This is a genomic window from Rudaea sp. (assembly GCF_047601565.1).
In the GTDB taxonomy this organism is placed as follows: domain Bacteria; phylum Pseudomonadota; class Gammaproteobacteria; order Xanthomonadales; family Rhodanobacteraceae; genus Rudaea.
The window spans coordinates 3,785,062-3,838,855 of the sequence record NZ_JASGIY010000001.1 but is presented as its reverse complement, the minus strand read 5'-3'; the positions used below and the strand labels follow the sequence as shown (position 1 = coordinate 3,838,855).

Here is a 53,794-nt window from a genome sequence, read left to right as displayed (position 1 = left end):
CGAACCCCCACACCTTACGGCGCTACCACCTCAAGGTAGTGCGTCTACCAATTCCGCCACCTGGGCAATTGTTCGTTGTTGCGGCTTCTTGCCGCCGCGGCCGGAGCGTTGCGTTCCGAGCCGCTTATGATATCCGTTACGGTTTGTATCGGTAAAGGGATCAGTGCTTCTTCGGCGGAGCTTTGGGGGCTTCGGCCTTCGTATCCGCCGGCTTGGTTGCGGATTCGTCCTGCTTGGCCGGCGCTGGCGTCGCGGGCGCCGGTGCGGCGGGCACGTCCGAAGCGGGTGCCGGGGCGGCTGCGCCGGTCGCCGGTGCGGCGGGGATGTCGCTGCCGGCGGACGGAGCCGGGGGGGCCACGGTTTTCGGTGCGGCCACGCCGCCCATGACGCCGAGGTCGTCGGCCGACGGCGCGATGGTGCCGGCGTTCTTCAGGTACCACGCCATCGCGAGGCTGAGCAGGAAAAAGATCGTGGCGAGGATCGCGGTGCTGCGCGAAAGGAAATTGCTCGCGCCGCGCGCGCCGAACACGGTGCCCGAGGCGCCCGCGCCGAAGCCCGAGCCCGCCTGCGCGCCGGCTCCGCGCTGCAGCAGGATCAGGATGGTCATCGCGACCGCGATGAGCACGTAGACGATATTGAACAGGGTCAGGGTCATGATGGGTTCCGAACGTGGTGGCATGTGCCGTGGCGGTTCCTCGAGCCGCCGTCACGATTGCGCGGCGGCGCAGATCGCGAGGAAATCCGAAGCCACGAGCGAGGCGCCGCCGATCAGGCCGCCGTCGATGTCCGCCTGGGCGAACAGTTCGGCCGCATTGCCGGGCTTGACGCTGCCGCCGTAAAGGATCCGGAGCGAGCCGGCTATTCTAGCATCCAGTTCGGCGACTTTGCTACGGATGAAGGCGTGCATTTCCTGCGCCTGCGCCGGCGTGGCGGTGCGGCCGGTGCCGATCGCCCAGACCGGCTCGTAGGCAACGACCGCGTTTTCGAGCGCGACGACACCGGAGGCGGCCATCGTCGCGCCGAGCTGTTCGGCGACGACGACGAAGGCCTGGCCGCGATCGCGCTGTTCGAGCGTTTCGCCGATGCAGAGGATCGGCGTGAGGCCCATTTCCTGCGCGCGCGCGAATTTTTCGGCGACGCAGAAGGCGTTTTCGTGGTGCAGGGTGCGGCGTTCGGAGTGGCCGACGAGGGTGTGCGTGGCGCCGATGTCCCTGACCATCGCCGCGGCGGTTTCGCCGGTGTAGGCGCCTTGTTTGTGCTCGCTGACGTCTTGCGCGCCGAAGATCAGGCGCGCGTCGGCGTGCCGCGCGACGAGTTCGGGCAGATAGACGCCGGGCGGCAGGATCGCGATGTCGATCGCGTCCAGCGCGCCCGACGCGCGTGTCTTGGCGATCGCGTCGACCAGTTCGTGCGCGGCGGCGCGCGAGCCGTGCATCTTCCAGTTTCCGGCGACGAGTTTGCGGCGAGGCATGCGGGAGTCTCGAATGGGATGTCGTCAAAGGATACACGGACGCCGCGTTCCGGCGGCCTCGCGGCATCTTCCATCACAAGTTGTTGCGTCGCGCAAGCGTTGGCAAGATGGAATGCGCGCACTATCATATTCCCCGTCGGGCCGGTGTCGTTCGCGCGGTTCGGGCAGCGGAATCGCCGCGCATTGCCAGCGATGCGACTCGCGCCGAGTGGTCAAATCGACCGTTTCTGGATGGGCTGCGCCCGGCGGCGCGGTCGCTGATGCGTCAGGGAGATGCGGAGGCTTTGCGTGCTGGCTGAATATTTTCCGATTCTGTTGTTCCTTCTGGTCGCCGGCGGTATCGGTATCGCCCTGCTGTTGATCGGTGCCGTGCTCGGCCCGCGCAGCAAGAACAAGGAAAAATCCGAAGCCTACGAATGCGGCTTCGAGGCGTTCGAGGACGCGCGCATGCAGTTCGACGTGCGCTATTACCTGATCGCGATCCTGTTCATCCTGTTCGATCTCGAAATCGCGTTCCTGTTCCCCTGGGCGGTGGTGTTCAAGCAGATCGGCCTCGTCGCGCTGGTCGAGATGGCGATGTTCCTCGCGCTGCTGCTGCTCGGTTTCGTTTACTGCTGGAAGAAGGGGGCGCTCGAATGGGAATGAACGCTTTCGTAGGGGCGCGATTCATCGCGCCCGAAGGACACAAAGCAGAGCCGGGCGCGATGAATCGCGCCCCTACGGCGGGCGCATGAGTAACACAGAGACCACGATTGAAAAACACTTGTTCACCAACCCGGTCGCGACCGGGCCGGTGGAGGACATCCTGCGCCCGGGCGAGGGCAATCCGCTGCTTGAGCGCGGTTTCGTCACCGCATCGCTCGATTCGCTGATCAACTGGGCGCGCACCGGCTCGATGTGGCCGATGACGTTCGGCCTGGCCTGCTGCGCGGTCGAGATGATGCACGCCGGCGCGGCGCGCCTCGACCTCGACCGCTACGGCGTCGTGTTCCGCCCGTCGCCGCGCCAGTCCGACGTGATGATCGTCGCCGGCACGCTGGTCAACAAGATGGCGCCGGCGCTGCGCCGCGTCTACGACCAGATGCCCGATCCGAAGTGGGTCATCTCGATGGGCTCGTGCGCGAACGGCGGCGGCTACTACCACTATTCCTATGCCGTCGTGCGCGGCTGCGACCGCATCGTGCCGGTCGACGTCTACGTGCCCGGCTGCCCGCCGACCGCCGAGGCGCTCGTTTACGGCATTTTGCAATTGCAGAAGAAGATCCGCCGCTCGAGCCCGATCGGCGAGAAACAGATCGCGACAGGCAACTCGCCGCAGAAGCGGGTTGTCGTCAACAGCAACGTCATCGCGCGCACATGACCGACACGCCCGCCACCTCCGCTCCTGCCGAGGCGCCCGCGGCGCCGGTTACGCTCGCGCAGCGCATCGCCACGCGGCTCGGCGCCAAGGTCATTTCCGCCGGAGAATCGTTCGGCGAAACCGTCGTCGAGGTGCTGCCGGAAAACTGGCTCGCGGTGGCACAGGCATTGCGCGACGAGGCCGATTTCCATTTTGAACAGTGCATCGACGTCTGTGGCGTCGACTATCTGAGTTACGGCGATGATGAGTGGGACACGACCGACGTGTCCTCGACCGGTTTCTCGCGTGGCGTCGAAGGCGAGGGGCCGGGCCGCTTCCAATGGTCCAACCGTCCGCTCGTCGGCGCGGGGCACAAGCGCTTCGCGGCGGTGGCGCACCTGCTCTCGATCAAGAACAACCAGCGCGCGCGTATCCGCTGCCATGCGCAGGACGATGCGTTGCCGGTGGTGCCGTCGCTGACCGGCATCTGGCCCGGCGTGAACTGGTTCGAGCGCGAGGCGTTCGATCTGTTCGGCATCGTCTTCGAAGGTCACCCGGACCTGCGCCGCATCCTCACCGACTACGGTTTCGTCGGCCATCCGTTCCGCAAGGACTTCCCGCTGATCGGCAACGTCGAAGTGCGCTACGACGAAGCGCTCGGCCGCGTGATCTACGAGCCGGTGACCAGCGTCGAGCCGCGCGTCGGCGTACCGCGCGTGGTGCGCAACGATTCGCGCTACGACCAGGCCGCGGCGGAGAAAGCCGCCTCGGCGCCGGCGAAGTGATGCGGGTATACAAATGCAAGAAATAAAGAATTACACGATCAACTTCGGCCCGCAGCACCCGGCGGCGCACGGCGTGCTGCGCCTCGTGCTCGAGCTCGACGGCGAGGTGATCCAGCGCGCCGATCCGCATGTCGGCCTCCTGCACCGCGGCACCGAGAAGCTGGCGGAGTCGAAGCCGTTCAACCAGTCGATCGGCTACATGGACCGGCTCGACTACGTGTCGATGATGTGCAACGAGCACGCCTACGTGCGCGCCATCGAAAAGCTGATGGGCATCGAGGCACCGATCCGCGCGCAGTACATCCGCACGATGTTCGACGAGATCACGCGGATACTGAATCATCTGATGTGGATCGGCTCGAACGCGCTCGACCTCGGCGCGATGGCCGTGTTCCTCTACGCGTTCCGCGAGCGCGAGGAGCTGATGGACTGCTACGAGGCGGTGTCGGGCGCGCGCATGCACGCGACCTACTACCGCCCCGGCGGCGTCTACCGCGACCTGCCGGCGCAGATGCCGAAGTACAAGGAGTCGCGCTGGCACAAGGGCGGCGACCTCAAGCGGCGCAACGAATGGCGCGAAGGCTCGCTGCTCGATTTCCTCGACGCCTTCACCAAGGACTTCCCGGCGCGGGTCGACGAGTACGAAACGCTGCTGACCGACAACCGTATCTGGAAGCAGCGCACGGTCGGCATCGGCGTGGTGCCGCCCGAGCAGGCGCTGGCCTGGGGCATGAGCGGCCCGATGCTGCGCGGCTCCGGCATCGAATGGGATCTGCGCAAGAAGCAGCCCTACGCGATGTACGACAAGGTGGATTTCGACATTCCGGTCGGCGTCCACGGCGACTGCTACGACCGCTACCTCGTGCGCGTCGAGGAGATGCGCCAGGCCAACCGCATCGTCGCGCAGTGCGTGGAATGGCTGAAGAAGAACTTGGGCGACGTGATCGTGCGCAACTTCAAGGTCGCGCCGCCGACCCGCGAGGAAATGAAGGACGACATGGAAGCGTTGATTCATCACTTCAAACTGTTCACCGAAGGCTACAGCGTGCCCGCGGGCGAGACGTATGCCGCGGTCGAGGCGCCGAAGGGCGAGTTCGGTTGCTACCTGATTTCCGACGGCGCGAACAAGCCGTTCCGCGTGAAGCTGCGCGCGCCGGGCTTCGCGCACCTGTCGTCGATGGACGCGATCGTGCGCGGCCACATGCTGCCGGACGTCGTCGCGATGATCGGCACCTACGATATCGTGTTTGGAGAAGTCGATCGATGAAAGCGACGGGCCACTACGCCGAAGTCAAGGACGTCGATCCACTCGTCGTGCTCGACGCGCACACGTGCGAGCACATCGACCATTGGCTGACGAAGTTCCCGCCGGACCGCAAGCGCTCCGCGCTGATTCAGTCGCTGTTCGCGGCGCAGGAGCAGAACGGCGGCTACTTGACCGACGAGTTGATCACCGCGGTCGCGAAATATCTCGGCCTGCCGGCGGTGTGGGCCTACGAGGTGGCGAGCTTCTACTCGATGTTCGAAACCACGCCGGTCGGGCGCAACAACGTGGCCGTGTGCACGAACATCTCGTGCTGGCTCAACGGCGGCGAGGGCATCCTCAAGCACTGCGAGAAGAAGCTCGGCATCAAGGTCGGCGAATCGACGGCAGATGGCCGCGTGTACCTGAAGAAGGAAGAAGAATGCCTCGCGGCCTGCTGTGGCGCGCCGATGATGGTGGTCAACGGCCATTATCACGAGAAGCTGACGCCGGAGTCGGTCGACGAGATTCTGGATGGGTTGAAGTAGGGCGGGTCTCGACCCGCCTCGCGTGACGAAATCGAATGATCAAATGGCGGGTCAAGACCCGCCCTACGAGTGAACTTCTATGGCTGTAGGCCCCGCACCGCAGGAACATCAAGTCGTCTACACGACGCTGAATTTCGACATACCATGGTCGATGGACAGCTATCTGAAGGTCGACGGCTACGAGGCGTGGAAGAAAATCCTCGCCGAGAAGCCCGACCCGGCGTCGATCGTCGACGAGCTGAAGAAAAGCTCGCTGCGCGGCCGCGGCGGCGCAGGCTTTCCGACCGGATTGAAATGGTCGTTCATGCCGAAAGGCACGATGCAGAAATACATCCTGTGCAATTCGGACGAATCCGAGCCAGGCACCTGCAAGGACCGCGACATCCTGCGCTTCAATCCGCATGCGGTCGTCGAGGGTCTCGCGATCGCGTGCTACGCGACCGGTTCGACCGTGGCCTACAACTATCTGCGCGGCGAATTCCACCACGAGCCGTTCGAGCATTTCGAGGCGGCGCTGAAAGAAGCGTATGACGCGGGCCTGCTCGGCAAGAACATCGGCGGTTCGGGCATCGACGTGGACATCTATGCCGCGCTCGGCGCCGGCGCCTACATCTGCGGCGAAGAGACCGCGCTGATGGAGTCGCTCGAAGGCAAGAAGGGGCAGCCGCGCTTCAAGCCGCCGTTCCCGGCCGGGTTCGGCCTCTACGGCAAGCCGACGACGATCAACAACACCGAAACCTACGCGTCGGTGCCGACGATCCTCAACAAGGGCGCCGAATGGTTTCTCGCCCAGGGCAAGCCGAACAACGGCGGCCCGAAGATCTTCTCCGTGTCGGGGCACGTCAACAATCCGGGCAATTTCGAGATCCGCCTCGGCACCCCGTTCCCCGAGCTGCTCGCGCTGGCCGGCGGCGTGCGCGGCGGTCGCAAGCTCAAGGCCGTCATCCCCGGCGGCGCCTCGATGAAGGTGCTCAAGGGCGAGACGATGATGGGCCTGACGATGGACTACGACGCGATCGGCAAGGCCGGGTCGGGCCTCGGCTCGGGCGCCGTCATCGTCATGGACGAGACGACGTGCATGGTGCGCGCCTGCCATCGCATCAGCCGCTTCTACTACGCCGAATCCTGCGGCCAGTGCACGCCGTGCCGCGAAGGCACCGGCTGGATGTACCGCCTGCTCACGCGCATCGTCGAGGGCAAGGCCGACACGAACGACCTTACCATGCTCAAGCAGGCGGCCGGGCAGATCGAGGGCCATACGATCTGCGCGTTCGGCGAAGCCGCCGCATGGCCGGTGCAGGGTTTCCTCGCCCAGTTCTGGGACGAGTTCGAGTACTACATCAAGAACGGCCGCTCGATCGTCGACGCGCCGCTGGGAGTCGCCGCATGAGTGCGCAGCCGACCGCGCCCGCCGCGCCGCCCGATTTCGTCAACATCGAGATCGACGGCAAGCCGATGCAGGTGCCGAAGAATTCGATGATCATCGCCGGCGCCGACAAGGCCGGCATTCCGATCCCGCGTTTCTGCTACCACGAGAAGCTGCCGGTCGCCGCGAACTGCCGCATGTGCATGGTCGAGGTCGAGATGGGCGGCAAAATGATGCCGAAGCCGCAGCCGGCCTGCGCCACGCCGGTCGCCGAAGGCATGAAGGTGTTCACGCAGTCGACCAAGGCGCTCGCGTTCCAGCGCGACGTGATGGAGTTCCTGCTCATCAACCATCCGCTCGACTGCCCGATCTGCGACCAGGGCGGCGAATGCGAGCTGCAGGACGTGTCGATGGGCTACGGCCGCTCGGTGTCGCGCTTCGCCGAGCGCAAGCGCGTCGTGCCCGACGAGGATCTCGGCCCGCTGATCGAAACCGAGATGACGCGCTGCATCCAGTGTACGCGCTGCGTGCGCTTCATGACCGAGGTGGCCGGTTCGCCGGAACTCGGCGGCATGGGCCGCGGCGAGCATCTGGAAATCGGCACCTACATCGGCAAGACGATCGACAGCGAGCTCGGCGGCAACATCATCGACGTCTGTCCGGTCGGCGCGCTGACCAACAAGGTGTTCCGCTTCCGGGCGCGCGCCTGGGAGCTGATCGCGCGCGAGTCGATCGGCTACCACGATGCGCTCGGCTCGAACCTGTGGCTGCATACGCGCCGCGGCGAAGTGTTGCGCAGCGTGCCGCGCGACAACGAAGCGATCAACGAATGCTGGCTGTCGGACCGCGACCGCTATTCGCATCAGGGTCTGTACGCGGAAGACCGTGCGACCAAGCCGATGGTACGCAAGAACGGCGAACTCGTCGAAGTGTCGTGGGACGAGGCGATCGCGTTCGTCGCCGACGGTTTGAAGAAGCACGGCGCCGACGTCGGCGCGCTTGTCGCCCCGTATGCCTCGTGCGAGGAAGGCCATCTGCTTGCGCAGATCGTGCGCGGCCTCGGCAGCGACAACATCGACCATCGCCTGCGCGTCGCCGACTTCGCCGACGGCGGCCCGGCCGGCGCGACGTTCGAGATGCCGCTCGCGCAGATCGAGAAGGCCGGCGCGGTGCTGCTGGTCGGCAGCAATTCGCGCCACGATGCGCCGCTGCTGAGCCATCGCATCCGCAAGGCGTGGAAGCGCGGCGCGAAGGTGTTCGCGGTCAATCCGCTCGATCACGATTTCAATTTCGATTTCCACCTCGGCGGCAAGGCCATCGTGCTGCCGTCGCAACTGGCCGGCGAGCTCGCGGCATTGGTCGCGGCCGCGCGCGAAGCCGGCGCGAACGTGGCGGCGAATCTTGCCTCCATCGTCGATGCGGCGAAGCCGACCGATGCGCATCGCGCCACGGTGAAGGCGCTGCGCGAAGCGCCCGGCTCGGTGCTGATGTTCGGTAACGATGCCGTGCATCATGCGCAGGCCTCGCTGCTGCGCGCTCTGGCGAAAGCGCTCGCGACGGCGACGGACAGCGCGTTCAACGAACTCCCCGACGGCGCAAACGCGGTCGGCCTCGCGCGCGTCGGCGCGCAGCCGAGCACGATCGACCGCAATGCCGCGGCGCTGCTTGCGCATCCGACGAAGGCGCTGATCAGCTATCACCTCGGCGCCGAAGACACGAGTTCGCCGGCAGCCTATGACGCGGCGCGCGACAATGCGGCATTCGCCGTCTACATCGGCGCGTTCGCCTGCAACGGCGTGAAGCGCACGGCGCAGGCGGTGTTGCCGGTCGGCTTGCCGCCCGAGGTCGACGGCAGCTACGTCAACGTCGATGGCGTCGTGCAGACGGTTTCCGCCGGCGCGAAGCTGCCGGGCGATGCGCGTCCGGGCTGGAAGGTATTGCGCGCGCTCGGCGCGGCGCTCGGATTGCAGGGCTTCGGCTTCACCGAATTCGGCGAAGTGCATGCAGCCATTGCCGATGCGGTGGCGGCGAAGTCTGCGACTCCGGCATCGTCCGGGTTGCGGACGACTCCGGTCTTCGCCGGTGGGGGTTCGTTCGAGCGCATCTCGACCGTGCCGATCTATCGCAGCGATGCCATTGTGCGCCGCTCGCCCGCGCTGCAGGCGCATCCGCTCACGGGGGTTTGCTGTGTCGGCCTGCATCCCGAAGACGCGCTCGCGCTCGGCATCGGCAACGGCGGCAAGGCGAAAGTGTTGAGCGGCGCGGCCGAGGTGGAACTGCCGGTCGTGGTGACGCGCGCGGTGCCGCGCGGCGGCGCGTGGATCGAAAAAACCTGGAAACAGACGCGCGCGTTGCCCGGCAACGGCGCGGCTCTGACGGTAACGAGGGCCTGACGGCGTGCTTTCCCATTTCTTCCATACCTGGATTCACGATCCGCTTGTTTCGACGTTCGGCGTCGGCGGCCTCGTCGTCTGGCTCGTGCTCTGCATCCTCGCGATCGCGGTGCCGGTGATCCTCACCGTTGCGATCTACGTCTGGTGGGAGCGCAAGGTGCTCGGCTGGATGCACGTGCGCATGGGGCCGAACAGCGTCGGCCCGGCCGGCCTCGCGCAGACGTTTGCCGACGTGTTCAAGCTACTGCTGAAGGAATACTTCATGCCGCAGGCGGCGAGCAAGTTCCTGTTCGTCGTCGCGCCGTTGATCGCGCTCGTGCCGGCGTTCGCGGCGTGGGCGGTGGTGCCGTTCGACGACAAGGCCGTGCTCGCCGACGTCAACGCCGGGCTGCTCTATCTGCTCGCGATGACCTCGCTCGGCGTGTACGGCATCATTCTCGCCGGCTGGTCGTCGAACTCGAAGTACGCGATGCTCGGCGCGATGCGCTCGGCCGCACAGGTGGTCAGCTACGAAATCGCGATGGGCATGGCCCTGGTCGGCGTGCTGATCTGCGCGGGCAGCCTCAACCTGTCCGACATCGTGCGCGCGCAGGGCGGCCACTACGGGCTGTTCTCGTGGTTCTGGCTGCCGCTGCTGCCGCTGTTCGTGATCTATTTCATTTCGGGCGTGGCCGAGACCAACCGCGCGCCGTTCGACGTCGCCGAAGGCGAGTCGGAAATCGTCGCCGGCTTCCACGTCGAATATTCGGGCGCGCCGTTCGCGGTGTTCTTCCTGACCGAATACGCGAACATGATCCTGATTTCGTTCCTCGCCTCGGTGCTGTTCCTCGGCGGCTGGCTGTCGCCGTTCCACGGCCTGGGCTGGGGCTTTCTCTCGGCCGACGGCTGGTGGTGGCTGTTCGCCAAGGCGTTCGGCTTCGCGTTCTTCTATCTCTGGTTCCGCGCCGCGTTTCCGCGCTACCGCTACGACCAGATCATGCGTCTGGGCTGGAAAGTCTTCGTGCCGATCACGATCGTCTGGGTGCTCGTCGCCGGCGTTCTCGTCTATTTCAACATCGTCGGTCCGGGCAAGGTGTAAGAGAAATGACTGCCGTCGTCCGCTATTTCAAAAGCCTGTTCCTGCTCGAGCTGCTCAAGGGCCTCGCGCTGACTGGCAAGTACATGTTCAAGCCGAAGTACACGATGCGCTATCCGATGGAGAAGATTCCGCAGTCGAATCGTTTCCGCGGCCTGCACGCGCTACGTCGTTATCCGAACGGCGAGGAGCGCTGCATCGCATGCAAACTGTGCGAAGCGGTGTGCCCGGCGCTCGCGATCACGATCGATTCCGAGCAGCGCGCCGACGGCACGCGCCGCACGACGCGCTACGACATCGACCTGTTCAAGTGCATCTATTGCGGCTTCTGCGAGGAAAGCTGCCCGGTCGACTCGATCGTCGAGACCAACATCCACGAATACCACTTCGAGAAACGCGGCGAAAACATCGTGACCAAGCCGAAGCTGCTTGCGATCGGCGACCGTTTCGAGAAGGAAATCGCAGCGGCGCGCGCGCAAGACGCGGCGTATCGGTGAGGCGGCGCACATGAGTTTCGAGTCTATCCTGTTCTACGTATTCGCCACGGTGCTGACGCTGTCGGCGCTGATGGTGATCACCGTGAAAAACTCGGTGCACGCCGCATTGTTTTTGGTGCTGACGTTCTTCACCGCCGCTGCGCTGTGGATTCTGCTGCAGGCCGAGTTCCTCGGCATCGCGCTCGTGCTCGTCTACGTCGGCGCGGTGATGGTGCTGTTCCTGTTCGTGGTGATGATGCTCAACATCGACGTCGAACCGCTGCGCGAGGGATTCGTGCGCTATCTGCCGGTCGGGATCGCCGTGGCCGCGATCATGCTCGCGGAAATGCTGCTGCTGATCGGCCTCAAGACGATGTCGATGCAGGCGCTGCCGCCCGATCCGGCCGGCGCGTCGAACACGGCCTGGCTCGGCAAGGCGCTGTTCACCCACTTCCTGCTGCCGTTCGAGGTCGCGGCGGTGATCCTGACCGTGGCGCTCGTCGCCGCGGTCACGCTGACCCTGCGACGCCGCGTCGGCGTCAAGGCGCAGAATCCGTCCAGGCAGGTCGCGGTCAAGGCGAGCGAACGCATCCGTATCGTCAAGATGGAAAGCGCAAGCAAGGGAGGCACGCCGTGATCACGCTGTCGCACTACATCGTGCTCGGCACGATCCTGTTCTGCGTTTCCGTCGCGGGCATCTTCATCAACCGCAAGAACGTCATCGTGCTGCTGATGTCGATCGAGTTGATGCTGCTCGCGGTCAACACCAACTTCGTCGCGTTCTCGCGCTTCCTAGGCAATGTCGACGGCCAGGTGTTCGTGTTCTTCATCCTGACCGTGGCGGCGGCGGAATCGGCGATCGGTCTCGCGATTCTGGTGACGCTGTTCCGCAACCGCGCGACGATCAACGTCGGCGAAATCGATTCGATGAAGGGCTGACAGGCATGCAATTGAATCCCACCATTCTGCTGATCATCGCCCTTGCGCCGCTCATCGGTGCGATCGTCGCCGGCATCTTCCGACAGCAGGTCGGCCGCGTCGGCGCGCACACGGTGACGATCGCCGGCGTCGCGCTGTCCTGCGTGCTGTCGTTCTACGTGCTCTATCAACTCGTGTGGGGCGGGGCGCAGCCCTACAACGCGAATCTCTACACCTGGTTCCAGGTCGGCGGCATCGACGCGCACGTCGGCTTCCTCGTCGACCGCCTCACCGCGATGATGATGGTCGTTGTCACGTTCGTCTCGCTGATGGTGCACGTCTACACGATCGGCTACATGGCCGAGGACGACGGCTACCAGCGCTTTTTCAGCTACATCGCGCTGTTCACGTTCTCGATGCTGATGCTGGTGATGAGCAACAACTTCCTGCAGCTGTTCTTCGGCTGGGAAGCGGTCGGCCTGGTTTCGTACCTGCTGATCGGTTTCTGGTTCAAGCGGCCGACCGCGGTATTCGCGAACATGAAGGCGTTCATCGTCAACCGTGTCGGCGACTTCGGTTTCCTACTCGGCATTGCCGGCGTGCTGTATTTCTTCCACACGCTGGATTACGCGACCGTGTTCGCGCACACCGAGGCGCTGAACGGCAAGACGCTCGAGATCTTCGGCGGCGATCCGTGGTCGGCGGCGACGGTGATCTGCATCTGCCTGTTCGTCGGCGCGATGGGCAAGTCGGCGCAGATGCCGCTGCACGTCTGGCTGCCGGACTCGATGGAAGGCCCGACGCCGATCTCCGCGCTGATCCACGCGGCGACGATGGTGACCGCCGGCATCTTCATGGTCGCGCGCATGTCGCCGCTGTTCGAGCTGTCGGACACGGCGCTGTCGTTCGTGCTCGTGATCGGCGCGACGACGGCGTTCTTCACCGGCCTCATCGGCATCGTGCAGAACGACATCAAGCGCGTCGTCGCCTATTCGACGTTGTCGCAGCTCGGCTACATGACCGCCGCGCTCGGCGTGTCGGCGTACTCGGCCGCGGTGTTCCACCTGATGACGCATGCGTTCTTCAAGGCGCTGCTGTTCCTCGGCGCGGGTTCGGTCATCATCGCGATGCACCACGAGCAGGACATGCGCTACATGGGCGGCCTGCGCAAGTACATGCCGATCACGTTCATTACGGCCTGGATCGGCACGCTCGCGCTGACCGGCATGCCGGGCTTCGCCGGGTTCTATTCGAAGGACGCGATCATCGAAGCCGTGAAGGAGGCCTCGGATCACGGCGGCCTGGCGCAGCATTATGCCTACTGGTGCGTGCTGCTCGGCGTCTTCGTCACCGCGTTCTACAGCTTCCGTTTGCTCTACCTCACGTTCCACGGCAAGGAGCGCTTCGTCCTCGACCACGGCCATGGCCACGACGATCATGGTCACCACGAACCGGGCCATCTCGCGCACGAGCCGCACGAATCGCCGGCCGTCGTGACCTGGCCACTGATCGCGCTCGCCATACCGTCGGTCGTCATCGGCGCGCTGACCGTCGGTTCGATGCTGCATAGGGACTACTTCGGGAGCGCTATTCGCGTTGCGCATGAAGCGGGCGAGGGGGCGCATGCAGAATTTGCCGGCTGGTTTGCGACGATGCTGGAAGGCTTCGTCGGAGCGCCGTTCATTCTGGCTTTCCTTGGTTTCGCCACGGCAACGTACGTCTATCTGTTCAACCCGACGATCGCCGACAAGGCCAAGAGCGCGCTGCATCCGTTGTGGAACGTGCTCGACAAGAAGTACTGGTTCGATCCGATTTACCAGGCCGTGTTCGCACGCGGCAGCGTCGCGCTCGGCCGCGGCTTGTGGAAGGGCGGCGACGTCGGCGTGATCGACAACGTGTTGATCGACGGCTCGGCCGCAGCGGTCGCGCGCACCGCGGGCCTCGTGCGCTGGGTGCAGACGGGTTACTTGTACACCTATGCGTTCGCGATGATCCTCGGGCTCGTGTTCCTGCTCGGCGGGTTGTGGTGGGTGGTGCGTGGATGAGGTGAGGTGTGGATTTGTCTCCCTTCTCCCGCCGGGAGAAGGTGCCCGAAGGGCGGATGAGGGAAGAGCTCTTCAGGTTGTAGCGACGTTTTGTGACGGAACGCCTTTCCCTTATCTGGCGCTTCGCGCCACCTTCTCCCGGTGGGAGAAGGGAAGCAATGCAGGAATTTTGGAATGATGCAAATGCTGTTGAGCATCCTGATCTGGTTGCCGATCGCCGGCGGCTTCGCCGCGCTCGCGCTCGGCACGCATCGGGCCAAGGAGGCGCGCTGGCTGGCGCTGGCCGTGGCCGTCGTCACCTTCGTCGTCAGCATTCCGCTGCTGGCCGGCTACGACGCGGCCGCCGGCACGATGCAGTTCGTCGAACAGCATCGCTGGATCGCCGCGATCAACGCCAACTACCACCTCGGCGTCGACGGCATCTCGGTCGCGCTGATCGTGCTGACGACCTTCGTCACCGTGCTCGTGATCCTCGGCGCCTGGGATTCGGTGCACGACAAGGTCAACCAGTACCTCGCCGCGTTCCTCGTGCTCGAAGGCCTCATGGTCGGCGTGTTCTGCGCGCTCGACGCGCTGCTGTTCTACGTATTCTTCGAAGGCATGCTGATCCCGATGTTCATCATCATCGGCATATGGGGCGGTCCGCGCCGCGTCTACGCGACCTTGAAGTTCTTCCTCTACACCTTCTTCGGCTCGATCTTCATGCTGGTCGGGCTGATCTGGCTGTACCTGCAGTCGGGCAGTTGGGAACTCTCGCAGCTCGCGGCGCTCAAGCTCACGCTGACCCAGCAGTCGTGGCTGTTCTTCGCCTTCCTGATCGCGTTCGCGGTCAAGGTGCCGATGTGGCCGGTGCACACGTGGCTGCCGGATGCGCACGTCGAGGCGCCGACCGGCGGCTCGGTCATCCTGGCCGCGATCATGCTGAAGATCGGCGGCTACGGTTTCCTGCGCTTCTCGCTGCCGATCACGCCCGACGCAAGCCAGCACTTCGCCTGGCTGCTGATCGCGCTGTCGCTGGTCGCGGTCATCTACATCGGCTTCGTCGCCCTCGTCCAGGAGGACATGAAGAAGCTGATCGCGTATTCGTCCGTGTCGCACATGGGCTTCGTCACGCTCGGCATCTTCATCGTGCTCGCACTCGTGCGCGTGTCCGGCAACAAGGACGCGGCCTACCTCGGCGTCTCCGGCGCGATGGTGCAGATGATCTCGCACGGCTTTGTCTCCGGCGCGATGTTCTCGTGCATCGGCGTGATCTACGACCGCATGCACACGCGCATGATCAAGGACTACGGCGGCGTCGTGAACACGATGCCGTGGTACGCCGCCTTCGTCGTGTTCTTCGCCATGGCCAATTGCGGCCTGCCGGGCACGAGCGGCTTCGTCGGCGAGTTCATGGTCATCCTCGCCAGCTTCCAGTCGAACTTCTGGATCGCCGCGCTCGCCGCGTTCACGCTGATCATCGGCGCGGCGTACACGCTGTGGCTGGTCAAGCGCGTGATCTGGGGCGAGGTGACCAACGACCACGTCGCCAAGCTCAAGGACATCGATGCGCGCGAAGCGCTGGTGCTCGGCGCGTTCGCCGCGATGACGCTGCTGTTCGGCATCTGGCCCGAGCCGCTGACGCATTTGATGGACGCGTCGGTCAAACATATCGTCGATCAGCTTTTGGTCGTCAAGGTTGGATAAAAAATTGAGAAGTGCAGTCAGGACGACTGCTTTTTGATCTTGCACGCAGGGATGCGTGCATAAATGAGATAGACCATGTCTTTCAGTCTTCACGATCTCTCCCTGATCCTGCCCGAAGCGTTCCTGCTGTTCGCGATCTGCGGCGTCATTGCGCTCGATCTGATCGTCAAGCCGACGCAGCGCGACGCGACGCACTGGGTCTCGATCGGCGTGCTCGTCGCAACACTGCTGCTCGTTCTCGTCGATCCGGATCCGACCCACGAACGCGGCTTTTCGGGCATGTTCGTGCACGACGCAGCGGCGAAGCTGCTCAAGGTCTTCATCCTGCTCGTCGTGATCGCGGTGTTCGTCTACGCGCGCACCTACCTGAAGGACCGCAAGCTGTTCGTCGGCGAATTCCACATGCTGGTGCTGTTCGCGACGCTCGGCATGATGCTGCTCGTCTCGGCCGGCAGCCTGGTCATGATCTACGTCGGCCTCGAACTGCTCACGCTGTCGTCCTACGCGCTGGTCGCGCTGAACCGCGACTCGCCGCTGTCGTCCGAAGCCGCGATGAAATACTTCGTCCTCGGCGCGCTCGCGTCGGGCATCCTGCTCTACGGCATGTCGATGATCTATGGCGCCAGCGGCACGCTCGATATCGGCCACATCCATGGCCTCGTCTCGTCCGGCGTCGGCGACAACAAGACGCTGCTCGCGTTCGGCCTCGTCTTCCTCGTCGCCGGCATCGGCTTCAAGTTCGGCGCGGCGCCGTTCCATATGTGGCTGCCCGACGTCTACCAGGGCTCGCCGACCGCCGTGACCGCGTTCATCGGTTCCGCGCCGAAGATCGCCGCGTTTGGCATGGCCTGGCGCCTGCTCGACGGCGCGCTCGGCGGCCTGCATCCGCACTGGGGCGAAATGCTCGCTGTGCTGTCGGTGCTCTCGCTCGCGGTCGGCAACGTCGTCGCGATCGCGCAGACCAACTTGAAGCGCATGCTCGCGTATTCGACGATCTCGCACGTCGGTTTCCTGCTGCTCGGCCTCGCCAACGGCGCGCCGTCGGGCTATGCGGCGGCGATGTTCTATGCGATCGCGTACGCGATCATGTCGGCCGCGGCGTTCGGTTCGATCCAGCTGCTCGCGCGCGCCGGCTTCGAGGCCGAGGAGATCGATGACTTCAAGGGCCTCAACCAACGCAACCCGTGGTACGCCTTCGTCGTCCTGCTCGTGATGGCTTCGCTCGCCGGCATCCCGCCGCTGTTCGGCTTCTTCGCCAAGCTCATGGTGCTCAAGGCCGCGCTCGACGCAGGTCAGCTCTGGCTCGCGATCGTCGCGATCGTGTTCGCCATCGTCGGCATGTTCTACTACCTGCGCGTGATCAAGGTCATGTACTTCGATCCGCCGTCGACGAAAGGCGCGCTCGCGCTGCCGCACGACATTCCACTGCGCTGGGTGCTGTCGATCAACGGCGCGGCGCTGCTGTTCCTCGGCCTGTTCTTCGGCCCGCTGCTGGCTTGGTGCTATCGCGCGATGGGTGCTGGCTGAGAGCAGGGCACGGCCATTGCCGGCTTCGGGAGGTTGTCGAGGCAAGAGCTTGCATTCCCCGAAAAGTCGGGCTAGAATACAAGACCACTCGGCGATTTCCTTCTGCAAGAAGGGTCGACGAAACGGCGAAATGAGGTGCGGGACGCGCTTCGACTTCGCAGCCATGGACGGTTGAGCGCTTCCTTGCGAAGCGAAATGATTCCAATGTTTGGGCGGGCCGGCGATCGGCCCGCCCAAACTTTCGTTTCAAGGTTTGTTTTCCCATCGATCCGGAACCGGATCGCCGCGGTGCATTTGGCTGCGGATACGCATGCTCTTTGAAAAGTCCGGCATGGATTGCCGGGTTGATCTTCGCGTTCAGGGAAGAGCGCAAAAATAAGGTACACGGCAATGGCGGACCAGAAGATTCGAATTCGGCTCAAGGCCTTCGATCATCGTTTGATCGATCGCTCGGCGAGCGAGATCGTGGAGACGGCGAAGCGCACCGGCGCGCAGGTGCGCGGCCCGATTCCGCTGCCGACCAAGATCGAGCGCTACACCATCCTGACCTCGCCGCACGCCGACAAGGACGCGCGCGACCAGTACGAAACGCGCACGCACAAGCGCGTCATGGACATCGTCGATCCCAACGACAAGACCGTGGACGCGTTGATGAAGCTCGACCTCGCCGCCGGCGTGGACGTGCAGATCAAGCTGTATTGAGAGCTACGAACATGAGCATTGGAATCATTGGCCGCAAGTGCGGCATGACGCGAGTCTTCACCGAGGCCGGCGAGTCGGTGCCGGTGACGCTGATCGAAGCGACTCCGAACCGCATCACCCAGGTGAAGACGGTCGAGACGGACGGTTACACCGCCGTGCAGGTGACGGCGGGCACGAAGCGCGCGGCGCTCGTGACCAAGCCGCTTGCCGGCCACTACGCCAAGGCCAAGGTCGAGGCGGGTCGCGGTTTGTGGGAGTTCCGCGTCGACGCGAAAGACGTCGGCGGCTATGCGGTCGGCGGCGAACTGAAGGCCGACGAGGTGTTCAAGGTCGGCCAGAAGATCGACGTCGCCGGCGTGACCAAGGGCAAGGGCTTCCAGGGCACGATCAAGCGCCACAACTTCACGATGGGCGACGCGACGCACGGCAACTCGCTGTCGCACCGCGCGCCGGGCTCGATCGGCCAGCGCCAGACGCCGGGCCGCGTGTTCCCGGGCAAGAAGATGGCCGGCCACATGGGCGCCACGCGCCAGTCGGCGATGAACCTCGAAGTGGTCAAGATCGACGCAGAGAAGCACCTGATCGCCGTGCGCGGCGCGGTGCCGGGCGCGCCAGGCGGCAACGTTATCGTTAGCCCCGCTGCGAAAGCGTAAGGAGCAATAAAATGGAGCTGCAAGTACAAGGCGCCAAGCAGCCGCTGTCGGTTTCCGACACGGTGTTCGGCCGCGAATATTCCGAAGGCCTCGTACACCAGGTCGTCGTCGCGTACCGCAACGCGGGCCGCGCGGGTACCAAGGCGCAACTGACGCGCTCGGAGCTGTCGGGCACGACCAAGAAGTTCAAGAAGCAGAAGGGCGGCGGCGCGCGTCACGGCGATTACCGCGCCCCGATCTTCGTCGGCGGCGGCCGCGCATTCGCCGCGAAGCCGCGCGATTTCTCGCAGAAGGTCAACAAGAAGATGTACCGCGGTGCGATCCAGGCGATCCTCTCGCAGCTCAATCGCGAAGGCCGTCTGCAGGTCGTCGAGTCGTTCAACGTCGACAAGGTCAGCACCAAGGCGCTCGCCGCCAAGCTGAAGGACCACACCGGCCGCACGCTGATCGTCACCGAGGACGTCAACCAGAACCTGTTCCTGTCCGCGCGCAACCTGCACAAGGTCGCCGTGGTCGATGTCGCTGCGATCGACCCGGTCACCCTGGTCGATGCGCAGCATGTTGTCATGACCGTGGACTCGGTCAAGAAGATCGAGGAGTGGCTGGCATGAGCGCCGAAATCAAGAACGAAAAGCTGTACACCGTGATTCGCGCCCCGCACATCTCGGAAAAGAGCGCGCGCGCGCAGGAGCACAACCAGTACGTGTTCGAAGTCGCCGCCGGCGCCGACAAGAAGCTGGTCAAGGACGCGGTCGAGGCGCTGTTCAGCGTCAAGGTCGATTCGGTCAACATCGCGAACGTGAAGGGCAAGGTCAAGTCGTTCCGCCAGCGCGCGGGTTCGCGCAACGGTTGGCGCAAGGCTTACGTGCGTCTCGCCGACGGCCAGACCATCGACGTCACCGCCAAGGCCTGAGCCTAGAGCTCGCTCCAAGAATTTATCGGAATCAGAAACATGGCACTGATTACATTGAAGCCGACTTCTCCGGGACGCCGCGCGATGGTGCGCGTGACGACGCCGGGGCTGTACAAGGGCGATCCGTACGCACCGCTGACCGAACCGCAGTCGAAGACCGGCGGCCGCAACCACTATGGCCGCATCACGACGCGGCACAAGGGCGGCGGTTCGAAGCAGCATTACCGCGTCATCGACTTCAAGCGCGACAAGGAAGGCATCGCCTGCCGCGTCGAGCGTCTCGAATACGATCCGAACCGCACGGCGAACATCGCCCTGCTGCTCTACGTGGATGGCGAGCGCCGCTACATCATCGCGCCGAAAGGCGTGAAGGAAGGCGATCGGCTTATGGCCGGCCGGGATGCTCCGATCAAGGTGGGCAACTCGCTGCCGCTGCGCAATATCCCGATCGGTTCGACCGTGCATTGCGTCGAGATGAAGCCGGGCAAGGGCGCGCAGCTCGCGCGCAGCGCCGGCGCTTCGGTGCAGCTGATCGCGCGCGAAGCCGGTTACGCCACGCTGCGCCTGCGCTCGGGCGAAATGCGCAAGGTGCCGGTCGAGTGCATCGCCACGATCGGCGAAGTCGGCAACTCGGAGCACAACCTGCGCAAGCTCGGCAAGGCCGGTGCGAAGCGTTGGCGCGGTGTTCGCCCGACCGTTCGCGGCGCGGCGATGAACCCGGTCGACCATCCGCACGGCGGTGGCGAGGCCAAGGCCGGCCAGGGCAATCCGCATCCGGTGTCGCCGTGGGGCCAGCCGGCCAAGGGCTACAAGACGCGCAAGAACAAGCGCACCACCCAATTCATCGTGCGCGATCGTCGCGGTTGATAGAACAGGACTAGACAACAATGGCACGTTCACTGAAAAAAGGTCCGTTCGTCGATCTGCACTTGCTGAAGAAGGTGGAAGCGGCGTCGGGCTCCAACACCAAGCGTCCGATCAAGACCTGGTCGCGCCGCTCCATGATCCTGCCGGAGATGGTGGGTTTCACCATCGCCGTGCACAACGGCAAGGCCCATGTGCCGGTGCTGGTCAACGAGAACATGGTCGGGCACAAGCTCGGCGAGTTCGCCGCGACGCGCACCTTCAAGGGCCACTCCGGCGACAAGAAAGCCGCTGAGGCGAAGAAGTAAGGTGACTACGATGAGTCTTGAAGCGAAAGCCATCCTGCGCGGCGCGCGCATTTCCTCGCTGAAGGCCCGTCTGGTCGCCGACCAGGTGCGCGGCCTGCCGGTCGGCCGTGCGACGAGCCTGCTGCAGTTCAGCGACAAGAAGGCGGCGCACCTGATCAAGAAGGTGCTGCTCTCCGCCGTCGCCAACGCCGAGAACAACCTGGGCGCCGACGTCGACGAGCTGAAGGTCAAGACCATCATGGTCGACGACGGTCCGCAGTTGAAGCGCATGCACGCGCGCGCCAAGGGCCGCGGTTCGCGGATCATCAAACGCACGAGCCACGTCACCGTGGTCGTCGGGAGCTAATCACATGGGTCACAAGGTTCATCCCACCGGCATTCGCCTCGGCATTTCCAAGGACTGGAATTCGAAGTGGTACGCGAACAAGCGCGAATACGCGCAGTACCTCGCGGCCGATCTGAAAGTGCGCGAACTGCTGCGCGAGAAGCTCGCCCAGGCCGGCGTGTCGAAGATCGCGATCGAGCGTCCGGCCAAGACCGCGCGCATCACGATCCACACCGCGCGTCCCGGCGTCGTCATCGGCAAGAAGGGCGAGGACATCGAGAAGCTGCGTGCGCAGGTGACGAAGGTGATGGGCGTGCCCGCGCACATCAACGTCAGCGAAGTGCGCAAGCCCGAGCTCGACGCGCAGCTCGTCGCCGAGTCGATCGCCCAGCAGCTCGAGCGCCGCATCATGTTCCGCCGCGCGATGAAGCGCGCCGTCGGCAACGCGATGCGCCTCGGCGCGCTCGGCATCAAGATCAACGTCGGCGGCCGTTTGAACGGTGCGGAAATCGCGCGTTCGGAATGGTACCGCGAAGGCCGCGTGCCGCTGCACACGCTGCGCGCCGACATCGACTACGGCTTCGCCCAGGCGAAGACGACCTACGGCATCATCGGCATCAAGGTGTGGATCTACAAGGGCGAGGTATTCGACCTGGCGACCCACACTGCCGAGGCAGGCAAAGAAGAAGCGCGTGAAGCCGCTCCGCGTGGCGATCGTCGTGATCGTACTGAGCGTGAACCGCGTGGTGATCGCGGCGATCGCGAACCGCGCAACGCGCGATAGTAAAAATTGAGAAGTGCGGTCAGGATGACCGCTTTGTGATCTTCGCGGTCAGGGATGGCCGCAAAAAATACTGAAAGTGCGGTCAGGATGACCGCCTTTTGATCTTCGCGATCAGGGGCGATCGCATAAAAGAGAACGACAATGCTGCAACCCAAACGTACCAAGTACCGCAAGATGCAGAAGGGCCGCAACCGCGGCATCTCCTTCGTCGCCAACAAGGTGAGCTTCGGCGAGTACGGCCTCAAGGCCACGACGCACGGCCACCTGACCAGCCGCCAGATCGAAGCGGCGCGCCGTTGCGTGACGCGCTTCGTCAAGCGCGGCGGCAAGCTCTGGATCCGCGTCTACCCCGACAAGCCGATCACCAAGAAGCCGATCGAAGTCCGCATGGGCGCCGGCAAGGGCAGCGTCGAGTACTGGGTCGCCGTCGTGCAGCCGGGCCGCATGCTCTATGAAATCGAGGGCATCAGCGAGGCCGAGGCGCGCGAGGCGTTCCGTCTGGCCGCCGCCAAGCTGTCGGTGCAGACCCAATTCGTGAATCGTACGGTGATGTGATGGACCTTCAAAACCTCCGCAAACAATCCGCGCAGGAACTCAACGACCAGCTCCTCGAGTTGCGCCGCGAGCAGTTCAACCTGCGCATGCAGAAGAGCGCCGGTCAGCAGACCCAGACGCATCATTTCCAGCGCGTGCGCAAAGAGATCGCGCAGATCAAGACGTTGCTGACGCAGAAAGCTAAAAGTTGAGAAGTGCGGGCAGGATGCCCGCTTCGTGATCTTCGCGATCAGGGACGAGCGCAAAAATAAACATGACAGGCCAACAAGCCATGAGTGAAGCGAAAGAAACCCGGGCGCAACGCACAATCGAAGGTCGTGTGGTCAGCAACAAGATGCAGAAGACGGTCACCGTGCTGCTTGAGCGCCAGGTACAGCATCCGCTGTACGGCAAGATCGTGCGCCGTTCGACCAAGGTGCACGCGCACGACGAGAACGGCGAGTGCAAGGAAGGCGACGTCGTCCGCATCGTCGAGACGCGTCCGCTGTCGAAGACCAAGAACTGGCGTGTCGTGCAGGTGCTGACGCGCGCTGCGCAGTGAACGTGGGACGTTGAGGAGTAGAACATGATCCAGATGCAATCCACGTTGACCGCGGCCGACAACAGCGGCGCCAAGTTGCTGTTCTGCATCAAGGTGCTCGGAGGCTCCAAGCGCCGATACGCCGGCATCGGCGACATCATCAAGGTATCGATCCGCGACGCGATCCCCCGCGGCAAGGTCAAGAAGGGCGAGGTCTACGACGCGGTCGTCGTGCGTACGCGCAAGGGCGTGCGCCGCGCCGACGGTTCGCTGATCCGCTTCGACGGCAACGCCGCCGTGCTGCTCAACAACAAGCTCGAGCCGATCGGCACGCGCATCTTCGGGCCGGTCACGCGCGAGCTGCGCAGCGAGCGCTTCATGAAGATCGTCTCGCTCGCGCCCGAGGTTTTGTAGCCCGATCGGGTGAGTTGAAACAGAGAGCGGGCACGATGAATCGCGCCCCTGCGAAAGATAAAGTCAAAAGAGAGTCAACCATGAACCGAATTCGCAAAGGTGATCAAGTCATCGTGATCACCGGCAAATACAAGGGCCAGCGCGGCGAAGTGCTGCGCGTCGCCGACGACCGCGTCGTCGTGCAGAACATCAACCTGGTCAAGCGCCATACCAAGCCGAACCCGCAGGCCAACCAGCCGGGCGGCATCGTCGAGCGCGAGGCGTCGATCCACTTGTCCAACGTCGCCCTGTTCAACAATGCGACGGGCAAGGGCGGCCGCGTCGGTTTCAAGACGCTGGCCGACGGCCGCAAGGTACGCGTGTTCAAGACCGGCGAACAGGCTGACGTTTGAGGAGCATGGCCATGACCACCCGTTTGGAAAAACATTACAAAGACGTCGTCGTTCCGAAGCTGACGGAGAAGTTCGGCTACAAGAACGTGATGGAAGTGCCGCGTCTGGTGAAGATCACGCTCAACATGGGCGTGGGCGAAGCGGCGGCGAACAAGAAGGTGCTCGAGAACGCCCTCGCCGACATGAACAAGATCGCCGGCCAGAAGGCCGTGGCGACCTTGTCGCGCAAGGCGATCGCGGCGTTCAAGATCCGCGAGAACTGGCCGATCGGCTGCAAGGTCACCCTGCGCCGCGCCAAGATGTTCGAGTTCCTCGACCGCCTGATCACCGTGGCGCTGCCGCGCGTGCGCGACTTTCGCGGCGTGTCGGGCCGCGCGTTCGACGGCCGCGGCAACTACAACATGGGCATCAAGGAACAGATCATCTTCCCGGAAATCGATTTCGACCAGGTCGACGCGATGCGCGGCATGGACATCGCGATCACGACGACGGCGAAGACGGATGCCGAAGCCAAGGCGCTGCTCGAGGCCTTCAGCTTTCCGTTCCGCAACTGATTTTGATTTTAAGCCCCCTTGAGTCAAGGGGGCGCCCGAGCGAAGCGAGGGCAGGGTTGTGGGGGGCGTGGCTCCCCCGAAGACTAGCGAAGTCGGGCTTAATTGAAATAGAGAGACAAGTTATGGCAAAGACCAGCATGGTGGAGCGCGAGAAAAAGCGCGCGAAGACCGTCAAGAAGTACGCAGCCAAGCGCAAGGGGCTGAAGGCGATCGTGCTCGATCCGAAATCCTCGTACGAGGAGAAGATGGAAGCGCAGGCCAAGCTGCAGAAGCTGCCGCGCGATGCGAGCCCCTCGCGCCAGCGCAACCGCTGCGAACTGACCGGCCGCTCGCGCGGCGTCTACCGCAAGTTCTCGCTTGGCCGCCACAAGCTGCGCGAAGCGACGATGCGCGGCGACGTGCCGGGCCTGCGCAAGGCCTCTTGGTAAGCGATACCTGAAAGTCCATTTCGGACTTTCGACGATTCAAACATAAGCGAAATCCATTCCGGATATCGATGCTGAGGAAAATGAAACATGAGCATGACTGATCCCATCGCCGACATGTTCACCCGCATTCGCAACGCGCAAGCGACCGCGAAGCCTACGGTGCGCATGCCGGCCTCCAAGACCAAGCAAGCCATCGCCAAGGTGCTGAAGGACGAAGGCTACGTGCGCGACTTCCAGGTCAACAAGCTGGCCAACAACAAGGCCGAGCTCGAGATCGCGCTGAAGTATTTCGAGGGCAAGCCGGCGATCGAGACGATCAACCGCGTCAGCCGTTCGGGCCTGCGCGTCTACCGCGGCAAGGATGCGTTGCCGAAGGTGCTGGGCGGCCTCGGCATCGCCATCGTCACCACCTCGGCCGGCATCATGACCGATGCGCAGGCGCGTGCGCAGGGCGTCGGCGGCGAAGTCATCGGCACCGTGGCCTAACTTTTTTGAGAAGTCCGGCCTGGATGGCCGGTCTTAGTTTCGGTCAGGAAGACCGATGGAGATAAACTTATGTCAAGAGTCGCTAAAAAGCCGATCGCGCTGCCGAAGGGCGTCGAGTTCAAGACCGCAAACGGTGCGGTGACGGTGAAAGGTCCGAAGGGCACGCTGTCGTGCGCGCTGCCTGCCGGCGTCGAAGTCGGCGTCGAAGGCAGCGAAGTGCAGCTCAAGGCGAAAGACGCCGAGACGACCAAGTTTGCGGGTACGGCGCGTGCGCTGCTCGCCAACATGGTCAAGGGCGTCAGTGAGGGCTACGAGCGTAAGCTCGAACTCGTCGGCGTCGGCTATCGCGCCGCGCTGCAGGGCAAGGACCTGAACCTTTCGCTCGGTTTCTCGCATCCGATCGTGTTCAAGGCGCCGGAAGGCATCACGATCACCGCGCCGTCGCAGACCGAAGTCGTCATCGCGGGCGCGGACAAGCAGCGCGTCGGCGAGACCGCCGCGAAGATCCGCGCGTTCCGTCCGCCCGAGCCGTACAAGGGCAAGGGCGTGCGCTACGCCGGCGAGAAGATCACCATCAAAGAGGCTAAGAAGGCTTAAGTTAGGAGAGCTTGGAGCGGATCCGTCCGCGCAGAAATCCGGCCATCCTTGGCCGGACTATCCGAAGAGCCTTCTGGAGATACGAAAATGTCGAACGAAAAGAACGAATCCCGCCTGCGCCGCGCCAAGGCCACGCGCATGCACATCAAGAAGCTCGCCGTGCCACGCCTGACCGTGCATCGCAGCGATCAGCACATCTACGCCCAGGTCATCTCGGCCGACGGCGCCAAGGTGATCGCAGCCGCGTCGACCGTGCAGAAGGCGATCAAGGGCGAGGTCAAGGGCACCAAGAACAAGACCGCCGCGGCGGCCGTCGGCAAGGCGATCGCCGAGAAGGCGAAGGCCGCCGGCGTCGAGAACGTCGCGTTCGACCGCTCGGGTTTCCGCTATCACGGTCGCATCGCCGCGCTGGCGGACGCGGCGCGCGAAGCCGGCCTCAAGTTCTGATTTCTGTAGAAATATGCTTCTTTACAATTCTAAGCGGCCGTGCCGCAAGCAAAAGTCCATCTCGGTACGGGTGGCACAAGGTGAAAAGTAATGTCAACGAATGAACGTGAAAACAGCGACGGCATGCTCGAGAAGCTCATCGCCGTCAACCGCGTCTCCAAGACGGTCAAGGGCGGTCGGCAGATGAGCTTCACCGCGCTGACCGTGGTCGGCGACGGCGACGGCAAGGTCGGCTTTGGCTACGGCAAGGCGCGCGAAGTGCCGGTCGCGATCTCGAAGGCGATGGAACGCGCGCGCCGCGGCATGACCCAGGTCAAGCTCAACAACGGCACGCTCTGGCATGCGGTCAAGGCCAACCACGGCGCGGCGAAGGTCTACATGCAGCCGGCGTCCGAAGGTACCGGCGTGATCGCGGGTGGCGCCATGCGCGCGGTGCTCGAAGTGGTCGGCGTCAAGAACGTGCTGGCGAAGGCGCAGGGCTCGCGCAACCCGATCAATCTCGTACGCGCCACGATCAAGGGCTTGGAAGCGATGGCGACGCCGGAGCGCATCGCCGCCAAGCGCGGCAAGAAAGTCGAAGAGGTAGGCGGTTATGGCCAAGGCTAAGAAGACGGAAGGCGGCACGATCAAGGTCCGCCTGTACAAGAGCATGAACAGCTGCAAGTGGCAGCACCGCCTGAGCGTCAAGGCGCTCGGCCTCAACAAGCTCAACGACGTGCGTGAGTTGAAAGACTCGCCGCAGGTGCGCGGTCTGGTCAACAAGGTCAACTATCTCGTGCGCATCGAAGAAAGCGCCTGAGCCTAAAGAACATCGGAGCATCGAACCATGCGTCTCAACAATCTCAAACCCGCCAAGGGTGCGCGCACGAAGCGCGTCCGCGTCGGTCGCGGCATTGGCTCGGGCCTCGGCAAGACCGCGGGCCGCGGCCACAAGGGCCAGTACGCGCGCACCGGCAAGGGCAAGGTCAAGCCGGGCTTCGAAGGCGGCCAGATGCCGATGCAGCGCCGTCTGCCGAAAGTCGGCTTCCGCTCGCATCTCGCGCACAAGGTGTCCGAAGTGCTGCTGTACAAGCTCGACACGGTCAAGGCCGACGTCATCGACTTCGACGCCCTGAAGCAAGCCGGTCTCGTCGAGACGCGCGCCGAGCGCGCGAAGATCGTCAAGAAGGGCGAGCTCAAGCGCGCGGTCAAGCTCAAGGGCGTGGCCGTTACCGCGGGCGCCAAGGCGGCGATCCTCGCGGCCGGCGGCAGCGTAGAGTAACGGAAGCGACCTCATGGCGGCTTCCCAAGCCAGCATGCTAGCTGGTCTCGGCAAATTGACCGAGCTCAAGCAGCGCATCCTGTTCCTGATCGGCGCGCTCGTCGTTTATCGCCTCGGCTCGTTCATCCCGGTGCCCGGCGTGAAGTCGGCGGCGATGACCTCGCTGCTCGGCGGAGGCGGTGGCCTGATCGACATGGCCAACATGTTTTCGGGCGGCGCGCTCGCGCGCTTCTCGATTTTCGCCCTCGGCGTCGTGCCGTACATCTCGGCGTCGATCATCGTGCAGATGGTCGCGCAGGTGATGCCGTCGTTGCAGTCGCTGCGCAAGGAAGGCGAGTCCGGCCGGCGCAAGCTGACCCAGTGGACGCGCTACTTCACCGTTCTGCTCGCGGCGGTACAGTCGTTCGGCATCTCGACCTGGCTGATGCACCAGAGCGCGAACGGCCAGCAGGTGGTCTATGCGCCCGGCGTCGGCTTCGTCATCACCGCAATGATCGCGCTGACCTCGGGCACGCTGTTCCTGATGTGGCTCGGCGAACAGATCACCGAGCGCGGCATCGGCAACGGCATCTCGATGCTGATCTTCGCCGGCATCGTCGCCGGCTTGCCGGGTGCGACCTACCACACCCTGCAGATGGCGCAGAACGGCGAGCTGAACTTCGTCAAGGTGCTGCTCGTGCTGCTGATCGTGGTCGCGGTGACGGCGTTTGTCGTCTTCGTCGAGCGCGGCCAGCGCCGCATCACGGTCAACTACGCGCGCCGCCAGGGCGGCGGCCAGGCGTACATGAACCAGTCGTCGCACCTGCCGCTCAAGCTCAACATGTCGGGCGTGATTCCGGCGATCTTCGCCTCCAGCCTGATCATGTTCCCGGCGACGGCGTCGTCCTGGTTCAGCGGCAGCACGAATATCCGCTGGCTGCAGCAGTTCACCGCAGCGCTGTCGCCCGGCGAGCCGCTTTACGAGATTCTGTATGCGCTGCTGATCATCGTGTTCGCGTTCTTCTACACCGCGCTCGTGTTCAACTCGAACGAGACGGCCGAGAACCTGAAGAAGTCCGGCGCGCTGATTCCGGGCATCCGCCCGGGCAAGGCGACGGCCGAGTATGTCGACGGCGTGCTCACGCGCCTGACCGGAGCGGGGGCGCTTTACCTCGTGGTGGTCTGCGTGGTGCCGACGTTCCTGCAGCAGTATTTCCACGTGCCGTTCTATTTCGGCGGAACTTCGCTGCTGATCGTCGTCGTCGTGGTCATGGATTTCACCGCCCAGGTGCAGGCGCATCTGGTGTCGCACCAGTACGAAAGCTTGCTCAAGAAGGCGAACCTGAAGGGTTACGGCCGCGGCGGCAATCCCGCCCGCTGAGCCCTCGGATACGGCACGGATCAGAGCAAAAATTCAATGTCGGCGGCGGTTTGGGCTTCCGATAACGTAAAAAACCAGTTAGAATTGCCAGTTCACTGCGCTTTTGGGCGCTTTGTACCTTTCGGAGATAGCAAAGATGGCGCGTATTGCGGGTGTCAACCTGCCGGTCCAGAAACATGTCGTGATCGGACTGCAAAGCATTTACGGCATCGGCCGCACGCGGTCGAAGCAGGTCTGCGAAGCCGCAGGCGTGAATCCGGCGACCAAGATCAAGTCGCTGACCGAGTCCGAGGTCGAAAAGCTCCGCGCCGAAGTCGCGAAGTTCATCGTCGAGGGCGACCTGCGCCGCGAAGTCGGCATCAGCATCAAGCGCCTGATGGATCTCGGCACCTATCGCGGCCTGCGCCATCGTCGCGGCCTGCCGTTGCGCGGCCAGCGCACGCGCACCAATGCGCGCACGCGCAAGGGTCCGCGCCGCGCCATCAAGAAAAACTGACGTATTTATTTGTAAGGACGCGAGGCGCGGCCTTGCGGATCACCTGATTAGACATTTCGGAAACCCGAACTCATGAATAAGCCGGTCGCAGCCAAGACCAAGAAGAAAGCCAAGCGCGTCGTCACCGATGCGATCGTCCACGTGCAGGCCTCGTTCAACAACACCGTCGTTACGATCACCGACCGCCAGGGCAATGCGTTGTCGTGGGCGACCGCAGGCGGCGCGGGTTTCCGCGGTTCGCGCAAGTCGACCCCGTTCGCCGCCCAGGTCGCGGCGGAGAAGGCCGGCCGCGTCGCGCAGGAATACGGCGTGAAGACCGCCGAAGTGCGCATCAAAGGGCCGGGTCCGGGCCGCGAATCCGCGGTGCGCTCGCTCAACAACATCGGCGTGAAGGTGACCAACATCATCGACGTCACCCCGATCCCGCACAACGGCTGCCGCCCTCCCAAGAAGCGGCGTGTTTGAGCAATCGTCCTTGATTGCAAGAATCAAAAAGCGGCCATCCGTGGCCGCACTTTTCAATCAAATCTGAACAACCCTCAGAGTCTAATGCGATCTGGTGATCGCTAAATCACAGAATCGGCCATGCGTGGCCGGACTCGCAACGAAGAGAAGACTACATGGCACGTTACATCGGTCCCACCTGCAAGCTCGCGCGCCGCGAAGGCGCCGACTTGAACCTCAAGAGCCCCGCGCGCGCGCTCGACTCGAAGTGCAAGCTCGAGAACAAGCCCGGCCAGCACGGCGCCGGCGGCGGCGCGAAGAAGTCGCGCCTGTCGGATTACGCCGTGCAGTTGCGCGAGAAGCAGAAGGTCAAGCGCATCTATGGCTTGCTCGAGCGCCAGTTCGGCAACTACTACGTCAAGGCGTCGAAGACCCGCGGCAATACCGGTGAGAACCTGTTGCGCGCCCTCGAGTCGCGCCTCGACAACATCGTCTACCGCATGGGTTTCGCAGTGACGCGCGCCCAGGCCCGCCAACTCGTTGCGCACAAGGCGATCGAAGTCAACGGCAAGAAGGTCAACCTGCCGTCCTACGCGGTTCAGGCGGGCGATCAGATCTCGATCGTCGAGAAGTCGCGCAACCAGTTGCGCATCAAGGAAGCGCTGACCCTGTCGCAGGAGATGGACCTCGCCCCGGCCTGGCTCGAAGTCGATGCGAACAAGTTCGCCGGCACGCTCAAGGCGCTGCCGGAGCGCTCGGACCTGCCGAGCGACATCAATGAATCGCTGATCGTCGAGCTTTATTCGAAGTAAGAGGTTTCATCCGCCGCGTCGGGCACCAGTCGGTGCGGATGGCGGCGGGATTGAAAACGCCGCATTTTGCATAAATATACCCGTATTCACCACATATTTTGGAGAGCGTAGTTCATGGCCAATTCGCCTACTACCATCCTGCGTCCGCGCGGCCTGCATGTTGAACAGCTCGGCGCCAACCGCGCCAAGGTTTCAGTAGAGCCGCTGGAGCGTGGTTTCGGCCACACGCTCGGCAACGCGCTGCGTCGCGTCCTGCTGTCGTCGATTCCCGGCGCGGCGATCATCGAAGTCGAGATCGACGGCGTGCTGCACGAGTACACGACGCTCGAGGGCTTGCAGGAGGACGTGATCGAAGTCCTGCTCAACCTCAAGGACGTCGCCCTGCGCCTGCACAACCTCGACGAGACCACCCTGACCCTGTCGAAGAAGGGCAAGGGCGTGGTCACGGCAGCCGACATCAAGGTCGACCACAACGTCGAGATCGTCAATCCCGAGCACGTGATCTGCCACCTGACCAAGGACATCGCGCTGAACATGCGCCTCAAGGTCGCGCGCGGCATCGGCTACCAGCCGGCCACCTCGCGCCGCCGTCCGGACGACGAAAGCCGTCCGATCGGCCGCCTGCAGCTCGACGCTTCTTTTTGTCCGGTGCGCCGCGTGGCGTACGAAGTCGATGCGGCGCGCGTCGAACAGCGCACCGACCTCGACAAGCTCGTGCTCGACATCGAGACCAACGGCACCGTGGAAGCGGAAGAAGCCGTGCGCAAGGCCGCGGAAACCCTGCTCGACCAGCTCACGATCTTCGGCGACTTCACCCGCCGCGAGACTTCGGAAGCGAAGACCGACAAGGCCGGTGTCGACCCGGTGCTGCTGCGGCCGATCGACGACCTCGAGCTCACCGTGCGTTCGGCCAACTGCCTGAAGGCCGAGAGCATCTACTACATCGGCGACCTCGTGCAGCGCACCGAAGTCGAGCTGCTGAAGACGCCGAACCTCGGCAAGAAGTCGCTGACCGAGATCAAGGACGTGCTGTTCTCGCGCGGCCTCTCGCTCGGCATGAAGCTCGAGAACTGGCCGCCGTCGGGTTTGCAGCACGGCATGCAGATGAACTGAGCCGTCATTCCTCGCCCCGGCCATGGCCGGGACGACGAACGGGAAGTTGCAGGGCCACTCGGACGGCCATGAACCAAGAGTTCGCCTTCCGCGCAATTCCGCGCCGAAGTCCACAATTATAAAGTTGCACAAACTGGGAATTATTTATGCGTCACATGAAATCCGGCCGCAAGCTCAACCGCACCAGTTCGCATCGCGAAGCGATGTTCAAGAACATGGCCGCGTCGATCATCAAGCACGAGCTGATCAAGACCACGCTGCCGAAGGCCAAGGAACTGCGCCGCGTCGCCGAGCCGCTGATCACGCTGGCCAAGGTCGACAGCGTCGCCAACCGCCGCCTCGCGTTCGCGCGCCTGCGCGACAAGGTCGCCGTCGGCAAGCTGTTCGTCGAGCTCGGCCCGCGCTACCGCGAGCGCAACGGCGGCTACACGCGCATCCTCAAGTGCGGCAACCGGGTAGGCGACAACGCGCCGATGGCCTACGTCGAGCTCGTCGATCGTCCGCGCGCGGAAGCGGTTTCCGAAGAATAAAACGCCTCATGTTGCTCGTGCAGCGCAAGGCTGCAAGCAACGGACTGGGCTGATGCCCGGCGCTGCGAGCACTGCAAGAATCCGGCTCCTTTGGGCCGGATTCGCATTTCTGTATCTCCTGATCGCGCTGTGGATCGCGCTAGCTGCGCCGCCCGCGATCGGCGACGAAAAGGTGCACTACGCCCAGATCGACCTGTTCGACCACGGCGTCTTCCGCGTCTATACGACGCTGCTGACGACGTTGCCGGGGTATCACGCACTCGTGGCGGGCCTGCTTTGGCTGTTCGACCAGCGCACGTTGACGGCGGCGAGGCTGCTCAGCGCGGTGTTCGGGCTGCTCGCGATCGCCGCTTTCCATCTGTTGCGCAAAGGCGCATCCGGCCGTGCCTCGCACGCCGCCACGTTCCAGTTTGCTTTCCTGCCGATCCTGTTTCCGTATTGTTTCCTGGTTTACACCGACGTGTTGTCGCTGGCTCTGGTGCTGGCCGCGGGAGCAGCGACATTACGCGCGCGGCATCGTACTTCGGCCGTCCTCATGTTGCTGGCCATGGCGATCCGGCAAGTGAACGTGATCTGGCTGCCGCTCTACATGGGCATGGCGATCCGGCGCACCGACCTTGCTTTCGCGCCGCGCCGGCATGGGCGGCGCATGATGCTTTTGCTGTCTCCCTATCTGGTCGATATCGGCATATTCCTGGCCTATTGGGTATGGAACGGAAGCATCTCGATGTCGAAGGAGCAGGTCGCGATGCATCCGGATTTCGCCCTGCATGCCGGCAACGTGTATTTCGCCCTGTTCCTCTGCGGGATACTGTTCCCGCTGCACGTGGCCGTGGGGCTCAAGCCGGCGGTCGTCGCCATGGTGGAACGCAAGTGGCTTGCATTGCTCGTGATCGCGGCATTCGCGCTGTACTGGTGGAGTTTCCATAACGACCATCCGTTCAACCAGGCGACGATCCCGCTTTGGCTGCACAACTACGTCGTCCAGCGTTGTGCCGACAGCATCGTATGCAAAGCGGCTCTCGGACTGATTGCCGTTGCGGCCTTGTGCGGGCTTGCCGGCACGCGCCTGGACTCGATCGGGCGGCCGGTCTTTTACGGTCTGTCGGCGCTGGCGCTGGCTGCGTTCTGGATGGTCGAGCCGCGCTATGCGCTGATCCCGCTTTCGCTCTGGCTGGCATTCCGCGAACGACGCGGTACGCAAATCGAAGGCCCGACCACGGCGCTTTGGATCGGGTTTGCGGGTTGCGTCTGTTTCGGAGCGTTTTCCGGAACTTTCCTGCCATGACATCGACCAAAAGCGTCTCCGTCGAGGCAAAACAATGAACGCAAATTCGAACCCGCAGTTCTTCCGATACGCATACCTGCTGGGATTCCTGGCCTGCGCGGCGATGATGGCGTATGCCTACTACGTGCAGTTCAACCTCGGTATCGAACCTTGCCCGTTGTGCATATTCCAACGCATTGCGGTGATCGCCATGGGAGTGTTCTTCCTGGTCGGCGCCTTGCACGGCCCGAAGTCGGCCGGAAGGCGCGTATATGCGCTTCTGGTGCTTCTCGGCGCCTGCGCCGGCATCGGCATCGCCGCCTATCATCTTTGGGTTCAGCAACAGCCGCCCAATCCGCTGGCCGGTTGTACTCCCGGCTGGAACTACTGGGTGGAAAACTTCTCGGTCAGCTATGCGTGGAGCAAAACGGTCCAGGCCGCCTTCACCGGCCACGCCGACTGCGCCGAGGTCAACTGGACCTTCCTCGGCCTGTCGATGCCGTTCTGGACACTCGTGTCGTTCGCGGTTCTCGGCGCCGGTGCGGTCTGGGCCGGTTTCCGCAAACGCTGAAGTTCTGCGCCGCGATCTGGCATGATGGCGGCCCCCCTACCCGTGCCGGTGACGACATCATGGCGGCAGTGACTGCAGAAACAACGACGACGCGCGCGGCAGAGCCGTGGTCGCCGACGTCGTGGCGATCGCGAACCGCGGTACAGCAGCCGACCTACGCCGACGCGCTCGCGCTGGATCGCGCCGTAGCGCAACTGCGCGAATTGCCGCCGCTCGTCACGTCGTGGGAAGTGCTCGCGCTCAAGCGCAAGATTGCCGAGGCGCAGGAAGGGCGCTGCTTCCTGCTGCAGGGCGGCGACTGCGCCGAAAGCTTCGCCGATTGCACCTCGCCGATCATCTCCAACCGGCTGAAGGTGCTGCTGCAGATGAGCCTCGTGCTCGTGCACGGATTGAAATTGCCCGTCGTGCGCGTCGGCCGTTTCGCCGGCCAGTACGCCAAGCCGCGCTCGGCCGACACCGAAACGCGCGATGGCGTCACCTTGCCGTGCTACCGCGGCGACATCGTCAACGGCCCCGAATTCGCCGCCGTCGCGCGCGAGCCGGATCCGCGGCGCCTGATCGATGCGCATTCGCGCTCGGCGCTAACGATGAACTTCGTGCGCGCGCTGATCGACGGCGGTTTCGCCGATCTGCATCATCCCGAGTACTGGGATCTGGAATGGGTCAAGCACTCGCCGCTGCAGGACGAGTACCGGCGCATGGTCGAATCGATCGGCGAGGCGGTGCGCTTCATGGAAACGCTGGCCGGCGAATCGCCGTCGTACCAGAGAGTGGATTTCTACACTTCGCACGAAGCGCTGCTGCTCAACTACGAAGGCGCGGTGACGCGCGAAGTGCCGCGCAATCCGGGCTGGTTCAACCTGTCCACACATTTCCCGTGGATCGGCATGCGCACGGCCCAACTCGACGGCGCGCACGTCGAGTACTGCCGCGGCATCCAGAACCCGATGGGCCTCAAGCTCGGCCCCGGCGTGAAGCCGGACCAGCTGCTGCGCACGATCGACGCGCTCAATCCGGACAACGAACCGGGGCGCCTCACACTGATCACTCGCATGGGCGCAGCCAAGGTCGAGGCGGAATTGCCGCAGCATCTCAAGGCGGTCAAGGCCGAGGGCAAGCGCGTGCTCTGGTGCTGCGATCCGATGCACGGCAACGGCGAGACCACGCCGGGCGGCGTGAAGACGCGGCGTTTCGAGAACATCCGCGCCGAGCTCGACCACGCCTTCGATATCCACGCCGCCTGCGGCACGCGTCTCGGCGGCGTACATCTGGAACTGACCGGCGAGAACGTCACCGAATGTCTCGGCGGCGCGCGCGACCTGACCGAAGCGGACCTCGCGCGCGCCTACAAGTCGACCGTCGATCCGCGTCTCAACTACGAGCAGTCGCTCGAGATCGCGATGCTGATCGTGCGCAAACGCGGCGGGCTGGCCGCGAGCTGACACGGACGCCCTTGCTCATCGTGGTCGCGTTCAGTTCGCGTTCTCGATGTGCGACAGAAATCGCGGCGGTATGCGTGCGTGCGTGGCCTGCTCGAACGCGTAGGCGTAGCCGATCAGCTTCGCCTCGCTCCAGGCCGCGCCGAAAAAGCTGATGCCGACCGGCAGCTCGTGCACGAGTCCCATCGGCAGCGTGATCGCGGGATACCCGGCCACCGCGGCCGGCGTGGAACTGCTGCCGCTGAAGTGGTCGCCGTTGACGAGATCGGTCGTCCACGCCGGTCCGCTGGTCGGTGCGATCAGCGCGTCGAGCCGGTCCTTCGCCAGCGCCGCGTCGATGCCCTCCGGCCCGGCGAGGCGTTTCGACGTTGCCAGCGCGTCGAGGTATTCCTTGTCGTGCAGCGTGCCGCGCTTCTGCGATTTCTCGAACGTCTCCTGGCCGAACCACGGCATCTCGCGGTCGGCGTGCGCCTCGTTGAACGCGATCAGGTCGGCGAGGCTGCGCGTTTTTACTCCGGGCGCTAACTGCGCGAGGTAGGTGTTGACGTCGGTCTTGAATTCGTACCGCAGCACGATGCCTTCCTCGTCGTCGTACTTGCCGAGGTTGGGCAGTTCGACCGGATCGACCACGACGGCGCCAGCGGCCTTCAGCCTCGCAATCGCGGCGTCGAACAGTTTCCCGGTTGCGGGATCGAAGCCGGTGAACTGGCGCACGACGCCGATGCGTGCGCCGCGGAGGCTGTTCGCATCGAGCGCTTTCGTGTAGTCGGTGCGATGCTTGTCGGCGTCCTTCGTCGCCGGATCGCGCGCATCGCTGCCCGCGATCGCGCCGAGCAACGCCGCCGCATCGGCGACGCTGCGCGCCATCGGTCCCGCCGTGTCCTGGCTGTGCGCGATCGGCACGATGCCGGCGCGACTGACGAGGCCGAGCGTCGGCTTGATCCCGACCAGGCCATTCACCGAGGCAGGACAGACGATCGAACCGTCGGTCTCGGTGCCGATGCCGACAGTGGCCAGGTCCGCCGCGATCGCCGCGCCCGTGCCCGAACTCGATCCGCAGGCGTTGCGGTCGAGCGCGTAGGGGTTCTTGGTCAGGCCGCCGCGTCCGCTCCAGCCGCTGGTGGAGCGATTCGAGCGGAAGTTCGCCCACTCCGACAGGTTGGTCTTGCCGAGGATCACCGCGCCCGCGGCGCGCAGCCTCGCGGCCACGGTCGAATCCTTCACGGCGATCGAATCGGCCAGCGCGAGCGAGCCGGCGCTCGTGTGCATGCGGTCCGCGGTGTCGATGTTGTCCTTGACCAGCACCGGAACGCCGTGCAGCGGCCCGTATACTTTTCCCTTTTTGCGCAGCGAATCGAGCCGGTCGGCGATCGCGAGCGCATCGGGATTGATCTCGATCACCGCGTTGACCGCCGGGCCAGATTTGTCGATCGTGGCGATGCGGTCGAGGTACTGTTGCGCGAGTGCATGCGCGCTCAATTCCTTGTGCTGCATTTTCTGCGCGAGGTCGTGGATCGATTGTTCTTCCGATGCGGGTGGCGATTCCGGTTGCGCGAGCACCGTTGCCGGCAGCAACACCGCAGCGATCAGAAAGGCGGGCAGTCGTGGCTTGGCGAGATCGATGATGACGACTCCGGGTTGTGCGTTGGTCGGATGGTTTTGCCGCGCGGATGTTCGGTGAAAGCGAGCCAGAGTCCGATGGACGCCGACAACAGCGCCGGCAGGAAGAACGGCAGCTGATCCGGGGAAATCGGCTGACTGCCGAACGCAAGGATCACGGCAGCGCTGCCGATGGCGAACACGGCCACGCACAGGCCGGCGAGCCAGCGCAGGCGAAGCCAAAAACCGGCGGACAGCAACGCGAGGAAGATCGCCAAGCTTCCGAGCACTCCCCAAGGAATCAGCCAACTCGCCATGACCAACAGTTGCTCGAAAAAACCGAACAGCGTGCCGGCCGCTATGGTGTGCCCCATTGCGGGGAAGGCGGATGCGAGCAGCACGCCCGGCGGCAGGCAGAGAACACCGACTACGTGCAGGAACGGGCGCATGCCGTTAGCCATCGTCTAGGGTGTTTGCTGTCTCGTTTCGACAGCGAGCGTATCCAACGATGTCCACGAAACGCGAGCGAACTTGCCAGTTCCCTTACCAAGTCGTTTTCTCTCGAATATCCGGGATTCGAACTCGAAGTCCTCCGAGATGCGCACGACGATGAGTTTGTTGAAGTTGCCGCTGCGCTTGACTTGGATTTTCTGCTTCTTCTTCTCGGGAGTGATGGTTTTCACTTCGACGTGATCATTTCCAATCCTCCCATCCGAGCCTGGAGCGTTCGGCCTATTTCGCTTTAGGCCGTGGCGAAGTTCCGCATAGATTTCGCCCAGTTCACCGAAAACAGGGAGGTGGCGCCCGGTCACTTCTCGATATCGGGCGGCGACATCAATCAACTCATCAAAGACTTCAATCAGGTCTTGGTCGGCATTTGGAAACGCGGCTTGACGTTCCTGTCGATGCAGTTGGCCGTTGATCCAGTCCCAACTGATGAACTCTCCATCGTCCCAAATGCCGTCGGATACGTCGGCATAGGCGCGACCGGTCATTTCGCACTTGATCATTGCGCTCCCCTTATTCACCCCAAGTCGGCGCGGAGTTTGCAGTTGGCTTGGGGTTGATGTTAGACGGAGTGCCTCACCAAGGCAAAGCAGAGGCGTTGCGAGACGCTAAAACCGTTGCGCGAGGTTTTACGCCGCCTGGCGCGAAGCGCGCTTGCGGTCGTTCTCGGTCAGGTGCTTCTTGCGCAGGCGGATCGCCTTCGGCGTGACCTCGACGAGTTCGTCGTCCTCGATGAACTCGAGCGCCTGCTCGAGCGACATGCGGATCGGCGGCGTGAGCTGGACGTTGTCGTCCTTGCCGGCGGCGCGGATGTTGGTGAGCTGCTTGGCGCGCAAGGCGTTGACGGTGAGATCGTTGTCCTTGGCGTGGATGCCGACGAGTTGGCCTTCGTAGATTTCCGCGCCTTCGTCGACGAGCAGGCGGCCGCGTTCCTGCAGGCCGACCAGCGCGTACGCGGGCGCAGGGCCCATGCCGTTCGAGATCATCACGCCGTTCGGGCGCTTGGCGATCGCGCCTTCGGCCTTCGGGCCGTAATGGTCGAAGACGTGGAACAGCAGTCCGGTGCCGGCAGTGATCGTGCGGAACTCGGTCTGGAAGCCGATCAGCCCGCGCGCCGGGATCAGGTATTCGAGGCGCACGCGGCCCTTGCCGTCGGGCTCCATGTTCTTGAGCTGGCCGCGGCGCTGGCCGAGGCGCTCCATCACGCCGCCCTGGTACTGTTCTTCCATGTCGACGACGAGTTGCTCGATCGGCTCGCTGGCCACGCCGTCGATCTCCTTGATGATGACTTCGGGGCGCGACACGGCCAGTTCGTAGCCTTCGCGGCGCATGGTTTCGATCAGCACCGAGAGGTGCAGCTCGCCGCGGCCGGAGACCTTGAACTTGTCCGGGTCTTCCGTGTCCTCGACGCGCAGCGCGACGTTGTGCAGCGTCTCGCGCGTGAGGCGGTCGCGCAGCTGGCGCGAGGTGAGGAACTTGCCGCCCGAGTGTTCCTTCTGCCCGGCGAACGGCGAGTTGTTGACCTGGAAGGTCATGCTGATCGTCGGCTCGTCGACGGTGAGCACGGGCAGTTGCTCCGGCGCGTCGGGCGAGGTGACGGTATCCGAGATGCCGAGGCCCTCGATGCCGTTGATGGCGATGATGTCGCCGGCTTCCGCCTCGGCGACTTCCTTGCGCTCGAGACCCATGAAGCCCAGCACCTGAAGGATCTTCGCGTTGCGCTTCTTGCCTTCGCGGTCGATCACGACGACCGGCATGTTCGTGCGCACCTTGCCGCGCTGGATGCGGCCGATGCCGATCAGGCCGACGTAGCTCGAATAGTCGAGCTGGCTGATGCGCATCTGGAACGGGCCGTCGGCATCGACCGGCGGCTTCGGCACGTGCTGCATGATCGCTTCGTACAGCGGCGTCATGTCGCCGGAGCGCACGCTGTCGTCGAGACCGGCGTAGCCGTTGAGGCCCGAGGCGTAGACCACGGGGAAGTCGAGCTGCTCGTTGGTCGCGCCGAGGCGGTCGAACAGGTCGAAGGTCTGGTTGAGCACCCAGTCCGGGCGCGCGCCGGGGCGGTCGACCTTGTTGATCACGACGATCGGGCGGAAGCCCATTTGGAACGCCTTCTGGGTGACGAAGCGCGTTTGCGGCATCGGCCCGTCCATCGCGTCGACGAGCAGCAGCACGGTGTCGACCATCGACAGCACGCGCTCGACCTCGCCGCCGAAATCGGCGTGTCCCGGCGTATCGACGATGTTGATGCGGTTGCCCTGCCAGGTGATCGCCGTGTTCTTGGCCAGGATCGTGATGCCGCGCTCCTTTTCCTGGTCGTTCGAGTCCATCACGCGTTCGGCGAGCACGGTGCGCTCGTTGAGCGTGCCGGACTGCTTCAAAAGCTGATCGACGAGGGTGGTCTTGCCATGGTCGACATGGGCGACGATGGCGATATTGCGCAGGTTTTCGATGGACATCGCGAAAGGCCCGCCCTTAACGGCAGGCTGAATGAGAAAGGGATGGCGCGATTATACCTGAGATTCAAGCCCGGATACTGCGGCGCAGCATGATCGTGATCGCGGGCTTTCCCCTGCCGGTTTCCGGCTTCCGAGATGTGTGAATATGCGACGGCGCGGTGTCGATCAGAAAAAATGTCCGGATCCGGCCGGTGAAACGTCTACACGTTCGAACGGCAGGAAAATACGATGTTGTAGTGGGTTATGAGCGGCCTTTCGACCATGTTGCGCAAGGTGCGCGCCGTCGTCGTGCGCAACGGCGTGGCACTGCAGGATGCAGATGACGTGTTGCATGAGGCCTTCGTGCGCCTCGAATCCTACACGCGCAAGCAGGAAATCCGCTCGCAGGAGGCGTTTCTCGTGACTGCCGCGGTGAATCTAAGCCGCGACCAGGCACGCCAGCGCGCACGCGTGCCGGTCGACAGTGAGGAATTCGACATCCTCAGCCTCGCCGACGCGGCGCCGCAACCCGAGGAGCAATTGCTCTCGCAGGAACGCCTGCGCCGCGTCGGCACCGGCTTGCGCCGGCTCGACCCGCAGACGCGGCGCTGCCTGTTGGCCAAGCGCCTCGACGGCCTCACCGCCGCACAGATCGCCGAACGTGAAAACCTCAGTGTCGCCGCCGTGGAAAAGCGCGTAGCCCGCGCGCTCCTGTTCTTAACCCAATGGATGGGCGAATCATGAAACCGACAAGCACCGAGGTCATCAACGAACTGACCCTGGCCGAAGCGTCCGCCTGGCTCACGCGCCTGCAGGAATTTGAACGGACTGCGGCGACCGAGGCTGCGTTCAAGGAATGGCTTGGCACCAGTCCTGCGCATGCGCGCGCGTTCACGCGCGTCAACGACGTCTGGGAACTCATCGCGGGCGCAGCGGCCGAACCTGCGCATCGCCCGCATAGCGTGCATCGCGATCGCAGAGGCACGCGGCGGCGCAAGGCATGGATCGCCGCCTCGGCCTGTGCTGCGCTGCTGCTAGCGGCAGTCGGCATCGGCATCGTGTGCCTCCTTCCCGAAGATCGCGCCTATCAGACCGTGGTCGGCGCGCAGCAGACCGTCGTGCTCGACGACACCACGCGCGTCACCCTCAACACCGATACGCGCCTCGTCGTCGCTTATCGCAAGAACGAGCGACGCATCCTGCTCGAACGCGGCGAGGCCCTGTTCGAAGTGGCGAAGAATCCGCAGCGGCCGTTCGTCGTGCAAACCGGCGGCGAACAAGTCGTCGCGCTCGGCACGACGTTCGATGTGCGCCGCGATCCAACTCTTCTTGCGGTGACCCTGTTCGAAGGTAAAGTCCAGGTTGCCGCGCAAACCGCATCTTCCGACCATCTCGAGCCGCTTGCCGTGCTCGCGCCCGGCGAACGGCTCACGATACGCCCGGACGGCGCGCATGCGCTCGACCGTCCGAAGATCGAAGCGGCGCTCGCATGGCAGCGCGGCCAAGCCTATTTCGACGATGCCACTCTGGCCGACGCAGTGGCCGAATTGAACCGCTACGGTGGCACCCGGATCCGATTCGCCGATTCATCGCTGGCGACGCTGCGCGTTTCCGGTGTGTTTTCCACGCGCGATCCCGGGCAGTTCGCTTCGGCAGTCGCCAGCCTGCACCAGTTGCGCGCCGTCCGCGACGGCGCATCGATCGTGCTGACCCGCTGACGTCCGCGCGCGGCGGCCCGCCCGGCCGCGCATCATAACTAAGCCCTAAAGGTAAGCACCCGGCTCTGCCGGGAGACTCACCGAGGTTTGACCTATACGACGGTCATCGTGAATCTGGAATCTTGACCAAGAGATGAGGATTCACGATGAAAGAGTACCAGAGCCTGAGTCACACGAGATGGGACTGCAACTATCACGATGTGTTCGTTCCGAAGCGCAGGCGCAAGAAAATCTTTGGTGTGCTCCGCAAGGAGCTGGTAAAGATATTTCACGAGTTGGCCAGTCACAAGGAGTCGCGGATCGTGGAAGGGCATTTGATGCCCGATCACATCCACATGTGCGTGAGCATCCCGCCGAAGTATGCGGTGTCGAACGTCGTGGGGTACCTGAAAGGGAAGAGTGCGATCACGATTGCGCGTCAGTTCGGAGGGCGAACGCGAAACTTCACAGGAGAGGAGTTCTGGGCGCGAGGCTACTATGTTTCGACGGTGGGGTTGGACGAAGCGAGGGTGCGAGCGTACATAAGGAATCAGGAAGAGGCCGATGCGCGGCAGGATCAGATGAAGCTGCGGGTGTAGACAGCCGCCTTGGGCGGCTCAGGCTGTAATGGCGCCTTTGAGGCGCTCACCGAATAAGCCCCCGGCTTTGCCGGGGGTCATTTAACTCGCCGGGTGTGTGCGATCATTCCACTTTCTACGGAGAATTTGAATGAGCCAAGACCTGCAAGCCCACATCAATACCCCGCGCGGCACGATCCATATCCGCCTGACGCCCGAGCACACGCCGGTGACGGTGGTGAATTTCGTCAACCTCGCCCAGCACAAGTTCTACGACGGGCTGAGCTTCCATCGCGTGATTCCCGACTTCATGATCCAGGGCGGTTGCCCGGAAGGTTCGGGACGCGGCGGTCCAGGCTACCGTTTCGGCGACGAGTTCGTGTCGCATCTGAAACACGACAAACCAGGCGTGCTGTCGATGGCGAACGCGGGGCCGGGCACGAACGGCTCGCAGTTCTTCATCACCCACGTCGTCACGCCGTGGCTCGACGGCAAACATACGGTGTTCGGCGAGGTGCTGAGCGCGGACGATCAGAAGGTGGTCGACAGCATCAGGCAGGGCGACCAGATCGAGTCGATCACGATCGTCGGCGACACTTCGGCATTGTTCGCCGATGCGAAGGTCGCGCCGCTGCTCGAACAGTGGAACAAGACGCTCGCGTCGCGCTGATCCGGCAACCCGTGGCGACGCGACGCATCGAGGAGGGTGGGCTCGACGACGCGCGCGTCGCCGCACTGCTGTCCGCACACGTCACCCAGGCACGCGCGCAGACCGCCCGCGGCAGCGCGCACGCGCTCGATCTCGACGCATTGAAGCACCCGGCGATCCGCTTCTGGACATTGTGGCAGGACGATGCGCCCGTCGCGGTCGCTGCGTTGCGCAAGCTCGACGCGACGCATGGCGAGGTCAAGTCGATGCACACGGCGGCGCCTGCACGCGGCAGCGGCGCGGGCAGCGCGATCCTCGCGCATCTGATCGCCGAGGCGAAAGCGGCAGGGTTGCTGCGCCTGAGCCTCGAGACCGGTTCCTGGGACTATTTCGCTCCGGCGCGCGCGTTCTACCGCCGCCACGGATTCGCCGATTGCGAGCCGTTCGCCGAGTATCGCGCCGATCCGAACAGCGTGTTCATGACGCGGATGCTGTGAAAAAACGAAGGCCGCCCGAGGACGGCCTTGTTGTTTTCGCGCCGAAACTGGAAATTACATGTAACCCAGCGTCTTGACGATGAACAGCAGCAGGACCGAGCCGATGATCGACATGATGAAACCGGCCGGATGGAATATCTGGCCGTCGACGGGTTTCTTGAACAGGGTGCCGATCAGGCCGCCAACATAGGAACCGGCGATGCCGAGCAGGGCGGTCAGCCAGAATCCCAGATGCATGGCGCCCGGATAGAACCAGCGTGCGAGCAGGCCGACGATGAAACCGATGATGATGGACCAGATGATATTCAGCATGCGAACTCCTCGGGATGGTCGGAAACGGCGGTTCTGCCGGTCAAGGTGGGGGCAGAGCGACGCGAGTGTAGCAAATCCGAATGTTGGCAAAAGCTTAAAATCGGCAGGTTGTTGCGCGCGCAGCGGCACTCGCCCAAATCCGCGAACCGCAAGCCTGGAAAGACGCTGCGCCGCAGCAAACATGCTAAGCTACGCTGCTCAGTTCATCATCGACGAGGACACTGAAATGCCTTTGCTAGCCGAACGCATGAGCCGAGCCAAGCCCAGTGCCATCATGGCCGTGGCGGAGAAGGCGAAGCAACTCAAGGCGGCGGGCAGGGATATCATCAGCTTCTCGATCGGCGTGCCGAATTTCCTGCCGGGCGAGCACGTCTACGCCGCGGCGCGCGAGGCGCTTGCCCACGACAGCGGCCAGTACGGCTCCAACCGCGGCAACGACGCGCTGCTCGACGCGTTTCTCAAACACCTCGAAGGCAGCGGCCTGCCGGGCTACGTTCGCAGGAACCTCGTCGTCGGCGTTGGCGCCAAGCACACGCTGTACAACCTTGCCGAAGCGCTGCTCGATTCGGGCGAGGAGATCGTTTTTCCGACGCCGTATTGGACGACCTACGTCGACATCGCCGACATCGTCGGCGCGAAGACGATCCTTCTGCCGTGCCCGCCCGAGCAGAACTACAAGCTCACGCCCGCGCAGCTCGACAAGGCGCTCGCGACGAAGCCGAAGGTATTCCTGTTCAACAACCCGTCGAACCCGACCGGCATGGTCTACACGAAGGACGAGATCGCGGCGCTTGCCGAGGTGCTCGTCAAGCATCCGGACACCTGGATCATCTGCGACGACATCTACAATCGGCTCGTGTTCGACGGCGTTGGCTATCACAACTTCCTGCACTTCAGGCCGGAGTTGCGCGAGCGCACGATCGTGGTCGACTCGCTGTCGAAAACCTATGGCATGCCGGGCTGGCGCGTCGGCCTCGTGGCCGCGCCGGAAAAAGTCGCGCAGGCGCTCGTCACGTTGAACTCGAACCACATCACCAACCTTCCCGAGGTCGTCACCGCCGCCGCGATCGCCGCGCTGAGCGGGCCGCAGGACATTCCCGCGCGCAAGGCGATCGAATTCGCCGCCAAGCGCGATCGCGTCCTCGCCGCGCTCGATTCGATTCCGGGCGTGAAGTGCCCGCGCCCGCAGGGCGCGTTCTACGTGTTTCCCGACGTCTCGGTCGCGTTCGGCAAAAAGCACGGCTCGATCGCGATCGACAACGACGTCGACCTGTGCAACGCGCTGCTCGAAGCCAAGGGCGTCGCCTGCGTGCCGGGCTCGGCGTTCGGCGAGCCGCGTGCGCTGCGCATTTCGTATACCTGCCCTGATGCGCAGCTCGACGAGGGCATGAAGCGCATCAAGGACTTTTTTGCCGAGTTGAGCTGAGATTTTTGCTCGTCCTTCCGGCAGCACCTGCTGGAATGACGGCTTGGCGGCGAAGAATCACTTTCCAAAGGAGATCGTTCGATGAAATCCCCCGTCCGTGTTGTCGTCACCGGCGCCGCCGGCCAGATCGGTTACGCCCTGCTGTTCCGCATCGCCTCGGGCGACATGCTCGGCAAGGACCAGCCGGTCATTCTGCATCTGCTCGAAATCACGCCGGCGCTGCCCGCGCTGCAGGGCGTGGTGATGGAACTCAACGACTGCGCGTTCCCGACGCTTGCGGGCATCGTCGCGACGGACAAGCTGGAAGTCGCGTTCAAGGACGTTGACTACGCGCTGCTTGTCGGTGCGCGTCCGCGCGGCCCCGGCATGGAGCGCAAGGATTCTGCTGGAAGCGAACGGCGCGATCTTCGGCCCGCAGGGCAAGGCGCTCAACGACCACGCCAAGCGCACGGTCAAGGTGCTCGTCGTCGGCAATCCGGCGAACACGAACGCACTGATCGCGCAGCAGAACGCGCCCGGCCTCGATCCCGGCCAGTTCACCGCGATGGTCCGCCTCGACCACAACCGCGCGCTGTCGCAGCTCGCCGAGAAGACCGGCAAGCATACGACCGACATCAAGAAGGTCACGATCTGGGGCAATCATTCCTCGACGCAGTATCCCGATCTGCACCACGCGACCGTCGACGGCAAGCCCGCATTGAGCCTCGTCGACCAGGCGTGGTACGAGAAGGACTTCATCCCGACCGTGCAGCAGCGCGGCGCGGCGATCATCAAGGCGCGCGGCGCCTCGTCGGCGGCCTCGGCCGCGTCGGCCGCGATCGATCACATGCGCACGTGGGCGCTCGGCACGGCCGATGGCGACTGGGTGTCGATGGGCATTCCCTCGGACGGCAGCTACGGCATCAAGCCCGGCGTGATCTACGGTTATCCGGTCACGATCAAGGATGGCAAATACGCGATCGTGCAGGGTCTCGCGATCAACGACTTTTCGCGTGCGCGCATGGACGCGACCGACAAGGAACTGCGTGAGGAGCGCGCCGGCGTCGAGCATCTGTTCGCCGGGAAGTGAATTCACACCGGACTCGGCGCGGACCCACGTGGACGCGCCGCGATCCGTAATCATGAATTTTCGCCGGGCGCGCATTGGGCCGAACATGCTCGGCGCGCAGGAAATAGGCACGCCGTTTCCGTTCGCGCTTTTCGACGGCGGGCGCGAGAAAAGAGCCGCGGAGGGGCGGGCCGCGTGCTGTATCAGCGCGAACTGCTGGCCCATTCGGGAAACGCGTTGATGGCATCGACGAAATTGTGGATGACGTCGGTGTGCGCATCTTCCTGCCAGCCGCCGAGGTCGGCGTGCGTCGGCAGGTCGTGCGGCCGGCCCTGTTCGTCGATCGCATAGGCGGCGAAGTCGAGCGCGGCGCGGGCTTCGCGCGCGAGCTGCGCGGAACCGGTCGCCTTGGCATACAGCGCGAGCACGGCGCCGTAGGTGGAGTTGACGCCACCCCAGGCGTCGTGGTCCTCGTCCTGCTCGTGGCAGACGCGCACGCCGAATTCCACGTGCGTGAACTCGCGGCGCACGAAATCGATCAGGGTTTTCGCATTCGCTTGCCAGTCGGGATCGAGCGCGGCGCGTTTTTCGAGCAGATAGCGCGCAAGAGCGAGCGGCGCCCACGCCGTGCGGTTGGCCGGGTTGTCGTGGTCTTCGAAAAATTGCGCGAACAGCGCGCCGTTGCTGCGCGCGCTGGGAATCTGCTGCGTTTTGATCCAGCGCCAAAGCGCATCGCGCCTGGCCTGGTAGCGGCGGTCGCCGCGCGCGATCCATTCGTCGTAGAGGCGCAGCGCGAACACCTGATTGCCTGCGACCGGGCCGCGCGCTTCGCCGTTGCGGATATCGACGCGGAACGGCCACGGCGAATGCGCCGCATCGCCGTCGGTCTGATTGTCCGCAAGCACGTCCGCGATGTGGCGCGCCGCATCGAGATATTTCTTGTCGCGTGTCGCCGCGTGCAATTGCAACAGCGCATAACCGGCCATCGCGCCTTTGTCCGGCTGGATCTCGTAGGCGCGATCGTTTTGCGAGCCGCTATCGGCCGCCAGCGGAAATTGCCCATGCCGGCCGGTAGAGCGGGGAAAGCGCGGATAGGCGCCGGCGTCCGGCGTCAGGGTTTGTTCGATCAGGTAATCGCCCATCGCGCGTGCGGTCGCGAGCAGGCGCGGATTGCGTTTGCCGCGCAAGGAATAGAACTTGAGGTACGAAATGATGCCGGTGCTGTTTTGCGTCGCCGGAATCGTGTCGTCGCGCGTCGGCTTCCAGTTGGCGTCGAGGAAGGTCGTCGTGACGAAGACCGGATAGCCGTGCTCCAGCGGCGCGCTTGCGTAGTAGCGCATCTCGCGGTCGAGCGCCGTGCTCCAGGCTATCCATGGCAAGAGGTGGCCGTTGGCATCGAAACGCACGGTGTGTCCCGACAATTGCGCCGGTGCCGGAACTTCCCTTCCCGTGAGCCATGCAGGGCTGCAAGCGAATATGGAGACGGCAAGAAGACCTGCCCGCAACGTCGACCTGTGCGAATATGAGTGCGCGCCTGGCCTCATCGGGTCGCGGCGCCGGGTCATGGCTTCGGTTGCCATAGTTCGGTCTTGTTGCCGTTCCGATCGACGAACCAGTCGAAGCGGTCGTCCTCGTCGAGAACGATGCCCGGAGGCGGCGCATGCCAGGTGGCCGCGCTTTTGAGGAACACGCCGTCCATGTCCAGTGCTTTCCCCATGACCGCCTCCCGTTCGATTCCCACCGGACCTTAGGCCAATGGTAGCGCGATTGGCATGGCGATAAAAAAGTGGGAGCGAAGCCAGCCAGCCTTGCGGAGGAAGCGTGAGCTACGAATCCGAATACCGCCGATCGATCGAACGTCCCGAGGAGTTCTGGGCCGAGCAGGTGAAGCTGGTTCACTGGCACAAGCCGCCGCAGAAAATCCTCGAGTACGCCAATCCGCCTTTTCGCAAATGGTTTTCGGGCGGCGAGACGAACGCGTGCTACAACGCGGTCGACCGTCATGTCGCGGAGCGCGGCGACCAGCTCGCGCTCGTCGCGGTGTCGACCGAAACCGGCGTCACGCGCGAGATCAGCTACCGCGAGCTGTACCGCGAGGTGAACGCGTTCGCCGCGGTGCTCGCCTCGCTAGGCGTGAAGAAGGGCGAGCGTGTCGTCATCTACATGCCGAACGTCGCCGAGGCCGTGTTCGCCGTGCTCGCCTGCGCGCGGCTCGGCGCGATCCACTCGGTCGTATTCGGCGGCTTCGCCTCGCACAACCTCGCCATGCGCATCGACGACGCCGAGCCGAAGCTCCTGGTCATGGCCGATGCGGGCATGCGCGGCGGCAAGGCGATCGCCTACAAGCCGTTGGTCGACGCGGCGCTGGCCGAGGCGAAGAATCCGCCGCCGCACGTGCTGATCGTCTCACGCGGCCTCGACAACGACGTGGCGCGCGTCGCCGGCCGCGATCTCGACTATGCCGAACTGCGCAAGCAACACGAAGGCGCCGAAGTGCCGGTGATCTGGCTCGAATCGAACGAGCCGAGCTATATCCTCTACACCTCGGGCACGACCGGCAAGCCGAAGGGCGTGCAACGCGACGTCGGCGGCCACCTCGTCGCGCTCGCCGTGTCGATGCGCGACATCTTCGACGTCGGCCCCGGCCAGACGATGTTCTCCACGTCCGATGTCGGCTGGGCCGTCGGTCACAGCTACAACATCTACGGTCCGCTGATCGCGGGTGCGACCTCGCTGCTCTACGAAGGGTTGCCGATCAGCCCCGACGCGGGCGTCTGGTGGCGGCTGTGCGAGAAGTACCGCGTGCGCACGATGTTTTCCTCGCCGACCGCGATCCGCGTGCTCAAGAAGCACGATGCGGCTTTCCTGAAAAAGCACGATCTATCGCAATTGAAATACCTGTTCCTCGCCGGCGAGCCGCTCGACGAGCCGACGGCGAAATGGATCTCGGAAGGCTTGGGCAAACCGGTGATCGACAACTACTGGCAGACCGAAACGGGCTGGCCCGCGCTGTGCCTGCATCCGGGGCTGGACCTCAAGCCGATCAAGTTCGGCTCGCCCGGTCTACCGAATTTCGGTTACAGGTATCGCGTGATCAACGAAACCACGGGCTTGGATTGCGCGCCGAACGAAAAGGGCGTGCTCGTCGCCGTGCCGCCGCTGCCGCCGGGCTGCATGACGACGATCTGGCGCGACGACGCGCGTTTTGTCCAAAGCTATTTTTCCCACTTCAAGGAACTCTTGTATTCCTCGCTGGACTGGGCGATCCGCGATGAGGACGGCTACACCTACATCCTCGGCCGCACCGACGACGTGATCAACGTCGCCGGCCACCGGCTCGGCACACGCGAGATCGAGGAGTCCGTTTCGAGTCATGCGAGCGTGGCCGAGGCGGCGGTGATCGGCGTCAAGGACGAGTTGAAGGGGCAGGTGCCGGTCGTGTTCGCGACATTGAAGGCGTCCGGCGACGCGGCCGCGAAACGCGAAGCCGCCAGCGGCATGCAGCAGCGCATCGTCGACATGCTCGGCGGCGTGGCCAGGCCCGCGCGCGTCTACATCGTCAATGCGTTGCCGAAGACGCGCTCGGGCAAGCTGCTGCGCCGCTCGCTGCAGGCGCTGGCCGAGGATCGCGATCCGGGCGACCTGTCCACGCTCGACGATCCGAACTCGCTCGAGGAAGTGCGCAATGCGCTCAAGCGCGGGCCGGAAGCGGGCGCTTGATCGCGGGTCAGCGGGGTGGGAAACCGCACCCGGACTGCGTGTGCGGGCGCATGATCGAACGCGAATCATCGGCAGTCGAGCATGCCGATCACGCCGGTCAGCAAGGTGAGGTTCTCGGAAACCTTGCCGTCGGTTCCATCCAACGTGGCCGTCGCCGTGGTGCAGCTGGTGAAGGTAAGGGTGATCTGCCCCCATGAGACAGGCACTCGCACCGGCGCCAAGAACGTGCCCGAGTTCGAATGGCTCATGTTCAGCGTGACCGAGGTTCCGATCGTGATCGTCGTCGGGCCGTAATCGGAAATGAGCCACAGCGGTGCGCCACTAGTGTCGACGCCGTAATATGTGACGATCAGGCCGACGGCGGAAGAGGGCAGGATGTTGAAGCCGGTTCCGGTGTATGCCGGGTCGTACCAGAGGCCGGCGAAAGTGGCGCTGGTGATCGATCCCGCGGGGTCGGATTTCGTCGAAACGTAGTAGGCGGTATAGCTGCCGCTGATCTGGGCGCTGCTCGTGCCGCCACCCCAGAAACCGGTGACGGCATTGGCCGCGGCGCTGTCCGGGCTGCTCGTCATCGACATGCGGTAGCTGTCCGAATCCGGGGTGGCGCAGTTGACGAGAAACCAGGATGTGGTGTCCACCGTACCGGTGCCTTGATAGTGGACGAAGCCCGGCGAGCTGAAGAAATCGCAAGTCACGTTGCCTTGCGCATCGACCACGATCGTCACCGTGCCGTAGTCGTTGCCGGAATAGATGCCGGTATAGGTTCCAGTCCCGAGTGGCGCCGCGGCGCGTGCGCCGTGGCCGGGAAAAGCGAGCAGGGCGGCGAGAGTCCATGCGAAAAGATGGAAGTGGCGCAAGGGATGCTTCTTCTTCATGGCATTGGCTCCATTCGATGCGGAATCGGTTGCGATTTCCCTGTGGCCGCATTTTGCCTTCGATTCGATTGCAATTCACCCTTTTGGACAGGTTCGTTCATGAATCGGCCCGATGCTAGAATGATCGACCCAGCCAGGAGACCCGCATGAGTACGTCTTCCGCCGGAGCAAGGTTTCGCGCCGCGCTTGCTGCCGAATCGCCGTTGCAGGTGATTGGCGCGATCAACGCCAACCATGCGCTGCTGGCGAAACGCGCGGGCTATCGCGCGATCTATCTCTCCGGCGGCGGCGTGGCGGCCGGTTCGCTCGGCCTGCCCGACCTCGGCATCAACACACTCGACGACGTGCTGACCGACGTGCGCCGCATCACCGATGTCTGCGACCTGCCGCTTATGGTCGACATCGATACCGGCTTCGGTCCATCCGCGTTCAACATCGAGCGCACGGTGAAGTCGCTGATCAAGTTCGGCGCGGCGGCCTGCCATATCGAGGACCAGGTCGGCGCGAAGCGCTGCGGCCATCGTCCGGGCAAGGAGATCGTCAGCCGGCAGGAGATGGCGGACCGGGTGAAGGCCGCGGCCGATGCGAAGACGGACCCGCAGTTCTTTCTCATCGCGCGCACCGACGCGATCCAGATGGAAGGCGTGGACGCCGCGATCGAGCGTGCGATTGCCTGCGTCGAAGCGGGTGCCGACGGCATCTTCGCCGAGGCGGCGTACGACTTGCCGACCTACAAGAAATTCGTCGATGCGGTAAAGGTGCCCGTGCTCGCGAACATCACCGAGTTCGGCAAGACGCCGCTGTTTACGGTGGACGAGCTGCGCAGCGTCGGCGTCGGCATCGTGCTGTATCCGTTGAGCGCATTCCGTGCGATGAACAGGGCGGCAGAAAACGTCTACACCGCGATCCGTCGCGACGGCCACCAGAAGAGCGTGCTTGACACGATGCAGACGCGCGACGAGTTGTACGAGCGCATCGGCTACCACGACTACGAACACAAGCTCGACGCGCTGTTCTCGGGCTCGACGAAGAACGGATGAGCGAAGTTTCTCCAGAGCCTGCGCTCGGATCGCGCAGACGGCGCGATTGGGATGGCGTCGCCGCGATCATTGCGGCAGGCGTCGGCTTGCTGGCGCTGTTCGTTTCCGCCTACACGGCCTACATCCAACATCAACAGGTGCGCGCGCAGGTATGGCCTTATTTGATTGTCGGCAATGACGATTTGAACCAGTCGCTGACAGTCGACAACAAGGGCCCCGGACCGGCGATCGTGCGCAGCGTACAGTTGCGCATCGACGGCAAGCCGCAGCGCGACTGGAACGATGCTCTGGCTGCGTTGGGCCTGTCGACGCATTATTTCGTCCAGACCACGATCAATCAGGACGTATTGAGTCCGGGAGAGCATCTACAGATGCTCCGGATTCCCGACCAGGAGTTCTGGCAACGGTTTCACGATGGCGCCATGAACCGGATGGCGATCGACGTCTGTTTCTGCTCCACCCTCAACGAGTGTTGGGAGTCCAGCAACAGCAACATCATCGGTCCGCCAACGATGGCGCTGCAGCTGCGAGTCAAGCCAGTCGCGCAATGCCCCCACCTGCCGGCTGCAGAGGTATTCAATAACTGATCCTGTAGAAGATCTGCGTGAGAGGAACGATACAGATGCAATCGGAGAGACAAATGAACGACAACACCGCACAGGTTCTGCCCAAGCCGAAGAAATCCGTGGCCCTGAGCGGCACGGTCGCCGGCAACACCGCGTTGTGCACGGTCGGCCGTACCGGCAACGATCTGGCCTATCGCGGTTACGACATCCTCGATATCGCCACGGTCTGCGAATTCGAGGAGATCGCCCATCTGCTCGTGCACGGCAAGCTGCCGACCCTGGCCGAGTTGCGCGCCTACAAGGCCGAACTGAAGGCCGCGCGAGGGATTCCGGCCGCCGTCAAAACGGTGCTCGAACAACTCCCCGCCTCGACGCATCCGATGGACGTGATGCGCACGGCCGTCTCCGCGCTCGGCTGTGCCTTGCCCGAGGCGGCCGACCACAACCACCCCGGCGCGCGCGACATCGCCGACAAGCTGATGGCCTCGCTCGGTTCGACGCTGCTGTACTGGTACCACTACAGCCACAACGGCAAGCGCATCGAGGTCGAAACCGACGACGATTCGATCGGCGGCCACTTCCTGCACCTGCTGCACGGCAAGGCGCCGAGCGAACAATGGGTGAGGGCGATGCACACCTCGCTGATCCTGTACGCCGAGCACGAGTTCAACGCGTCCACGTTCACGGCGCGCGTGATCGCCGGCACGGGCAGCGATTTCTACTCGTGCATCGCCGGCGCGATCGGCGCGCTGCGCGGGCCCAAGCACGGCGGCGCGAACGAGGTCGCGTTCGAGATCCAGAAGCGCTACGACACGCCCGACGAGGCCGAAGCCGACATCCGCCGGCGCGTGGAGAACAAGGAAGTGGTGATCGGCTTCGGCCATCCTGTCTACACGGTCAGCGATCCGCGCAACCAGGTGATCAAGGAGGTCGCGCGCGACCTGTCGAAGGAGGCGGAGAACACGAAGATGTTCGACATCGCCGAGCGCTTGGAATCGACGATGGCGGAGATCAAGAAGATGTTCCCGAACCTCGACTGGTTCAGCGCGGTGAGCTACCACATGATGGGCGTGCCGACGGCGATGTTCACGCCGCTGTTCGTGATCTCGCGCACCTCGGGCTGGAGCGCGCACGTGATCGAGCAGCGCATCGACGGCAAGATCATCCGGCCGAGCGCGAACTACGTCGGGCCGGAGGACCAGAAGTTCGTGCCGATCGCGAAGCGCAGGTGATTCCCGCCATGCCGGCCACGGCATGGTCAGTGCGCCGTTGCGACGTCCTCGAAGCGCACGTTGCCGATCGCGTAGGATTTCCAGTCGCGGTAGTCGAAGTGCCACCACTCGTATTCGTAGACGGCGAAGCTTTCGGCTTCCATGTAGCGGCGCAGTAGATCGCGCCGCGCGCGGTCGGCGTCGCTGCCGCCGGCATAGGTCGGGTAGGCGCGTTCGCTCATTTCGTCGTACAGGCTCGGCATCTCGACGGCGTTGCCGGTCTTCAGATCGTACAGGGTCAGGTCGACCGCGCAGCCGCGATTGTGGCGCGAGCCCGTAGCCGGGTCGGCGACGAAGCGGTGCTTGTCGGGCGGCGTCGCGTCCCAGAAAAGCTTCGTCACGTACCACGGCCGATACGCATCGTGCACGAGCAGGCCGTAGCCCTCGCGCTTCACCGCGGCGCTGACGCGCACCAACGCTTCGGCCGCGGGCCGCTGCAGGAACGCGCGCGGCTGGCTGTA

At 64.0% G+C, this 53,794-nt stretch carries 65 protein-coding genes, 1 tRNA gene and 1 pseudogene (2 of these 67 running past the window's edge); 55 read left to right on the top strand and 12 right to left on the bottom strand.

Features of this window, described 5'->3' with window-relative positions:
- The 3 genes from QM741_RS17115 to tpiA form a co-directional block, all read right to left on the bottom strand.
- Positions 1–66: transfer RNA gene (locus tag QM741_RS17115), tRNA-Leu, on the bottom strand (it extends 19 nt beyond the left edge of the window).
- A 94-nt stretch (positions 67–160) separates the two neighbouring features.
- A complete protein-coding gene (secG, locus tag QM741_RS17110) occupies positions 161–655 on the bottom strand; it encodes a preprotein translocase subunit SecG (protein ID WP_415208838.1) in 495 nt (164 codons plus the stop codon).
- A 51-nt stretch (positions 656–706) separates the two neighbouring features.
- Positions 707–1,471: a triose-phosphate isomerase gene (tpiA, locus tag QM741_RS17105; RefSeq protein WP_415208837.1), complete on the bottom strand. Its 765-nt coding sequence runs from the start codon at positions 1,469–1,471 to the stop codon at positions 707–709.
- Between the two features lie 288 nt (positions 1,472–1,759).
- Between tpiA and QM741_RS17100 the strand changes: the two genes are divergently transcribed.
- The 44 genes from QM741_RS17100 (at position 1,760) to QM741_RS16885 (ending at position 35,110) form a co-directional block, all read left to right on the top strand.
- Entirely contained in the window at positions 1,760–2,116 is a 357-nt protein-coding gene (locus QM741_RS17100; RefSeq protein WP_330886021.1) for an NADH-quinone oxidoreductase subunit A, read from the top strand.
- An 85-nt stretch (positions 2,117–2,201) separates the two neighbouring features.
- The gene (locus QM741_RS17095) at positions 2,202–2,831 is read left to right on the top strand and encodes a NuoB/complex I 20 kDa subunit family protein (protein ID WP_415208836.1); all 630 of its coding nucleotides are present in this window, start codon (positions 2,202–2,204) and stop codon (positions 2,829–2,831) included.
- Complete coding sequence (locus tag QM741_RS17090) at positions 2,828–3,595, top strand: NADH-quinone oxidoreductase subunit C (protein WP_415208835.1); 768 nt, start codon at positions 2,828–2,830, stop codon at positions 3,593–3,595. Before QM741_RS17095 ends, QM741_RS17090 begins: the two co-directional genes overlap by 4 nt.
- Positions 3,596–3,608: 13 nt before the next feature.
- Positions 3,609–4,862, top strand: a complete 1,254-nt coding sequence (locus QM741_RS17085; protein ID WP_415208834.1) for an NADH-quinone oxidoreductase subunit D — start codon at positions 3,609–3,611, stop codon at positions 4,860–4,862.
- Complete coding sequence (gene nuoE, locus QM741_RS17080; RefSeq protein ID WP_415208833.1) at positions 4,859–5,386, top strand: NADH-quinone oxidoreductase subunit NuoE; 528 nt, start codon at positions 4,859–4,861, stop codon at positions 5,384–5,386. Before QM741_RS17085 ends, nuoE begins: the two co-directional genes overlap by 4 nt.
- A gap of 79 nt (positions 5,387–5,465) precedes the next feature.
- Complete coding sequence (nuoF, locus tag QM741_RS17075; protein WP_415208832.1) at positions 5,466–6,776, top strand: NADH-quinone oxidoreductase subunit NuoF; 1,311 nt, start codon at positions 5,466–5,468, stop codon at positions 6,774–6,776.
- Positions 6,773–9,145: an NADH-quinone oxidoreductase subunit NuoG gene (nuoG, locus tag QM741_RS17070; protein ID WP_415208831.1), complete on the top strand. Its 2,373-nt coding sequence runs from the start codon at positions 6,773–6,775 to the stop codon at positions 9,143–9,145. The genes nuoF and nuoG overlap by 4 nt, the downstream gene beginning before the upstream one ends.
- Positions 9,146–9,149: 4 nt before the next feature.
- Positions 9,150–10,223, top strand: coding sequence for an NADH-quinone oxidoreductase subunit NuoH (gene nuoH / locus QM741_RS17065; RefSeq protein WP_415208830.1), 1,074 nt, complete (start codon positions 9,150–9,152; stop codon positions 10,221–10,223).
- A gap of 5 nt (positions 10,224–10,228) precedes the next feature.
- Positions 10,229–10,717 (top strand): NADH-quinone oxidoreductase subunit NuoI, encoded by a 489-nt coding sequence (gene nuoI, locus QM741_RS17060; RefSeq protein ID WP_347262296.1) that lies wholly within the window; start codon positions 10,229–10,231, stop codon positions 10,715–10,717.
- Between the two features lie 10 nt (positions 10,718–10,727).
- Positions 10,728–11,333 (top strand): NADH-quinone oxidoreductase subunit J, encoded by a 606-nt coding sequence (locus QM741_RS17055; protein ID WP_415208829.1) that lies wholly within the window; start codon positions 10,728–10,730, stop codon positions 11,331–11,333.
- Entirely contained in the window at positions 11,330–11,635 is a 306-nt protein-coding gene (gene nuoK / locus QM741_RS17050) for an NADH-quinone oxidoreductase subunit NuoK (RefSeq protein WP_415208828.1), read from the top strand. The genes QM741_RS17055 and nuoK overlap by 4 nt, the downstream gene beginning before the upstream one ends.
- A gap of 5 nt (positions 11,636–11,640) precedes the next feature.
- A complete protein-coding gene (gene nuoL / locus QM741_RS17045; RefSeq protein WP_415208827.1) occupies positions 11,641–13,659 on the top strand; it encodes an NADH-quinone oxidoreductase subunit L in 2,019 nt (672 codons plus the stop codon).
- A 174-nt stretch (positions 13,660–13,833) separates the two neighbouring features.
- Positions 13,834–15,345 carry an NADH-quinone oxidoreductase subunit M gene (locus QM741_RS17040; RefSeq protein WP_415208826.1) on the top strand — a complete coding sequence of 504 codons (1,512 nt, stop codon included), beginning with the start codon at positions 13,834–13,836 and terminating at the stop codon, positions 15,343–15,345.
- A 75-nt stretch (positions 15,346–15,420) separates the two neighbouring features.
- Positions 15,421–16,872: an NADH-quinone oxidoreductase subunit NuoN gene (gene nuoN / locus QM741_RS17035; RefSeq protein ID WP_415208825.1), complete on the top strand. Its 1,452-nt coding sequence runs from the start codon at positions 15,421–15,423 to the stop codon at positions 16,870–16,872.
- Positions 16,873–17,262: 390 nt separating this feature from the next.
- Positions 17,263–17,574 (top strand): 30S ribosomal protein S10, encoded by a 312-nt coding sequence (gene rpsJ, locus QM741_RS17030; protein ID WP_018974026.1) that lies wholly within the window; start codon positions 17,263–17,265, stop codon positions 17,572–17,574.
- Between the two features lie 11 nt (positions 17,575–17,585).
- On the top strand, positions 17,586–18,227 hold the full coding sequence (rplC, locus tag QM741_RS17025) for a 50S ribosomal protein L3 (protein WP_415208824.1): 642 nt from the start codon (positions 17,586–17,588) through the stop codon (positions 18,225–18,227).
- A gap of 11 nt (positions 18,228–18,238) precedes the next feature.
- Positions 18,239–18,838, top strand: coding sequence for a 50S ribosomal protein L4 (gene rplD / locus QM741_RS17020; RefSeq protein WP_415208823.1), 600 nt, complete (start codon positions 18,239–18,241; stop codon positions 18,836–18,838).
- Positions 18,835–19,140, top strand: coding sequence for a 50S ribosomal protein L23 (gene rplW / locus QM741_RS17015; protein ID WP_415208822.1), 306 nt, complete (start codon positions 18,835–18,837; stop codon positions 19,138–19,140). The genes rplD and rplW overlap by 4 nt, the downstream gene beginning before the upstream one ends.
- Before the next feature lie 39 nt (positions 19,141–19,179).
- Positions 19,180–20,007 carry a 50S ribosomal protein L2 gene (gene rplB / locus QM741_RS17010; protein WP_415208821.1) on the top strand — a complete coding sequence of 276 codons (828 nt, stop codon included), beginning with the start codon at positions 19,180–19,182 and terminating at the stop codon, positions 20,005–20,007.
- Positions 20,008–20,027: 20 nt separating this feature from the next.
- Entirely contained in the window at positions 20,028–20,312 is a 285-nt protein-coding gene (gene rpsS / locus QM741_RS17005) for a 30S ribosomal protein S19 (protein ID WP_018974021.1), read from the top strand.
- Positions 20,313–20,322: 10 nt separating this feature from the next.
- Complete coding sequence (gene rplV / locus QM741_RS17000; protein WP_415208820.1) at positions 20,323–20,658, top strand: 50S ribosomal protein L22; 336 nt, start codon at positions 20,323–20,325, stop codon at positions 20,656–20,658.
- A gap of 4 nt (positions 20,659–20,662) precedes the next feature.
- Positions 20,663–21,421 (top strand): 30S ribosomal protein S3, encoded by a 759-nt coding sequence (rpsC, locus tag QM741_RS16995; protein WP_415208819.1) that lies wholly within the window; start codon positions 20,663–20,665, stop codon positions 21,419–21,421.
- A gap of 141 nt (positions 21,422–21,562) precedes the next feature.
- Positions 21,563–21,976, top strand: a complete 414-nt coding sequence (rplP, locus tag QM741_RS16990) for a 50S ribosomal protein L16 (protein ID WP_415208818.1) — start codon at positions 21,563–21,565, stop codon at positions 21,974–21,976.
- Positions 21,976–22,167: a 50S ribosomal protein L29 gene (gene rpmC, locus QM741_RS16985; protein WP_415208817.1), complete on the top strand. Its 192-nt coding sequence runs from the start codon at positions 21,976–21,978 to the stop codon at positions 22,165–22,167. Before rplP ends, rpmC begins: the two co-directional genes overlap by 1 nt.
- Before the next feature lie 80 nt (positions 22,168–22,247).
- Entirely contained in the window at positions 22,248–22,517 is a 270-nt protein-coding gene (gene rpsQ, locus QM741_RS16980) for a 30S ribosomal protein S17 (RefSeq protein ID WP_415208816.1), read from the top strand.
- A gap of 24 nt (positions 22,518–22,541) precedes the next feature.
- Positions 22,542–22,910 carry a 50S ribosomal protein L14 gene (gene rplN, locus QM741_RS16975; RefSeq protein WP_415208815.1) on the top strand — a complete coding sequence of 123 codons (369 nt, stop codon included), beginning with the start codon at positions 22,542–22,544 and terminating at the stop codon, positions 22,908–22,910.
- An 80-nt stretch (positions 22,911–22,990) separates the two neighbouring features.
- Complete coding sequence (gene rplX, locus QM741_RS16970) at positions 22,991–23,302, top strand: 50S ribosomal protein L24 (RefSeq protein ID WP_415208814.1); 312 nt, start codon at positions 22,991–22,993, stop codon at positions 23,300–23,302.
- A gap of 11 nt (positions 23,303–23,313) precedes the next feature.
- A complete protein-coding gene (gene rplE / locus QM741_RS16965) occupies positions 23,314–23,856 on the top strand; it encodes a 50S ribosomal protein L5 (RefSeq protein ID WP_415208813.1) in 543 nt (180 codons plus the stop codon).
- Positions 23,857–23,978: 122 nt separating this feature from the next.
- A complete protein-coding gene (gene rpsN / locus QM741_RS16960) occupies positions 23,979–24,284 on the top strand; it encodes a 30S ribosomal protein S14 (protein ID WP_415208812.1) in 306 nt (101 codons plus the stop codon).
- A gap of 87 nt (positions 24,285–24,371) precedes the next feature.
- Complete coding sequence (rpsH, locus tag QM741_RS16955) at positions 24,372–24,770, top strand: 30S ribosomal protein S8 (RefSeq protein WP_415208811.1); 399 nt, start codon at positions 24,372–24,374, stop codon at positions 24,768–24,770.
- A 69-nt stretch (positions 24,771–24,839) separates the two neighbouring features.
- Positions 24,840–25,367 carry a 50S ribosomal protein L6 gene (rplF, locus tag QM741_RS16950; protein WP_415208810.1) on the top strand — a complete coding sequence of 176 codons (528 nt, stop codon included), beginning with the start codon at positions 24,840–24,842 and terminating at the stop codon, positions 25,365–25,367.
- Between the two features lie 87 nt (positions 25,368–25,454).
- On the top strand, positions 25,455–25,814 hold the full coding sequence (rplR, locus tag QM741_RS16945) for a 50S ribosomal protein L18 (RefSeq protein ID WP_415208809.1): 360 nt from the start codon (positions 25,455–25,457) through the stop codon (positions 25,812–25,814).
- 90 nt (positions 25,815–25,904) lie between these two features.
- Positions 25,905–26,420, top strand: coding sequence for a 30S ribosomal protein S5 (gene rpsE, locus QM741_RS16940; RefSeq protein WP_018974008.1), 516 nt, complete (start codon positions 25,905–25,907; stop codon positions 26,418–26,420).
- A complete protein-coding gene (gene rpmD / locus QM741_RS16935) occupies positions 26,407–26,613 on the top strand; it encodes a 50S ribosomal protein L30 (protein ID WP_415208808.1) in 207 nt (68 codons plus the stop codon). Before rpsE ends, rpmD begins: the two co-directional genes overlap by 14 nt.
- 27 nt (positions 26,614–26,640) lie before the next feature.
- A complete protein-coding gene (gene rplO / locus QM741_RS16930) occupies positions 26,641–27,075 on the top strand; it encodes a 50S ribosomal protein L15 (protein WP_415208807.1) in 435 nt (144 codons plus the stop codon).
- Positions 27,076–27,088: 13 nt separating this feature from the next.
- A complete protein-coding gene (gene secY / locus QM741_RS16925) occupies positions 27,089–28,435 on the top strand; it encodes a preprotein translocase subunit SecY (RefSeq protein ID WP_415208806.1) in 1,347 nt (448 codons plus the stop codon).
- A 136-nt stretch (positions 28,436–28,571) separates the two neighbouring features.
- Positions 28,572–28,931: a 30S ribosomal protein S13 gene (rpsM, locus tag QM741_RS16920; RefSeq protein WP_415208805.1), complete on the top strand. Its 360-nt coding sequence runs from the start codon at positions 28,572–28,574 to the stop codon at positions 28,929–28,931.
- Positions 28,932–29,003: 72 nt separating this feature from the next.
- The gene (gene rpsK, locus QM741_RS16915; RefSeq protein WP_018974003.1) at positions 29,004–29,396 is read left to right on the top strand and encodes a 30S ribosomal protein S11; all 393 of its coding nucleotides are present in this window, start codon (positions 29,004–29,006) and stop codon (positions 29,394–29,396) included.
- A gap of 155 nt (positions 29,397–29,551) precedes the next feature.
- On the top strand, positions 29,552–30,187 hold the full coding sequence (gene rpsD / locus QM741_RS16910) for a 30S ribosomal protein S4 (RefSeq protein WP_415208804.1): 636 nt from the start codon (positions 29,552–29,554) through the stop codon (positions 30,185–30,187).
- 114 nt (positions 30,188–30,301) lie between these two features.
- Positions 30,302–31,300, top strand: coding sequence for a DNA-directed RNA polymerase subunit alpha (locus tag QM741_RS16905; RefSeq protein ID WP_415208803.1), 999 nt, complete (start codon positions 30,302–30,304; stop codon positions 31,298–31,300).
- Between the two features lie 146 nt (positions 31,301–31,446).
- A complete protein-coding gene (gene rplQ / locus QM741_RS16900; RefSeq protein WP_415208802.1) occupies positions 31,447–31,830 on the top strand; it encodes a 50S ribosomal protein L17 in 384 nt (127 codons plus the stop codon).
- 52 nt (positions 31,831–31,882) lie between these two features.
- On the top strand, positions 31,883–33,118 hold the full coding sequence (locus QM741_RS16895) for a hypothetical protein (protein ID WP_415208801.1): 1,236 nt from the start codon (positions 31,883–31,885) through the stop codon (positions 33,116–33,118).
- A 34-nt stretch (positions 33,119–33,152) separates the two neighbouring features.
- Positions 33,153–33,668, top strand: coding sequence for a disulfide bond formation protein B (locus QM741_RS16890; protein WP_415208800.1), 516 nt, complete (start codon positions 33,153–33,155; stop codon positions 33,666–33,668).
- Positions 33,669–33,727: 59 nt separating this feature from the next.
- Positions 33,728–35,110: a class II 3-deoxy-7-phosphoheptulonate synthase gene (locus tag QM741_RS16885; protein ID WP_415208799.1), complete on the top strand. Its 1,383-nt coding sequence runs from the start codon at positions 33,728–33,730 to the stop codon at positions 35,108–35,110.
- Between the two features lie 30 nt (positions 35,111–35,140).
- Here the strand turns inward: QM741_RS16885 and QM741_RS16880 are convergent, their stop codons facing one another.
- The 4 genes from QM741_RS16880 to typA all read right to left on the bottom strand — a co-directional run bounded on the left by QM741_RS16880 (position 35,141) and on the right by typA (position 39,675).
- On the bottom strand, positions 35,141–36,685 hold the full coding sequence (locus tag QM741_RS16880; RefSeq protein WP_415208798.1) for an amidase: 1,545 nt from the start codon (positions 36,683–36,685) through the stop codon (positions 35,141–35,143).
- An 8-nt stretch (positions 36,686–36,693) separates the two neighbouring features.
- Positions 36,694–37,155 (bottom strand): hypothetical protein, encoded by a 462-nt coding sequence (locus QM741_RS16875; RefSeq protein ID WP_415208797.1) that lies wholly within the window; start codon positions 37,153–37,155, stop codon positions 36,694–36,696.
- A 15-nt stretch (positions 37,156–37,170) separates the two neighbouring features.
- Positions 37,171–37,701 (bottom strand): hypothetical protein, encoded by a 531-nt coding sequence (locus QM741_RS16870; protein WP_415208796.1) that lies wholly within the window; start codon positions 37,699–37,701, stop codon positions 37,171–37,173.
- Positions 37,702–37,842: 141 nt separating this feature from the next.
- On the bottom strand, positions 37,843–39,675 hold the full coding sequence (typA, locus tag QM741_RS16865) for a translational GTPase TypA (protein WP_415208795.1): 1,833 nt from the start codon (positions 39,673–39,675) through the stop codon (positions 37,843–37,845).
- A 243-nt stretch (positions 39,676–39,918) separates the two neighbouring features.
- Here typA and QM741_RS16860 point away from each other — a divergent pair, with 243 nt between their 5' ends.
- The 5 genes from QM741_RS16860 (at position 39,919) to QM741_RS16840 (ending at position 43,075) form a co-directional block, all read left to right on the top strand.
- A complete protein-coding gene (locus QM741_RS16860) occupies positions 39,919–40,398 on the top strand; it encodes an RNA polymerase sigma factor (RefSeq protein WP_415208794.1) in 480 nt (159 codons plus the stop codon).
- Positions 40,395–41,372, top strand: a complete 978-nt coding sequence (locus tag QM741_RS16855) for a FecR family protein (protein ID WP_415208793.1) — start codon at positions 40,395–40,397, stop codon at positions 41,370–41,372. The genes QM741_RS16860 and QM741_RS16855 overlap by 4 nt, the downstream gene beginning before the upstream one ends.
- Positions 41,373–41,518: 146 nt before the next feature.
- Positions 41,519–41,950 (top strand): IS200/IS605 family transposase, encoded by a 432-nt coding sequence (gene tnpA / locus QM741_RS16850; protein ID WP_415208792.1) that lies wholly within the window; start codon positions 41,519–41,521, stop codon positions 41,948–41,950.
- Positions 41,951–42,080: 130 nt separating this feature from the next.
- Positions 42,081–42,599 carry a peptidylprolyl isomerase gene (locus QM741_RS16845; RefSeq protein ID WP_415208791.1) on the top strand — a complete coding sequence of 173 codons (519 nt, stop codon included), beginning with the start codon at positions 42,081–42,083 and terminating at the stop codon, positions 42,597–42,599.
- A complete protein-coding gene (locus QM741_RS16840; RefSeq protein ID WP_415208790.1) occupies positions 42,572–43,075 on the top strand; it encodes a GNAT family N-acetyltransferase in 504 nt (167 codons plus the stop codon). The genes QM741_RS16845 and QM741_RS16840 overlap by 28 nt, the downstream gene beginning before the upstream one ends.
- Before the next feature lie 54 nt (positions 43,076–43,129).
- Here the strand turns inward: QM741_RS16840 and QM741_RS16835 are convergent, their stop codons facing one another.
- Complete coding sequence (locus QM741_RS16835; RefSeq protein WP_415208789.1) at positions 43,130–43,387, bottom strand: GlsB/YeaQ/YmgE family stress response membrane protein; 258 nt, start codon at positions 43,385–43,387, stop codon at positions 43,130–43,132.
- Between the two features lie 226 nt (positions 43,388–43,613).
- Between QM741_RS16835 and QM741_RS16830 the strand changes: the two genes are divergently transcribed.
- Together QM741_RS16830 and QM741_RS16825 are read left to right on the top strand one after the other, a co-directional pair.
- Positions 43,614–44,813, top strand: a complete 1,200-nt coding sequence (locus QM741_RS16830; RefSeq protein WP_415208788.1) for a pyridoxal phosphate-dependent aminotransferase — start codon at positions 43,614–43,616, stop codon at positions 44,811–44,813.
- A gap of 81 nt (positions 44,814–44,894) precedes the next feature.
- A pseudogene (locus QM741_RS16825) lies at positions 44,895–45,882 on the top strand (malate dehydrogenase).
- 182 nt (positions 45,883–46,064) lie between these two features.
- Here QM741_RS16825 and QM741_RS16820 read toward each other — a convergent pair.
- Positions 46,065–47,267 (bottom strand): hypothetical protein, encoded by a 1,203-nt coding sequence (locus QM741_RS16820; protein ID WP_415208787.1) that lies wholly within the window; start codon positions 47,265–47,267, stop codon positions 46,065–46,067.
- A 155-nt stretch (positions 47,268–47,422) separates the two neighbouring features.
- Complete coding sequence (locus QM741_RS16815) at positions 47,423–47,578, bottom strand: hypothetical protein (RefSeq protein ID WP_415208786.1); 156 nt, start codon at positions 47,576–47,578, stop codon at positions 47,423–47,425.
- Positions 47,579–47,682: 104 nt separating this feature from the next.
- Between QM741_RS16815 and prpE the strand changes: the two genes are divergently transcribed.
- Positions 47,683–49,581, top strand: coding sequence for a propionate--CoA ligase (gene prpE, locus QM741_RS16810; protein WP_415208785.1), 1,899 nt, complete (start codon positions 47,683–47,685; stop codon positions 49,579–49,581).
- Between the two features lie 65 nt (positions 49,582–49,646).
- Here the strand turns inward: prpE and QM741_RS16805 are convergent, their stop codons facing one another.
- Positions 49,647–50,456, bottom strand: coding sequence for a hypothetical protein (locus QM741_RS16805; RefSeq protein ID WP_415208784.1), 810 nt, complete (start codon positions 50,454–50,456; stop codon positions 49,647–49,649).
- Positions 50,457–50,602: 146 nt separating this feature from the next.
- Between QM741_RS16805 and prpB the strand changes: the two genes are divergently transcribed.
- The 3 genes from prpB to prpC are packed head-to-tail and all read left to right on the top strand — an operon-like array spanning position 50,603 to position 53,294.
- Positions 50,603–51,496, top strand: a complete 894-nt coding sequence (gene prpB, locus QM741_RS16800; RefSeq protein ID WP_415208783.1) for a methylisocitrate lyase — start codon at positions 50,603–50,605, stop codon at positions 51,494–51,496.
- The gene (locus QM741_RS16795; protein ID WP_415208782.1) at positions 51,493–52,083 is read left to right on the top strand and encodes a hypothetical protein; all 591 of its coding nucleotides are present in this window, start codon (positions 51,493–51,495) and stop codon (positions 52,081–52,083) included. Before prpB ends, QM741_RS16795 begins: the two co-directional genes overlap by 4 nt.
- 53 nt (positions 52,084–52,136) lie before the next feature.
- Complete coding sequence (gene prpC, locus QM741_RS16790; protein WP_415208781.1) at positions 52,137–53,294, top strand: 2-methylcitrate synthase; 1,158 nt, start codon at positions 52,137–52,139, stop codon at positions 53,292–53,294.
- Between the two features lie 26 nt (positions 53,295–53,320).
- On the opposite strand, the gene QM741_RS16785 is transcribed toward prpC, so the two are convergent.
- A protein-coding gene (locus QM741_RS16785; protein ID WP_415208780.1) for a M15 family metallopeptidase crosses the window boundary here: on the bottom strand, positions 53,321–53,794 show its 3' portion. Its footprint extends 279 nt past the window's final position; only the last 474 of its 753 coding nucleotides appear in the window; its start codon lies off the right edge, out of view — the gene reads right to left on this strand; the stop codon is at positions 53,321–53,323.

Coding starts and splice junctions, on each gene's coding strand:
- rpsC (WP_415208819.1), top strand. CDS start 20,663: ATGGGTCACAAGGTTCATCCCACCGGCATTCGCCTCGGCATTTCCAAG.
- rplF (WP_415208810.1), top strand. CDS start 24,840: ATGTCAAGAGTCGCTAAAAAGCCGATCGCGCTGCCGAAGGGCGTCGAG.
- QM741_RS17090 (WP_415208835.1), top strand. CDS start 2,828: ATGACCGACACGCCCGCCACCTCCGCTCCTGCCGAGGCGCCCGCGGCG.
- nuoE (WP_415208833.1), top strand. CDS start 4,859: ATGAAAGCGACGGGCCACTACGCCGAAGTCAAGGACGTCGATCCACTC.
- rplR (WP_415208809.1), top strand. CDS start 25,455: ATGTCGAACGAAAAGAACGAATCCCGCCTGCGCCGCGCCAAGGCCACG.
- QM741_RS16860 (WP_415208794.1), top strand. CDS start 39,919: ATGAGCGGCCTTTCGACCATGTTGCGCAAGGTGCGCGCCGTCGTCGTG.
- QM741_RS16885 (WP_415208799.1), top strand. CDS start 33,728: ATGGCGGCAGTGACTGCAGAAACAACGACGACGCGCGCGGCAGAGCCG.
- QM741_RS16815 (WP_415208786.1), bottom strand. CDS start 47,578: ATGGGGAAAGCACTGGACATGGACGGCGTGTTCCTCAAAAGCGCGGCC.
- QM741_RS16905 (WP_415208803.1), top strand. CDS start 30,302: ATGGCCAATTCGCCTACTACCATCCTGCGTCCGCGCGGCCTGCATGTT.
- QM741_RS16795 (WP_415208782.1), top strand. CDS start 51,493: ATGAGCGAAGTTTCTCCAGAGCCTGCGCTCGGATCGCGCAGACGGCGC.
- QM741_RS16845 (WP_415208791.1), top strand. CDS start 42,081: ATGAGCCAAGACCTGCAAGCCCACATCAATACCCCGCGCGGCACGATC.
- QM741_RS16870 (WP_415208796.1), bottom strand. CDS start 37,701: ATGACCGGTCGCGCCTATGCCGACGTATCCGACGGCATTTGGGACGAT.
- rplN (WP_415208815.1), top strand. CDS start 22,542: ATGATCCAGATGCAATCCACGTTGACCGCGGCCGACAACAGCGGCGCC.
- rpsK (WP_018974003.1), top strand. CDS start 29,004: ATGAATAAGCCGGTCGCAGCCAAGACCAAGAAGAAAGCCAAGCGCGTC.
- rpsH (WP_415208811.1), top strand. CDS start 24,372: ATGAGCATGACTGATCCCATCGCCGACATGTTCACCCGCATTCGCAAC.
- nuoI (WP_347262296.1), top strand. CDS start 10,229: ATGACTGCCGTCGTCCGCTATTTCAAAAGCCTGTTCCTGCTCGAGCTG.
- nuoF (WP_415208832.1), top strand. CDS start 5,466: ATGGCTGTAGGCCCCGCACCGCAGGAACATCAAGTCGTCTACACGACG.
- rplV (WP_415208820.1), top strand. CDS start 20,323: ATGAGTCTTGAAGCGAAAGCCATCCTGCGCGGCGCGCGCATTTCCTCG.
- rpmD (WP_415208808.1), top strand. CDS start 26,407: ATGGCCAAGGCTAAGAAGACGGAAGGCGGCACGATCAAGGTCCGCCTG.
- QM741_RS17040 (WP_415208826.1), top strand. CDS start 13,834: ATGATGCAAATGCTGTTGAGCATCCTGATCTGGTTGCCGATCGCCGGC.
- rplE (WP_415208813.1), top strand. CDS start 23,314: ATGACCACCCGTTTGGAAAAACATTACAAAGACGTCGTCGTTCCGAAG.
- secG (WP_415208838.1), bottom strand. CDS start 655: ATGACCCTGACCCTGTTCAATATCGTCTACGTGCTCATCGCGGTCGCG.
- secY (WP_415208806.1), top strand. CDS start 27,089: ATGGCGGCTTCCCAAGCCAGCATGCTAGCTGGTCTCGGCAAATTGACC.
- QM741_RS17055 (WP_415208829.1), top strand. CDS start 10,728: ATGAGTTTCGAGTCTATCCTGTTCTACGTATTCGCCACGGTGCTGACG.
- rplC (WP_415208824.1), top strand. CDS start 17,586: ATGAGCATTGGAATCATTGGCCGCAAGTGCGGCATGACGCGAGTCTTC.
- rpsD (WP_415208804.1), top strand. CDS start 29,552: ATGGCACGTTACATCGGTCCCACCTGCAAGCTCGCGCGCCGCGAAGGC.
- QM741_RS17085 (WP_415208834.1), top strand. CDS start 3,609: ATGCAAGAAATAAAGAATTACACGATCAACTTCGGCCCGCAGCACCCG.
- prpB (WP_415208783.1), top strand. CDS start 50,603: ATGAGTACGTCTTCCGCCGGAGCAAGGTTTCGCGCCGCGCTTGCTGCC.
- QM741_RS16895 (WP_415208801.1), top strand. CDS start 31,883: ATGCCCGGCGCTGCGAGCACTGCAAGAATCCGGCTCCTTTGGGCCGGA.
- rpmC (WP_415208817.1), top strand. CDS start 21,976: ATGGACCTTCAAAACCTCCGCAAACAATCCGCGCAGGAACTCAACGAC.
- rpsS (WP_018974021.1), top strand. CDS start 20,028: ATGGCACGTTCACTGAAAAAAGGTCCGTTCGTCGATCTGCACTTGCTG.
- prpC (WP_415208781.1), top strand. CDS start 52,137: ATGAACGACAACACCGCACAGGTTCTGCCCAAGCCGAAGAAATCCGTG.
- rplW (WP_415208822.1), top strand. CDS start 18,835: ATGAGCGCCGAAATCAAGAACGAAAAGCTGTACACCGTGATTCGCGCC.
- nuoN (WP_415208825.1), top strand. CDS start 15,421: ATGTCTTTCAGTCTTCACGATCTCTCCCTGATCCTGCCCGAAGCGTTC.
- rpsJ (WP_018974026.1), top strand. CDS start 17,263: ATGGCGGACCAGAAGATTCGAATTCGGCTCAAGGCCTTCGATCATCGT.
- QM741_RS16805 (WP_415208784.1), bottom strand. CDS start 50,456: ATGAAGAAGAAGCATCCCTTGCGCCACTTCCATCTTTTCGCATGGACT.
- QM741_RS16835 (WP_415208789.1), bottom strand. CDS start 43,387: ATGCTGAATATCATCTGGTCCATCATCATCGGTTTCATCGTCGGCCTG.
- nuoG (WP_415208831.1), top strand. CDS start 6,773: ATGAGTGCGCAGCCGACCGCGCCCGCCGCGCCGCCCGATTTCGTCAAC.
- rpsM (WP_415208805.1), top strand. CDS start 28,572: ATGGCGCGTATTGCGGGTGTCAACCTGCCGGTCCAGAAACATGTCGTG.
- rplP (WP_415208818.1), top strand. CDS start 21,563: ATGCTGCAACCCAAACGTACCAAGTACCGCAAGATGCAGAAGGGCCGC.
- rplQ (WP_415208802.1), top strand. CDS start 31,447: ATGCGTCACATGAAATCCGGCCGCAAGCTCAACCGCACCAGTTCGCAT.
- QM741_RS16830 (WP_415208788.1), top strand. CDS start 43,614: ATGCCTTTGCTAGCCGAACGCATGAGCCGAGCCAAGCCCAGTGCCATC.
- nuoL (WP_415208827.1), top strand. CDS start 11,641: ATGCAATTGAATCCCACCATTCTGCTGATCATCGCCCTTGCGCCGCTC.
- rplO (WP_415208807.1), top strand. CDS start 26,641: ATGCGTCTCAACAATCTCAAACCCGCCAAGGGTGCGCGCACGAAGCGC.
- rpsE (WP_018974008.1), top strand. CDS start 25,905: ATGTCAACGAATGAACGTGAAAACAGCGACGGCATGCTCGAGAAGCTC.
- rplD (WP_415208823.1), top strand. CDS start 18,239: ATGGAGCTGCAAGTACAAGGCGCCAAGCAGCCGCTGTCGGTTTCCGAC.
- tnpA (WP_415208792.1), top strand. CDS start 41,519: ATGAAAGAGTACCAGAGCCTGAGTCACACGAGATGGGACTGCAACTAT.
- rplB (WP_415208821.1), top strand. CDS start 19,180: ATGGCACTGATTACATTGAAGCCGACTTCTCCGGGACGCCGCGCGATG.
- QM741_RS16855 (WP_415208793.1), top strand. CDS start 40,395: ATGAAACCGACAAGCACCGAGGTCATCAACGAACTGACCCTGGCCGAA.
- QM741_RS16875 (WP_415208797.1), bottom strand. CDS start 37,155: ATGCGCCCGTTCCTGCACGTAGTCGGTGTTCTCTGCCTGCCGCCGGGC.
- typA (WP_415208795.1), bottom strand. CDS start 39,675: ATGTCCATCGAAAACCTGCGCAATATCGCCATCGTCGCCCATGTCGAC.
- QM741_RS16890 (WP_415208800.1), top strand. CDS start 33,153: ATGAACGCAAATTCGAACCCGCAGTTCTTCCGATACGCATACCTGCTG.
- rplX (WP_415208814.1), top strand. CDS start 22,991: ATGAACCGAATTCGCAAAGGTGATCAAGTCATCGTGATCACCGGCAAA.
- tpiA (WP_415208837.1), bottom strand. CDS start 1,471: ATGCCTCGCCGCAAACTCGTCGCCGGAAACTGGAAGATGCACGGCTCG.
- rpsN (WP_415208812.1), top strand. CDS start 23,979: ATGGCAAAGACCAGCATGGTGGAGCGCGAGAAAAAGCGCGCGAAGACC.
- rpsQ (WP_415208816.1), top strand. CDS start 22,248: ATGAGTGAAGCGAAAGAAACCCGGGCGCAACGCACAATCGAAGGTCGT.
- QM741_RS17095 (WP_415208836.1), top strand. CDS start 2,202: ATGAGTAACACAGAGACCACGATTGAAAAACACTTGTTCACCAACCCG.